We start from the raw sequence: 57671 nt of genomic DNA, 5'->3' as shown, positions 1-57671 counted from the left end.
CAAACAATCATTCCCTTGATAAAGGAGAAATAGGCCTGATTAGTTCAATAAATTATATGAATAAGATTGGCCTCCCTCATGTAGGCACTTATAAAACGAAAGAAAATCAGCAATCATTAGTTATTCTAAACAAAAATGGGATAAAAATTGCTTATTTGTCCTATTCATACGGAACAAACGGGATTCCGATCCCAAAGGGTAAAGATTATCTTGTTAACTTAATTGATAAACAGGCAATGAAAGAGGAAATACATCGTGCTAAAAACGAAGCAGATGTCGTTGTGATGAGTCTTCATTGGGGAAATGAATATCAGCGATTTCCAACAGCAGAGCAAAAGGAATTGGCTCAGTTTTTAACCAATGAAGGAATAGACATTTTGTTCGGGCACCACCCACATGTTTTACAGCCTATGGAATGGATGAAATCATCAAATGGTCATGAAGCACTCATCGTTTATTCTTTAGGGAATTTTCTATCAGGCCAATATCAAGATTATAAGGACATTGGCGGGATGGCAACGATTGAAGTGACAAAAATCATTGATGAGGAAGGGGTAAAAATTAAATTAAACAATCCAAATTTTTTCCCAACCTACGTATCAAATCAAAAGCTAAAGAACTATCGTGTTGTCCCGCTTAAAGAAGCTTCTAAGTTTGGCTTGCAGGATGCCATGAATAAATATAAGGAAATTCAGGAGCACATGCTAGGAAATATTTAAAAAGGTTTTGAATATGTCGATTTCTCTGAAAATGTAATACAAATGTCATATTTAACGACTAGCACTTTTTAACTATATATTATAATACTAGTAGCAAGGGGTTTGGAGGGATTCTATGTCATTAAATCAATCAGTCGAATCTGCTGCTATCATGAAGGAGCTCGACTTAAAACTCCAAGCAATCAATGATATTACAGCCTTGATCCATGATTTAGCTGAACAAACAAACCTCCTTTCTCTCAACGCGTCAATTGAAGCAGCCAGGGCTGGCGAGCAAGGAAAGGGCTTTGCAGTTGTAGCAAATGAGGTAAAGAAACTTGCTGAACAAAGCCGGGAATCTGTTGAAAAAATCTCGGTCCTAATCAGTGAAATTCAATTAGATTCTTCGAAAGCATTAGAAAATATTGAACATGGAAAAGAATTTGCCGTTGAAGGAGCAGAAATGGTTATAAACACTGCAAATGGCTTTAGAAATATGTTTGGTTTAATGGATAGCCTTGCAACAGATATTGATGAAATTGCAAATGCCAGTGAAATACTGCAGAAAGCAGCCAATCCATCTCATCTTCAGTTGATAGTGTCGTATCCATTTCTCAGCAAACATCAGCTGGGGTTGAAGAAGTAACAAGTATTACCGAAGAACAGAAGCGTTCCGTTCTCGAGGTGGAAAAAATCTCTGAAAATCTGCGAAAATTATCCTATGAGTTACGAGACTCTATTGAACACTTTAAGTTTGAAAAATAATAAAAAAAATTTACCACTTAATAATTCATGAATGGAATGAGCTAGTTTTATCGAAAGCTCATTCTTTTTTTAGTTCCACCTATTATTCATTTGAAAAGAATTTTCAAATGGAAAGTGATAAAATAGAGTGAGGAAAATGGAGAGCATGACCCAATTGACTACTCCTGATTGGCGAGCTAAGGCTCTGCAATTTTTACAGCTCTTCATATTTTTAATTATTATTATCTTAACGCAATATAAGCAATTTACACTTGCTTTCACAATAATTATTGGATTTGTTATATTTATGACAGTAACATCTAAGCAAAATCGAGTTTTTATTTGGGTGATTACCGCTTACATACTTGGTTACTTATTTTATTTATATGGAGATAGATTTATAGAAGAACTTCCCTTCCCCATTAGTATTATAATGATCATAAATCGCTGCCTGCTTTTTTTTCCAATCATTTTCATGGTCTACGTTATTAAAAAATTTGATGTAGTATTAAATCATTATTGGGATAAACCTAATTGGAAGGCGACAATTTCTTTTCCGTTTATATGGAGTGGTTTTCATTCTGTTTCAGTAAAAGTATTTTTAATGATTGCAATATGTATTAATTTCGCAGTTTTTATTCCTTTTATTCATTTTTCAAACATTCAATTAGCCTCTCCCTCCTTTCTATTTTTTTTATTTATTTTTTCGTTTGTAAATGCAATACTGGAAGAAATATTATGGAGAGGGATTTTGTTAACAAGAATGAGTACTTTAGCTGGGGAAAAAGCAGCTGTTATATTTTCAGGGATCACTTTTGGAATCTCACATATTTCACTCGGGTTTTCATGGGATGTTTGCCTTCTATTTGCACTAGGAGGGATATTCTATGCTGGGATAACAGTTCGCTCAGGAAGCATTCTCCCTGCAATTATTTGGCATATTATGTTTAATTTTTTGATGATATTAAGCGGTATAATTCCGTATATCGACTAAACGATCGTTCATTCACAAAAGGAGGAGTATTAATTGAAAATACATATTAGTGAGGATGCAGCAGCTTGGTTTGTAGAAGAAATGCTCTTAAAAAAGGGAGATTTCGTACGTTTTTTTGCACGATATGGCGGCTGTAGCACTGTTCAGCAAGGCTTTTCATTAGGGATATCAAACGATGCACCAATTGATGCTGGTGCTGAGACAATTAAAAACGGAATCACTTATTTTATCGAAGAAAAAGATCTATGGTATTTTGATAATCATGATTTGTCTGTGGAGTTTAATGAGATTGAAAATGAACCTTCTTATAAAGTGAAACTTCAATAAATGGGGGTCTATCAGCGAGTTAATCTGCGATAAATTAACAAAATAATGGAGATAGCATAAGTTGAATGCTATCTCCTCTTCTCATTTCTAATAAGTTTCTGCTGGTTGCTTTTTTGCTTTTTCATATGCTTCATGCCATACTGGGTAATATTTTTTTATAGAAATCGGTCTAAAGGTTTCCTTTTTTACACAAACATGCTTTGAAAATCCTGTGACAGCTAATTCATCTTTCTCTGTATATATTTCATAACCATAACTAGTTCGTAAACCATCGTATTCCTCAATCCACGTTTTTACAATTGCTTTTTCACCATAATGAAGAGGTTTTTTATACGAGGCTTGAATATCAAGTACAGGCGAAATAATTCCGTCTTTTTCCATTTCAGCATAATTAAAACCTAAGTCCTTAATGATTTGAGTTCTTCCTAATTCCATCCATACTAAATAGTTTGCATGATAAACAACACCCATTTGGTCCGTTTCCGCATATCTCACTTCAATTTCCTTCGTTGATACTAGCATTATGATTCCCCTCTCTAATTCTTGTTAATGCCGTTTCAAAATCTAATTTCTCTAAATATGAAACATGCTTTAAATGCTTACAATCCTTATCCTCTGAAATAAGCCGCAATGCTTGTGATTGGATTGCTTCATCCGTTAAATTTGTTGCAAAGCGGCCATTTCCATTAATTTGAATTTCACTCAAAGCTTCCTTTAAATATTCAAGCGCCTCTTGTGTTAATTCATATTGATAGTTAGAAGCATATTTGATAATGATTTCCAGAAGTTCATCAATAGAATAATCACTAAAATGAAAAAACTTCTTAAATCTCGATTTCAAACCTGGGTTACTTTGTAACAACACTCTCATTTCATCCGGATAACCAGCTAATATGATGACTAAATTTTCATTATGCTTCGTCATTTCATCAACAAGCGTATCAACGACTTCCTTGCCAAAATCCCCTTGAGATGATGATAGTAAGGAATAGGCTTCATCAATAAAGAGCACACCACCAAGCGCCTCTTTTATTTTCTTTTTTGTCTTGATCGCAGTTTGACCAACATAACCAGCGACAAAATCAGCTCTGCTTGCAATAATTAAATGGCCCCTCTTCAGAAATCCATATTCCTTTAAGAGCTCAGCATATATTTTGGCAACGGTTGTTTTGCCAGTCCCTGGATTACCAGTAAATACAGAATGGAGCTGGATAGGTACATCTGGAAGCCCCTTTTCTCTCCTTATTTGCTGCATCTTCACAAATGCCAATAACATATTTACTTCATTTTTTACAGATTCAAGTCCGATTAAATTTGCAAGTTGCTTCTTTGGATTATTCCCTTTGTCTTGAATAATATTTTCAAAGTCCTTTTTCTCTAGTAATGTAAAGTCTAAAATATGGTTTTCCTTTTTAGAGCTTGTCCCTTTTATAAATATCGCATCAAGTACAATATTTCTAACTGACCGCGCATTTCCAAAAGTGTCATCTACCCGTTCTTTCTCTATCCGTTTTTCAAGCTCCTTTTTTGCATCCTCAGTCATTATGTAGTCATTGTCTATGGCGAGCTTTTCTCCAATTAGAATTAATTCTGTATTCGAATAATCCGGCAAATGGATATGATTTGAATTTGGGAAACGACTTCGAAGCCCAGGGTTTATATCTAAAAATTGACGCATTTCTTCAGGATACCCAGCTAATATAAGCGCAAATTTCCCACCGTACTCAGAGCTAGTCATGAATGACACTAAAGTATCGATGGCTACTTGACCATAATCGTTTCCAGTCTGCCCCTCTCTTTTTAAGCTATAAGCCTCATCAATAAATAATACTCCGCCAAGAGCTTTTTCAACTATTGCCTTTACATTTTCTTCAGTTTGTCCAACATATGCACCAACAAGCTGTGATCGATCAGCTTCCACAACTTCTTTACGGGGAAGAACTCCAAGTTCATGATATATTTTTGCAAGCAACCGCGCTAAGCTCGTTTTTCCAGTACCGGGATTTCCCGTTAAAATCATATGTAAGCTCAATTCATCTTTCAATTGATAACCAAGTGCTTTACGTTCCTTTTGATATTTTAAAAAACGGTACAAAAGATTTACACGCTCTTTTACTTCCTCTAGGCCAATCATCTCTTGAACCTCTTCAAGGGGGCTAACACTATCCTCTTCATTATCTATATCTGTAGGGAATAATTGCTGCCATTCCTCCTTCCATCCTTCTATCCGATCAATTATTAATTTCATTTCACTATAATAAGAAGAATTATAGAATACGCCAGCAATTGATTGAAAATATTCCTCTGTCGCTTTTGTAAGCAAGACTGTATCTTCCAAAGACAGCTTTAATATCTCTGTCATTTTCTCATATGAACGAAGCCATTGAGCATCCTTCGTTTTTAATTTTTTTTTGTGAAGCTCATCCATTTCTTCTTCTGCTAGCTCAATAAAATTCCTGCAAACTTCAAGAATATCCTCTGCTGTTTTCATTTTTGCTTGTTTGTTGTCAGTTTCTCTTAAAGTAGGAAAGGAGAGAATATTAAAGATACTTTCCTTATTACTCCATTCGAATTGAGCTAAATACTCAGCAGCTTTTTGATTGTCAGAATTTAATTTAATTGCCTTATTTAGCCATACCAATCCAAGTGAGTCTTGCTTCGATTTACCAATTCTCGACAGAGCAGCAAGTGTTAAAATTTCAGAGACGATCTCATGGTCTTCTTCTTCATCTAGAGAGCCTAATAAGGATAAAACTTCATTTTCCTTTTCTATGTATCCAAATTGACGAAGCTCATTTTTCCACAGAGCTATTCTTTCCGTAATTACTTTTCTTTGTCTTTGTTTTTCCATCGAAATATCACTTCTTCTATTCAATTTCCAATACTAATCATATCACAATTCCTTTATAAAAGGCCTGATAACAAAATCAGGCCTTCTAAACTCCAAGCTTTTTCTATCGATTGTTAGTTTCATTAAAGCCATTTTGACGTGCTTGACTTTCATCTTGAATTTCTTCCTTCATTGCCTGAATGCTTTCCTTACGACGTTCGTTTTTCGCTGCAATCTTTGCACGTTCCTCTCCATCAGCAAACTGCAATGTCTCATTGGCATCATTTATATTTCCCATCGTATTTTGTACCATTGTTTGTAGTTTTTCAACATTATCACTTCTATCATCAGGCTTCGGCTTGTTGTTAAATGTCATTTTATTATTCCTCCTATTGAGAATGTGGTGATACAAATATAGTTTGTGAATTCAAAGAAAAATTATCAACGGAAAAGTGTGGCTATACTAAAACGTAGACAATAGTAAAACCCGCTGCATCAGAATGATGAAGCGGGCATATGATAGGGTTATTCACCTTTTGTTTGTATTACTTGAGGGGTTCCACCTGTATTACTTTGCATTTTCTTTCCATTATTTCCTCCATAACCACGAGGTTGCGTACCAATGTGATTAGGATTAAATTTCCTAGCATCCCTTTTCGGATTACTCATAAAAAATCCCTCCTCAATTAAAGTATGTGACTTCGATGAGGGTTTTATTTATGGAAATGAATGTTATTCTGCTTTATGTAGCCGCTTTTCTTCTAATCTTTCTTCGATTTTTTCCATAGCAGCCTGATCTTTTAATATCTGTCGCTTATTTTCTAAAACAAGTTCGGCGAATGAGCGTTTTCTTGGTTTTCTCATTATTATTTCACCATCCTTTAATACTATAGTAACAGTTATTATGGACGAAAAACTTTGAAATTATTACAAATTTTCGAAAATTATATTTTTCTTAAAATGAATTTTAAAAACTGTAAACCCTTTCTAAAAAAAGTTATGTTAAAATTCCCTGTTGATTTCGCTGCAGGTACTCAGCAATGGTAAACAAGCCGGAAGCCTCCTCGTCGCCCCACAGGATATAAACACCACGAGAAAATGCCAATGCATTTTTGAGGAGTCTCGCGCCTTTCGTTCCAATCAACAATGAGCATTTACACAGCCAAAAAAAAACATCAGCTTTTATGCTGATGCCCATTACTTATAAACCTGCATATTTTCTCATCGTTTCAATCGACATTGAACTTAAATGTTTGTGTGTGATGATTCCATTCTCATCAATAAAAAATGTTGTTGGGATGGTTAATATTTTATAGACTGTGTTCACTTTATCTTGATCATCGAGAAGAATTGTAAAATCAAGACCTAATTCTTTTGCAAATCCCGCAACATCATATTCAGGATCTATATTAATGGCTAAAATTGCAATATTATCGCCAGATTCTGTATAAAATTTCTGCATATCCGGCATTTCTGCTTTGCATGGAGGGCACCATGTAGCCCAGAAATTTAACATGACCTTTTGACCTTTATAATCTGACAGTTTGACTGTTTCACCTTTTAAATTTTTCAATTCAAAATCTGGAGCCTTTAAACCAACACTCAAACCTGAAAGTCGATCATCATTTTTAGGCTTAGGTTCTTCCTTCTCCATTGCTTGAACGATCGCAACTGTCATTAACCCAAATAATACAATTGCGGCGAATATCTTCTTTATCATCTGTTCAACACCTTTTTTCGCAGATTAGGGCTGTAACCCCTTAGTTGAATCAACAAAACATTCCCTTAGTGGGTTTATCCTATTTAACCGTATTGTAACCTAGACGATAAGAAAAAATAAGGTTCTCGAAAGCCAAAAAGTAATGAAAAATGTGACAATACCGTAAACAATTGATCTTATCCAAACGTCTAAAGACCATTTTCCTTTTCTATGTTTCCATACAATATAAATGAGTCCTAATACTAATCCAATTATGATCCCCTTTTTTCCTCCAGATGAATAAAGAATTAATAGTGGATTTTTTAAGATTGAAGGTTGAAACAATACTATACTAAGTTTAAAGGTAATAAAACCAATTATGACAGCATTTATGACAGAATCCATGAAAAATTGTTGAAATTCTCGGTCTGTTTTCGTTTTATATTTCATCATGAAATATGCACTAATAAAAGAAATAAATACCCATATCCATTCATACTTGATGATAAAAGGTCCTATAAATATCGCTTCCATTTTCCAGCCTCCGATTATCGGTTCTTTCTATACAATACATAAGCTTACATGATTTGTAAAAATTAATGTTTGTATCCACTCATAAAAAAAGACGTGTGATTTCATAATGAAACCACACGTCTAGATTAATCATTTATTAATTCGCTAATTTCTCGCGAAGAACCATTTGTAGAATTCCACCGTGACGGTAGTAATCAATTTCTACTTCTGAATCAAAACGTGCAAGAACTTCAAATTCCTTCTTGTTTCCGTCTTCATCAGTAGCTGTTACTTTAACAAGATCTCGAGGTTTTACATTTTCATCGACTTGAACATCGATTGTTTCTTTACCTGTTAGACCAAGAGTTTCAGCACTTTCGCCTTCCTTAAATTGAAGAGGAAGAACTCCCATTAATACTAGGTTAGAACGGTGAATACGCTCATAGCTTTCTGCGATAACTGTTTTAATTCCTAAAAGGTTTGTACCTTTTGCAGCCCAGTCACGAGAAGAACCCATACCATAATCCTTACCTGCAAGTACGGCAAGTCCTGTTTCATCCGCTTTGTACTTCATACAAGCATCGTAAATCGACATTACTTCGCCAGTTGGCCAGTAAGTTGTGAATCCACCTTCTGTACCAGGTGCGATTTGGTTTCGAATACGAATATTTGCAAATGTACCACGCATCATAACCTCATGGTTACCACGACGAGATCCATAAGAGTTGAAATCGCGAACTTCAACACCATTTTCAAGTAAATATTTACCTGCTGGTGTATTTTTTCCAATTGCACCTGCTGGAGAGATATGGTCTGTTGTTACAGAGTCTCCAAATTTACCCACAACTCGTAAACCATCTAATGGTTTTACTTCATCTGGATCTGCTTTTAATCCTTCAAAGAATGGCGGGTTTTGAATATATGTTGATGTATCGTCAAATGTATAAAGTGGTTCATTGCTTGTTTGAATTTTATTCCAAAGAGCATTATCACCAAATACATTTTCATATTCTTTACGGAATAATTCAGGTGTAACAGTTTGCTTAACAACATCATTAATTTCAGCAGTTGTAGGCCAGATATCATTAAAGAAGACATCGTTTCCATCTTTGTCTTTACCAATTGGATCATTTTTAAGATCGATATCAACAGTTCCTGCAAGTGCATACGCTACTACAAGCGGTGGAGAAGCTAAGTAGTTTGCTTTCACAAGTGGATGAATACGGCCTTCGAAGTTACGGTTACCAGAAAGAACTGATGTAACAAGAAGATCGCTCTCTGCAATTGCTTTTTCAATTTCATCTTTTAGTGGACCTGAGTTTCCGATACAAGTCGTACATCCATATCCAACGATATTAAATCCAAGTTGATCAAGATATGGTTGAAGACCTGAATCACGTAAATAGCCAGTTACAACCTTAGATCCTGGTGCTAATGAAGTTTTTACAAACTTAGGAATTTGCATACCAAGTTCAACTGCTTTTTTTGCAACTAGACCTGCACCTACTAATACATATGGATTGGATGTATTTGTACAGCTCGTAATTGCTGCAATTGCCACAGCACCTGTTTTCATTTCAGTTGAATCGCCATTATTAAAGTTAACTGTAACTTCTTTGTTGATTTCCTTCTCATCTAGACCAAAGCCTTGATTTCCTTGTGGAGCCGTAATTGCTTTATTAAATTCCTTCTTCATTTCAGATAAAGGAATTAAGTCTTGAGGACGCTTAGGACCAGAAAGATTTGCTTCGATTTCAGCAAGATTAATTTCAATAATATTTGTATATACTGGTTCTAATAAAGGATCGAAGAATAATCCATTTTCTTTACAATATGTTTCAACAATTTGGATTTGGTCTTCCGAACGGCCTGTTAAACGCATATACTCTAATGATTCCGCATCAATTGGGAAGAAACCGCAAGTTGCACCATACTCAGGAGCCATATTTGCAATTGTTGCACGATCCGCTAGTGGTAATGCTGTTACTCCTGGACCGAAGAATTCTACAAATTTACCAACAACACCGTGAGCACGAAGCACTTGAGTAACTTTTAATGCAAGGTCAGTAGCAGTAGTACCATTTGGAAGTTCACCTGTTAGTTTAACCCCTACAACTTCAGGAACTGGGAAGTATGAAGGCTGACCAAGCATTCCTGCTTCTGCTTCAATACCTCCAACACCCCACCCTAGTACACCAATACCATTGATCATAGTAGTATGGGAATCAGTTCCTACTAAAGAGTCTGGGAATGCTTCAAACTCTCCATCTTCATTTTCAAGAGCATGAACAACATTTGCAAGGAATTCCAAGTTTACTTGGTGAACGATACCTGTTGCAGGCGGCACAGCGCGATAATTATTGAATGCTTTTTGTGCCCAGCTTAAGAATTGATAGCGCTCTGCATTACGTTCGAATTCAAGCTCCATATTTAAACCAAGAGCTTCAGCAGTACCGAATTTATCAACTTGAACAGAGTGGTCAATAACAAGGTCAACCGGCTTAAGCGGATTGATTTTGTCTGGATCTCCACCCATATCAGCCATCGCTTTACGAAGTGATGCTAAGTCAACCACCGCAGGAACACCAGTGAAGTCTTGAAGGATAACACGTGAAGGCTTGAAAGGTACATCAACCTCTTTTACTTCATCAGTACCCCATTTAGCTAGGTTTTCAACATGTTCTTTCGTAATAACACGTCCGTCATATTGGCGAAGGACAGATTCTAATAATACTTTAATAGAATAAGGTAATTTGGATACTTTGCCGACGCCAGCGTTTTCTAAAGCGCCTAAGTGATAGTAATTGTAACGCTTCCCATTTAAATCAAAAGACTTACGGGAATTAAATACATCATTTTTCACCATGGGTAACTTCCCCCTTTTTAAAGATTATTCCGTGTAAGAGTTTAACAATTGTCGAAAAGATGCATTTTTCGTCCATCTTTACTTTCTAACAATTCTAATCTTAATACAACCTTCTATATAAGTAAATAACAAGAAAGTTATTGTTTTTGATAAGTTTTTCTTATACAAAAATCGATTTTATTAGATTTTACATTAAAAAGATGTGTAACGAAAAGGAATTTCGATTTTCATAAAGCTTTTGCAAATGACGATACTATGTTACAAAATTTTTTTCTTCTTTCATAAGTGTAGAAAGATAGGAATGATGGTTTACATATTCCTGCAATTTTTGCGAAAAAATAGTTGATGGAGGTGATTGAAGTTGGGTAAAAGAAAAGCAAATCATGTCATTCCAGGCATGAATGCAGCCAAAGGACAAGGTATGGGAGCTGGATTTAACGAAGAATTTTCAAACGAACCATTATCTGAAGCCCAGAAGCAAAATAATAAGAAACGAAAGAAAAATCAATAAAGAAAACTCGCCATTGGCGAGCCTTGAAAAGGCGATGACAGAAGCGTAGTCGCACTTATCGCGCTCATACATGCCACGTCCTCCCAAAAGCTTCTCTTTTGGTCGTGCGATGTATCTGACGAAGCTTTCCTTGTCCTGTCCGTCGTAATTAATTCCTAAAATTAGCAACTACATCGAAACATCTTCAACGCTGACAATTTATACTTTCTGGTGTATAAGGTAAAAGGAAGCGAGTCATTTCGCTTCCTCTTTTTTTACAAAAACCTGATTATTGTGCTCGAAGGGTTATGATTAATTCATATGGAATATTATTAATTTTCGTTTACTTCGGTCACCATTTTGCTTAAATCCTGTTGAAATTTTTTCAATTGGGCTTTTTGAGATTCTGAAGCCACTTCAAGGGCATTTTCAATTTGCTCGTATGCTTCATTAACTTCTTGTTTTAAATGTTTTAACTGATGACCATAAGTAGCGGAGTCCCTCACAATTTCATAATATAATTCCTGAGCATCCTCCATCCCTTGTTGAGCAGCTTGGAATGCTTGCTGTTTATTCTTATTGTATGGCATCCCCTATTTCACTCCTTTATAATTTTGTACATTTAAATTGTGCATACAGCTAAAAAAATATTCTGTATAAATTTACAGCATCTCACCAAGCTATTGTTAGGAGGGATGAACAATATGAATAAAAATGATAGTAAAGATATGCACAAAAATGCACCAAAAGGAGATAATCCAGGTCAACCAGAACCATTGAGCGGTTCAAAAAAAGTGAAAAATAGAAACCATACAAGGCAGAAAAATAACTCAAGTCATGATATGTAGGTTAGAAAAACTTGGCATTCGCCAAGTCCTTTTTGGCGAATGCCTTAGTTTTACTTAAGCGACTTTTTAGCAGATACTTAAAACACACTTAACTTTAGTACGTTAAATAAACTAAAACTTTCTGCTCATTAGCAAAAAAACTAATGGCTCCTAATTACAAAAATTAGAAAGCCATTAGCCGATTTCTTTATTAAGAAAACATGAATTAATTATTACAAAGTGCATCGATTATATACGTTTCTTCTTCAATTGTAACAGTTCTTAAATCAATAAGTACCTCATCTTTCTGGATACGGACAATGATGGAAGGAGAAGATTCTGTTCTTAATTTCTTTGCTAATTCCTCAGACGTCCACTTTTTATGCCTAATAACTGCTACAATGGATGGAAGATTCACATCTGGCATTGTTCCTCCACCCACCTGCCCAAAACTTTCTCGAATCTCAACATCATATTGGCAAGAATTTGTTTGCAAGTTTTGAATAAAGACTTCAGTCCTTTGTTTCAATTCTTCTCTTGTTACCATCAGATCCCTTATAACTGGAATATTCTTTATCCCCTCTTCACCCTTTGCGTAATCAATTAATGTTCCTTCAAGAGCGGCAAGAGTCATTTTATCCACTCTTAACACACGTGAAAGTTGATGTTTCTTCAACGAGTCAATCAATTCTTTCTTACCAGCAATTATACCTGCTTGCGGTCCGCCTAAAAGTTTGTCTCCGCTAAAAGAAACAATGTCTGCCCCCATCCTTAATACTTCCTTTACAATTGGTTCATCACCTATACCTATACGGCGGAAATCAAATAATGCACCGCTGCCTAGATCCTCATAAAAAATAACATTTTTCTCTTTTGCCAATACGGCTAATTCTTCTGTCTCCACCGACTTTGTAAAACCTACAACTTTAAAATTACTTGTATGGACTTTTAATATCATTGAAGTGTGTTCGTTAATCGCTTTTTCATAATCAGCTAAATGTGTTTTATTCGTTGTTCCAACCTCAACGAGATGAGCACCGCTTTCTTCCATAATAGAAGAGATCCTGAAAGACCCTCCAATTTCAACAAGTTGTCCTCTTGATACGATTACTTCCTGATTTTCAGCTAAGGCCTTGAGAATTAAATATACAGCCGCAGCATTATTGTTCACGACCATGGCTGCTTCTGCACCCGTTAATTCTTTAACAAGTGCTTCAACATGACTATGTCTTGAACCTCTCACGCCTGCTTCTAGCATATACTCCAAATTCGAATAATGAAGTGCCGTATCTAGCATATGCTGTGCTGCGTTTTCACTTAATCGCGCACGGCCGAGATTCGTATGTAGTATTGTCCCAGTTGCATTGATTACTCTTTTAATCGTATAGCTATATTGATGATTGACTAAGGCTTCAAATTTTTGAAATAATGAATCAATAAATGCTTGACTTCCAGGTTCTGGTCCCATCCATTGGCCAATCAACATTTCATTACGAATATGATCAAGCACTAATTTAATTTGGTTCGTCATATATTTCGAATCAATCCCGTAATTTTTCATTAAAAGGAGAAATCGTTCATCCCTTTGTAATTCATGTACGGGAGGTATATTTCTAAGTATATGTTTCACTAATCATTCCTCCAATCATTGCTCATTCATTATACCATTATTCCCCACTCCAAATTCGGTAAAAAAACCGAACAATAGTTTACATAATAATATTACAGTTAAATAAATCGAGAAGTAGATATATTTAATAGTTTAGGCAAAATCGTATTGCACAAAAAAAGCCTCCTCCATTCAAACAATGGAGAAGGCTTAATATATAGGCTACGCCTGCATTTTTTCAATAATTTCATGGGCTTTTGGAAATAATCCAGTTTCATTCTTTGAGTAAATCTTGTCACCATTGACAGTTACTTCAAATACCCCACCCGAACTTGGGATTAGTTCCATTTTTTCAATTTTATGTCGAAAATGTGTGAAGAGCTCTTCCGCGAAACTCGCGGCTTTTGGTGCAAAGTTTCACATCATACAAAATTCAATTCTCACTTCATATTTTTCCATCAATAGACCTCCTCAATCGAAAAAATTCACTAAATATTCACATATTTCACAATGTAATTGTAGTATATTCTATCATTTTCTGCAATAAAAATCCGTTTCATTTTTATGATATTTTCAATGAATAAAGGTATACTTATTTGAGGAGGTGGTATGATGAGTGAGCATGAAAAAATCCGTTTGACTTCATTGTCAACTAAAGCTGGCTGAGGATGCAAAATTGGTCCTGAGGACTTGACGCAAGTTTTGCGTTTATTACCAAAACAAGAACCTGTGCCAGAATTGCTTGTTGGCCACGAAACATCTGATGATGCAGGCGTTTATCAATTAACCGATTCGATCGCTTTAATCCAAACTGTAGATTATTTTACACCGATTGTTGATGACCCATATATGTTTGGCCAAATTGCTGCTGCCAATGCGCTTAGTGATGTATACGCAATGGGTGGACAGCCAAAAACAGTGCTAAACATCGTAGGCTACCCAATTAAAAAGCTTGGTGCTGAAATACTTGCAGAAATACTACGAGGTGCCGGTGATAAGGTAAAGGAAGCTGAGGCTATTACTGTTGGAGGACATTCTATTGATGATCAAGAACCAAAATTTGGACTCTCTGTTACAGGTATTGTTCATCCACAACGTGTCTGGAAAAATGTTGGGGCAAAGCCTGGTGATGCTCTTGTTATAACTAAGCCAATTGGTGTAGGAATTTTAACAACTGGTATTAAAAGAGGCGCTGTCACTCCAGAACAGGAGATAGCCGTAACTGAAACTATGGCAATGTTGAATAAAAATGCTGCTGAAATGTTAAATCCCTTTTCACCTCATGCTGTTACGGATGTAACTGGATTTGGACTACTTGGTCATGGGAGCGAAATGGCTCGTGGCAGCGATGTTAGCTTTGAAATTATTTTTGATCAAGTTCCAGTAATGGAAGGTACATATGAACTTGCAGAAAAAGGTATAATCCCTGGTGGTTCTAAATCTAACCATAAGTGGCTTCATGAAGATGTTTCTTATGAAAATATTTCTATTGAAAATCAATATATTTTATGTGATGCCATCACTTCAGGAGGCTTATTAGTTGCTTTACCAGAAGATGAAGCAAAAAAATATATAGAAATATTACACGAATCTGGTCTACCTCATGCAGCATTGATAGGAAGAGTTCTTACAAAATCTGAGAAGTTAATTTATGTGAAATAGAAAGAACTTATTTTGAAGGTGATTCAATGAACGTAAAGGAGTATTTACAGCGTATTTCTATAGAGGAAGAAAACGAACCCACTTTGGAATTTTTACAGAAGCTGCAAAAGCATCATATGGAGAATATTCCCTTTGAAAATTTGGATGTAACTCGAAACGTAGAAATCACTCTAAATTTGAATCGTTTTTACGATAAAATAATGGAAGACCATAGGGGTGGCTTTTGCTATGAGCTCAATGGACTATTTCAGCGGCTATTGACCGAGCTTGGCTTCAAATCATATTTAATATCCTGTACTGTAAAAAAACAAAATGGCTGGGCCAAAGAAAATACTCATGCAGCAATGATCGTTCATTTAGATCAGCCCTATCTTGTGGATGTTGGCTTTGGAGATTCCGTCCGCAAGCCTTTGCCATTGACAGGAAAAGAGCAGGAAGATGTAAGTGGAATTTACCGGATCATTTTGAATGAGAATCATTTTTTTGACTTGCAGCGATTCGAAAATCAAGAATGGAAAATACTATATCGATTTGCAAATGTTCCAAAAAAGTTAGAGGATTTTTCTGAAGGCTGCTATTTTAATCAAACTTCACCTGAATCTTCATTTACGCATGGTGATATTGCAACAATTGCAACAGAAAATGGAAGAATTACACTTTCGGGTCAAACGGTTACCAAAACGGAAAATGGCGTAAAAACAAAATTGGAATTAACCGAGATGGAAAAGAAAAAATTTCTTAAAGATTTTTTTAGCATTAGAATAAAGGACAGCTAATTTTAGCTGTCCTTTTATCATTTTATTTTTTAAGCTTCTCTAACATATCGATAGTCATTTTCTCTAAATCATATTCTGCTTTAAAGCCCCATTCTTCTTTAGCAGCAGTCGCGTCGATAGAATTTGGCCAGCTATCGGCAATTTGTTGTCTTGCAGGATCAACGTCATAGCTTATTTCAAAGCCAGGAATAGAGTTACGAATTTCTGCAGCAATTTCTTCTGGTTCAAAGCTCATTGCTGTCACATTAAATGAATTTCGATGGATTAATTTCGAACTATCTGCTTCCATTAAGTCAATAATGGCATTAAGTGCATCAGGCATATACATCATATCCATATAAGTTCCTTTATCAATGTATGAAGTATATCGTCCATTTTTAATGGCTTCATAGTAAATTTCAACTGCATAATCAGTCGTTCCGCCACCAGGAGGTGTTACATATGAGATAAGACCTGGGAATCTCAGTCCTCTTGTATCAACACCAAATTTATGATAGTAATAATCTGCTAGTAATTCACCAGCTACTTTATTTACTCCATACATCGTTGTAGGTCTCTGAATGGTATCCTGTGGTGTTTGATCCTTTGGTGTTGAAGGGCCGAATGCTCCAATTGAGCTAGGAGTGAAAAATTGTGCTTTTAGTTCCCTTGCCGATTCAAGAGCATTCATTAATCCACCCATATTTAGATTCCATGCGAATACTGGATTTTTTTCTGCCGTGGCAGAAAGCAATGCAGCCATATGGATAATTGTATCTGCCTCATACTTCCTTGCTGTTTCAATCATTGTCTTCGTATCTGTTACATCCACCACTTCAAAAGGTCCAGATTGAGCAGCTTCCGAGTCATTTTTGCGAATATCTGTTGCAATGACATTATCAGTACCATAAATATTTCTAAGTTTTATCGTCAATTCAGAGCCAATTTGCCCTAATGCACCAGTAATAAAAATCTTTTTCATCTAATTTTCCAATCCTTCCCCTTTATTAAATAATACCCATCTCTCTTCCAACTTTTTCGTAGATCGCAATTGCTTGGTCAAGCATTTCCTTTGTATGTGCTGCTGAAGGCATATTTCTTACTCTACCAGTCCCTTTTGGAACAGTTGGGAATACAATTGATTTTGCATATACGCCCTCTTCGTTTAATTTTTTACTGAATTCCTGTGACTTAACTTCATCTCCGATAATACAAGGTGTAATTGGAGTTTCACTTTCACCAATATCAAACCCTAGTTTTTTCAAACCAGCTTTTAAATAATTGGCATTTCCCCATAATTTTTCGTTCAACTCAGTGCTTTCCATTAATATCTCAATTGCTTTCATACTAGCAACGACATCTGCTGGGGTTAAGGATGTAGAGAAAAGAAACGGTCTGCTTCGTACTTTAAGCCAATCAATTAACTGTTGTTTACCAGCTACATATCCTCCGACAACCCCAATTGCTTTAGAAAGAGTTCCAATTTGAAAATCGATTTTATCAGAAAGACCGAAGTGCTTAACTGTACCTGCTCCATCGCCCAATACGCCAGAACCATGGGCATCATCTACATATGTAATAAGATCAAATTCTTCAGCAATTTCCACAATCTCAGGAAGCTTCGCAATATCTCCATCCATTGAGAAAACCCCATCCGTAATAACCATGATTTTATTATATTGCCCAGACTCTTTCGCTTCTTTAGCCTTTGCTCTTAAATCGTCCATATCAGAATGGTAAACACGAATAATCTTTGCTTTAGATAGGCGGCATCCGTCAATAATTGAAGCATGATTTAATTCATCTGAAAGAATTGCATCATTTTTGTCCATAACAGCAGATATAGCAGCCATATTACAGTTGAAACCAGACTGATAAGCAATCGCTGCTTCAGTATGTTTAAACTCAGCTAATTTTTCTTCTAGTTTTACGTGAATATCTAATGTCCCGTTAATTGTACGAACAGCCCCTGCACCAACGCCATATTTATGAATAGCTTCAGTTGCTGCCTCTTTTAGCCTAGTATCTGTAGCCAATCCCAAATAATTATTAGAAGAAAGATTAATTAATTCCCTGCCATTAATTTTAATTATTGGGCCGTTTGGGCTTTCTAATGGGTCAATGACATTATATAAACCCTTCCCTTTTAAATCTTCGAGATTTTCATTTAAAAATGCATCCAATGTTTTACTTGTCATAATTAATCCTCCATTTCGATAAAAATCTTCCAAATTGTCACCTCCTAAAATACAATTGTATTTACAAGAAGGACATTAATAACATTGATATATAAGTAATTCTTACGTATTACTTTAACATATTTTTTATTATTGTACATATATAGCGGACAGTTTTCAGAAAATTTTTCAAAAAATATTTTATCGTAGTTTACCCATTTTCGTTCATAAAAAATATGAATGAATTTCATGAAGTTCAGACTTAAATCACTATTTTTTTCTTTTAGTTCTTTTGTCCACATTTAAAAATATAGATATATTAGTGTTATTTTTTTATTACATAATTAATACTTATTTTTTATTTAGAATTATTTTTAATAAGTATTGATTTTTTATTGAGAAATGTTATCATTGTAATTAAGAATTATTTCAATTAATTTAATGAGGTGAATGATTGATGACAACAAACAATAAACTAACTACAAACTGGGGTGCTCCTGTAGGAGACAACCAAAACTCAATGACAGCTGGTTCACGTGGTCCAACTTTAATTCAAGATGTGCACATGCTTGAGAAATTAGCTCATTTTAATCGCGAACGCGTACCTGAGCGTGTTGTTCATGCGAAAGGCGCAGGAGCACACGGTTATTTCGAAGTAACAAATGATCTTACAAAATATACGAAAGCTGATTTTTTATCTGAAGTGGGTAAACGCACTCCTATGTTTATCCGTCTCTCTACAGTTGCTGGTGAGCTTGGTTCAGCAGATACAGTCCGTGACCCTCGTGGGTTCGCAGTGAAGTTTTATACAGAGGAAGGAAATTATGATTTAGTAGGCAACAACACACCTATTTTCTTCATTCGTGATGCAATTAAATTCCCTGATTTCATTCATACCCAAAAGAGAGATCCTAAGACTCATCTAAAGAATCCTACAGCTGTTTGGGATTTCTGGTCTTTATCTCCTGAATCATTACACCAAGTAACATACTTAATGGGCGATCGCGGAATTCCAGCTACATTAAGACATATGAATGGCTACGGAAGCCATACGTTCAAATGGACAAACAAAGACGGCGAAGGGGTTTGGGTGAAATATCACTTTATTACAGATCAAGGTGTTAAAAATATGGATGTAAATCTTGCAGCGAAGCTTGCTGGAGAAAACCCAGATTATCATACTGAAGATTTATTTAATGCTATTGAAAATGGGGAATATCCATCATGGACATTAAAGGTTCAAATCATGCCATTAGAGGATGCGAATACTTATCGATTTGATCCATTTGATGTTACAAAAGTATGGTCACATAAAGACTATCCATTAATTGAAGTCGGTAAAATGGTATTAAATAGAAATCCAGAAAACTATTTTGCTGAAGTCGAGCAGGCAACATTCTCACCTGGAACACTTGTCTCTGGAATCGATGTTTCACCAGATAAAATGCTTCAAGGCCGCCTATTTGCATACCATGATGCACACCGTTACCGTGTCGGCGCCAATCATCAAGCACTTCCAATCAACCGTCCGAAAAATGAAGTTAATAATTATCAACGCGATGGCCAAATGCGCTTTGATAGCAATGGCGGGGGTACCGTTTACTACGAGCCAAACAGCTTTGGAGGTCCAACTGAAGTGCCTGAACAAAAACAAGCTGCATATCAAGTATCTGGTATAGCAGAAAGCGTAGCTTATGATCACAATGATCACTATACTCAAGCAGGTGACCTATACCGCTTAATGTCTCAAGAAGAACGTGCTCGCCTTGTCGATAATATCGTCGGTGCCATGAAACCAGTAGAAAGAGATGATATAAAGCTTCGCCAAATACAACACTTCTTTAAAGCTGACCCAGAATATGGGACAAAAGTGGCAGAGGGGCTTGGTTTGGCAGTACCACAGGAAGTAAAATAATAGAATCATATTTTAATTCTCTTAATTTAATAAAATTCTCATTTCATCATTAAGGGTATCCGTATTAAACGGGTACCCTTTCGTTTTTTTTCTTACTAGATTTAATCATAGAAAGTATGCCATTGTTGCACTAATTATTTATCCATACAATTTCCATCAATATACCTTAGGAAAATCTAGTTTTATGGGAAAAAATCTTGTATGATGTAAAAATGGATTACTTTTGAAAAAGTGAGGATTTTATATTATGAGTTTATTAAATGTAGAAAATTTAAGCCATACATTTGGTGACCGCACATTGTTTAAAGATGTATCTTTCCGGCTGCTAGCAGAGGATCATGTAGGACTTGTCGGTGCAAACGGTGTTGGGAAATCGACCTTAATGAATATTATCACAGGACAGCTGATTCATGATACTGGCCGTGTCGAATGGACCCCTAGTGTTTATTATGGGTATCTTGATCAGCATACCGTTTTAACACCAGGAAAAACGATGAGAGATGTCCTCAAAGATGCGTTTCTTCCTCTTTTTGAACAGGAAAAGGCATTAAACGAAGTAACGGCAAAAATGGCAGACGCAACACCAGAAGAATTAGAAGATTTACTTGATGAAATGGGAAAAATCCAGGATCGCCTTGATTCAGGAGGCTTCTATTCTCTAGATATCAAAATTGAAGAAGCTGCACGAGGACTTGGATTAGATGCCATCGGCTTAGACCGTGATGTTTCTGCACTAAGCGGCGGCCAGCGTACGAAAGTATTATTAGCAAAGCTGCTTCTCGAACAGCCTCAAGTTTTACTATTGGATGAGCCAACAAACTATTTAGATGTCGAGCATATTCGCTGGCTGACAAACTATTTGAAAGAATATCCGTATGCATTCATTCTTATCTCTCATGATACAGAATTTATGAATCAGGTTTCTAACACGATCTTCCATTTAGAATTTTCAAAACTGACACGTTATACGGCAAGCTATGATAAATTTCTTGAATTAGCTGAAATCAATAAAAACCAGCATATAAACGCCTATGAAAAGCAAAAAGAATTCATAAAAAAGCAGGAAGATTTCATAGCGAAGAATAAAGCTCGCTATTCGACAACAGGCCGGGCAAAAAGCCGCCAGAAGCAGCTCGATCGCATGGAAAGAATTGACCGTCCAGAAACAGCTGTGAAACCAACGTTTGAATTCAAAGAATCCCGTGGCAGCAGCCGCTATGTTTTTGAAGGAAATGATTTCGAAATTGGTTATACCCATGCTCTATTACCTAAAATGTCGATATCAATAGAACGTGGAGAAAAAATTGCGATTGTCGGATGTAACGGTGTCGGTAAATCTACTCTTCTAAAGACAATGCTTGGAAAAATCAAACCAATCAACGGTAAAGTTGAACGCGGCGATTTCCTCTTCCCTTCTTATTTTGAACAAGAAGTAAAAGCAGGAAATATTACACCGATCGATGATGTTTGGAATGAGTTCCCTTCCATGGATCAGCACCAGGTACGAGCAGCACTAGCAAGATGCGGGCTGAAGAATGAGCATATTTCACGCCCATTGAATCAATTGAGTGGTGGAGAACAAGCTAAAGTTCGCTTATGTAAATTAATGATGTATGAAAGTAACTGGATATTATTTGATGAACCGACCAATCACCTTGATGTTGTGGCAAAGGAAGAACTAAAGCGTGCGTTAAAAGCGTATAAAGGTACAATAGTTTTAGTTTGTCACGAACCAGACTTTTATGAAGACTGGGTAACAAAGATTTGGAATGTCGAAGAATGGTCGCAGCAACTGTAACTTAATTTGTTTTTCATACACTAACCCTCTACTGCGTAGAGGGTTTTTAATTGGATTTTTTACAATACTTTTTAAATGTGACCAATATATGAACATTGAATAAAACTCGTGCAAACGGTTCCAATAGTGTATAATGAAAAAGCCCGGAAGATTAAAAATTAATAAATATTGATAAGAGAAAGCATTGTTTTCTTTTATTGGCAAACCTTTTTAGCGGGTAAATATTTATAAAGGACTAACTAACTTGATGACTGAAAAGAAGATTGCCTGGATTACTGACAGTACTGCCTATATTACAGATGAATTTATAAAACATCCTGATGTGTATGTTATTCCATTGTCCATTACATTTGATGACGAAACATTTGAAGATGGAATAGATTTAAATACAGATCAATTATATAACCGAATCGTTAAATCAAAGGAAATTCCGAAAACCTCACAGCCATCTGCGGGTCGATTTGCTGAACTTTTTGAACAATTAAAAGGAAAATATGATTCTGCTATCGCTGTACATATTTCTGGTAAATTAAGCGGGACGATTAATAGCTGTCTATCTGGTGCTAAACTCGCAGATTTTCCAGTTGAAGCAGTCGATTCTAAATCAATGTCCTATGCGATTACAACTCTAATAAAAAAAGGTATGGATTTAGCTAAAAAAGGATTGCCTAGTAATGAAATTGCTCAATTCCTTCAGGAAGATGCAGCCAAATCAGAGAATTATATATTATTAGGAAGCCTGGATCAATTTTACAAAGGCGGAAGAATGTCAGGAACCGCTTACTTACTTGGTAGTCTTTTAAAAATAAAACCGATTATCAGAGTTAACAATAATGGTGAGTTTGAACTTTTTGATAAAGTACGTTCTGAGAAAAAAGCAGTTAAGCGTATGTTAGAGTTACTAGGGGAAGCATATAAAAAACATTCCATTTCTCAAGTGCAAATTTTGCATGGAAATGTTCAAGATAAAGCAAAGGAACTGGGATCCGAGATTAAAGCACTTTTTCCTAAACTTGATATTTTTATCGGTGAAATTAGCTCTACTATCGCTGTTCATTCTGGAGAAGGTACGCTTGCTACGCTGTGGCATAATGAGTAGTAATACTTTTCTCTTAAAGAATCAATTCCAATATTTAATTGAAATTGCCTGTGGGATATGTATCAGAATTTTGATCTGTTGTCTGGATCATTTTCTGATTGCTTACCCTACAGGCATTATTCTTAACCAAAACTTTACTTAAAAATGCTTACACCCACGTAAACATATAATTACCGTCCTCAATTGCTTTTGCCTGCTTAACGATTTTCAACGGTCTAAACGTATCAATCATGACCGCGAGCTCAAGTGTTTCCTTTCTCCCTATGCTAGCTTCTGTCGTTCCCGGATGAGGACCATGTGGAATACCGCTCGGATGAAGAGTAATGGATTCTTTATTAATACCCTTCCTACTCATAAAATTCCCTTCAACATAATAAAGAAGTTCATCACTATTCACATTGCTATGATAATATGGAGCAGGTATCGCTTCTGGATGATAATCGAATAGTCTTGGAACGAAGGAGCAAACTACGAAATTATGACCTTCAAATGTTTGATGAACTGGAGGTGGCTGATGAACTCTCCCTGTGATCGGCTCAAAATCTTTAATATTGAAAACCCATGGATATAAATAGCCATCCCAGCCTATCACATCTAAAGGGTGATGATTCAGCACATGAGAATGCAGATATCCCCTCGTCTTTGTAATAACCTTAAATTCTCCCTTTTCATCAAATGTTTCTAATTTCTCAGGTCCGCGAATATCCCTTTCACAAAATGGACTATGCTCTAATAATTGTCCATACTCATTCCTATATCTTTTAGGAGTAGTTATTTGGCTAAATGATTCAATAAATAATACTTTTGAAATTTCACTATCATCCGGAATCACCCTGTATATTGTACCGATCGGGATAATCACATAATCCCCAGGATGATACGTAATCGTACCGAACATTGTTTCGATTTTCCCAGTACCGTAATGAATGTAAAGCATTTCATCGCCATCACCATTACGGTAATAGCTTTCCATTTCTTCATTTATTTTCATTGTTCCAATTAGTAAATCATCATTTCCTAATAAATATTCTCTAGCGTAAAGCGCATTGCCTTTTTTCTCAATTTTATCTGTCATAAGATGACGATGATTTAGGCTATCTTGATCTTCGTATTCTGGCAAGTATTTACCAATTAATTGACTTTGAGACACTTCGGTTGGCATATAATGATGATATAAAATCGACTGTGTCCCAGAAAACCCCTTCGTTCCCATCACTTGCTCACGATAAAGTGAACCATCCTCTTTATTAAACATCGTATGACGCTTATGAGGAATTTCCCCCATTTTCCGGTAAAACATTTTTCCACCTCACTTGCTGTTAATCATATTTACTAATTTTCCGAGCGCTGTTATTTCCAATTCTATCTCATCACCTGATTCAAGCCAGGGATGAACATCTGTGCCAAGCTCTAAAATACATCCACTTCCTACCGTTCCTGAACCAATTATTTCACCTGGATATAATGTAACCCCATCAGAAGCACGTTCTATCATTTCTCCGAATGAATAGTATAGATCCTTCATATTCCCTTCTGATAAAAGGACGCCATTGACCTTCGCTGTCATCATTAAATCATAGCCATTCTCAATCCGGTAATCTTCTAATTCATCTTTAGTTATGATATAAGGTCCTATGGATGTGGAAAAATCCTTGCCTTTTGCAGGACCGAGTCCTACTTTCATTTCTTTTCTTTGTATATCTCTTGCACTCCAGTCATTTAAAATACAGTAACCGAAAATATAATCTTCAGCGTTTTCTGCCTTAATATTCTTACCTTCCTTTCCTATGATGCAGGCAATCTCCAATTCATAATCAAGCCATTCACAATTTTCTGGCCTATCTATCGCTTCATACGGTCCTTTTATGGCTAAGTGGTTTGAAAAGTAAAATACCGGGATTTCATACCATTCAGGGATCATTTCTAAACCACGATTTTCTCTAGCTGTTTTCACATGCTCTTCAAAAGCATAAAAATCTCTAAAGCTTTTCGGGTTCGGCAGCGGCGCTTTAAGTAAAACATCCTTGAGAGGATAGACATTCTTTCCATTTAATTGAGATGATGATATAAAATTCATGAAAAATGAATTGTTTTCAATAAATGAAAGTAAATCTTTTGGCAGTATTCCATTTGATGCTTCATGCATATCAATAACATATTGTTCATTCACGATCCAGCCTGCTCGAATCGACCCGTCATTCTTTTGAAAAGTTACGAATTTCATAGCATCACCTTGGTCACGTTTTTCGCACTAATTCAAAAACTTCTGCCATTGCCTTTGTATACATATGTCCTGCCATTCGTCCTACTGGTTTTAGCTTTTCAGTAAGTATTCTCCCATTCTCATAAAGCACATCAGCGACATGAACATGTTCAACCTTGCCGATGACAAGGCTTCCTGCACCAACATAATCTCCAAAATGAAGGAGCTCGTGCAATCTACATTCAAGGTGGACTTTCGATTCCTTAATTCTCGGAGGTTTTACAAAAGAACTTTCTTCCTTTGTTAGCCCTGAAATCTCTAGCTCATCAATTTCAGCTGGATACTCAGCTGCACAAATATTCATATTTTCAGTTATATCCTCACTGACTATATTAATGACAAATTCTTTTGTTGCTTCAATATTAAGAAGAGTATCCTTTTTTTGACCATCTGTCCCTCTTCTCATCGGTGAAAAACAAATCAGCATTGGATCCGCACATATTGCTGTAAAGAAGCTAAACGGCGCTGCATTCGATACACCTGCTGCGTCTATTGTCGTAACAAATGCAATTGGACGAGGTAAAATTGAACCAGCCAAAAGCTTATATGCGTCACTCCATTCAAGATTCCCTGGCGTTATTTCCATTTTCCACCGCTCTTTCACTAATAATTTGACTGATTACTTCAAGAAAGGCTTTATTATCTTCGCGTGTGCCAAGTGTGATTCTAAAGGCATCTGAATATCCATGATATTTCAATTCTCGAACAAGGAAACCACTCGAGATTAATTTCTCAACAACTGGGAATTGACTATAAATAAACACAAAATTTGTTTGTGAGGGAAAATAATTTAAACCATTTTTTTCTAAGAACTCACAGACAAAAATTCTTTCTTTATCATTTTTCTCTGCACAATCAAGAATAAAATCTTGGTTTTCAAGCGCGTAAGCTGCTGCTGTCTGTGCTAATTGATTTACGTTAAAAACGTCCTTTACTTTATGAAGCTCTTGCACAATATCAGAATTCATGATTCCATAACCTACTCGCAGTCCAGCGAGCCCATAAATTTTTGAAAAAGTCCGTAATATGACTAGATTGGAATATTTATCAATGAGTGGAACCGATTGGAGATAATCATTGCTCGTTACATACTCGTAGTAAGCCTCATCTAAAACAATTAATATATTTGCTGGAACATTTTCTATGAAATGATACAGCTCTTGCTTTTCCACGATTGTTCCTGTTGGATTATTAGGATTACAGATAAATATCATTTTTGTACGTGGCGTTATTTTTTCATACATGGATGGAAGATCATGAACCCCATTAGCTAGAGGAACCTTGACCGCTTTTCCGCCTTCAATGACGATATTTGCTTCATATCTCCGGAAGGTCATATCAGCTAGAACTGCTTCATCCCCTGGATTTATAAATGCTCTTGTTAGTAGTCGTATAAGCTCTTCAGAACCATTCCCTATAATAAATTGGCCATCATTAAGGTTATAGTAGGCAGATAGTTTTTGGATTAATAAGGATGTCTTGCCATCAGGATACAAATATAATTTTTGCATATTTTGAATGATGGACTCCTTAACATTTGGAGAGCACCCATAAATATTTTCATTATCAGACATTTTTCGAATCGTCTTGAGATGGTATTGATTCATTAGTTCCTCTGGTGTGAACCCAAGCGGGTAGGATGTCATCTCTTCGATTGCACGTTTTGTTTGGATTTTAACCATATAAACACCTCTGGTTTTACTGCGATTACGTTAACAAGCTATTTTTAAAGAGTGAGGACATTTGCCCCATCCTTTTCTTCTAACAATCTTAGAGATTTCCTCGCCTTTCTTGTTCTCGTTCAATCGATTCAAATAAGGCCTTGAAATTTCCTTCTCCAAATCCTCTCGCACCTTTACGCTGAATGACCTCAATAAATAATGTTGGACGATCCACAACTGGCTTTGTGAAGATTTGCAGCAAATAGCCTTCATCATCTCGATCTACTAATATACTTAATTCTTTTAGCTTTTCGATTTCTTCATCAATTTTTCCGACACGGTCTGTTAACGCTTCACCATAATATGCGGCAGGAGTATTCAGAAATTCAACACCATTTTTACGCAGAATACTTACTGTACTTACGATATCTTCTGTTAATAGTGCAAGATGCTGAACACCTGGACCGTTATAGAAGTCTAGATACTCTTCAATTTGTGATTTCCGTTTTCCTTCTGCTGGCTCATTAATAGGGAATTTTATTCTTCCGCCATTATGCATAACTTTAGACATTAATGCTGAATATTCCGTGCTTATATCCTTATCTGTAAAATGCGTCATTTCTTTAAAGCCCATTACATTTGCATAATAACTAACCCATTCTTCCATACTTTCAACATTGCCAACGACATGATCAATCCCGATAAAGCCAGCGTCCTCAAATGGAATATTCATTTCTAACGGTTCATACCCGGGCATAAAAATACCTTTATAGTTATTTCTTTCAACTAATGTGTGAATCGTATCGCCATATGTTCCAATAACCGCCTTCTTTACAGTTCCATGCTCATCCTTGATTTCAATTGGAGGTACAATTTCAATTGCTCCCCTAGATACTGCTTCATTATATGCTTTCTCTACATCATCAACTGTTAAAGCTACATCCTTTACGCCATCTCCATGCTTTTTCACAAATGAAGCAACTCTGCTACTTTCCGTTAAAGATCCCGTTATGACAAGGCGAATTTTTCTTTGCTGAAGTACATATGAAACCGTCTCCCGATTACCAGTTTCTAAACCTGAATAGGCAACAGGTTTAAATCCAAATGCAGAGCAAAAATAATGGCATGATTGTTTAGCATTTCCTGAATAAATCTCTAAATAATCAACTTCTTTTACCGGAAAAAAATCCTCGGCCTTTTGGTGCATAGCATGAGTATTTTCTTGCATCTTTTTTCCTCCTAAATTGAAAAAATATTAATATTCAGAATTAATATTATATTAATAGTTGAAATGTTCTCAAGAATACAAGTTAAAGCTACAATGCACTTCTGCAGTAAAGTGTTGGAAAGCTTTCTCTTTATTTTAAACTTGAATTCCTTTTTTAAATTTAGGCGAAAGATGTATTGCCTGATTTTTTATCGCTTCAACCGCTTCTAATATTCCTTCGTTCATACTTGGATGGGGATACGTTGGAAATAGTAAATCTTCGTCACGCGAAGCCATTTCCAAGGATAAGATTCCACTAGAGATAAGTTCAATCGCACCATCACCTATAATGTGCATTCCAATTAGCATGTGATTTTCTTTATCGAAAATCAGTTTTATAAATCCTTCTTTTTTTCCGATGATGGCTGCGTAACCATTGCTAGATAAGGGAAATTGACCTATTTCGATGGAATATCCTTGACTTATAGCTCCTTCTTCCGTTAGACCAACAGAAGCGATTGGGGGTCTTGTGTGTACTACTTTTGGTAAAAAACGAAAATCAGCTTCAGCTGGGATTCCTGCAATGATTTCTGCTGCCGTTTTCCCCTGCTTTATTGCCTTCACTGCTAAACTTGGACCCTCTGTAATATCTCCTACCGCAAAAATTTTTGCGATTGACGTACGGCATTGATCATCAACTCTTATAAACCCTTCCTTTGTTGTTTTTACCCCGATTCGAGCAATACCCAAATTATCAGTATTTGGAGTTTCTAGGTTTGAAACAAATATATGTGAAGCTGAAATTTTTTCTGTGCCCGTTTTATTTTGTAGGATAATAGAAACCTCTTCCTCTTCAGCATATGCTTCATTAATTTTCGTGCTCCTCATGATCTGGATACGATACTTTTTTAATAGTCTCTTTAACTCACGGTTTATTGATGAGTCAAAATCAAACTCATCATGCTTTAAAATGAGCATTACTTCGGAGCCGAAAGCATTGTAAGCCATTGCCATTTCTAGAGCAATATAATCATGTCCATATATGACAAGCTTTTCAGGCACAATATTTATGTTAGTTATGGACCGAGAATCCAATATCCGTTTGTTGTCGATTATGATTCCTTCAGGTTGTTTCGTTGAGCAACCGGCTGCAATGATGGCATGTTTAAATCGAAATACTTCAAACTGATCCCCATTTTCTACACCAATCCGATCCTCCGAAAGGAAGAAAGCAGAACCATGAAGTAATTCAATCTTATTTGCCTTAATTAATGAAGTGACACCCTCACGAAGGTTAGCAATCGTTTTTATTTTATACGTTTGAAGTGTCTCGATATTAAAATGAGTACCTTTACTTTCAATTCCTAACTCAGCATCGTCATGAGAAGAAACATATTTTTCTGCTCCATAGGTCAATACCTTCGAAGGTATGCAGCCATAATTAAGACATACACCTCCAAGCTGATCCTTTTCAATGAGTGTAACTGCCAATCCAAGCTGTGAGGCACGAATAGCTGCATTGTAACCACCAGGACCCCCGCCAATAATAATGAGATCACGTTCATGTGCAAGTTCCCCGACAACCATTTACACCAACTCCAGCAAAAGCAATTTTGGGTTTTGTATGAACTGTGCGAATCGATTTGTAAATTTGACTGCTGTTGCTCCGTCTGCAACCCTGTGGTCAAAGGACATTGAAATATTCATGATTGAGCGGATCACAATCTCATCCTCATCTATGACGACTGGCATTCTTTTTGTTTTATGGAAGGAAACAAGTGCTACTTCAGGATGCTGTATGATTGGGGTTGCACCGAAGCTTCCGCCAAGTGGACCTACATTGCTGATTGTAAAAGTCCCGCCTGATATTTCTTTTATACTTAATTTATTATCTAAAGCTTTTTCAGTAAGCTCCTTCATTTCATGATGAATGTTTTGAATTGATTTTTTCTCTACATGGCGAATAATTGGTACAATTAGACCTTCCTCTGTATCAACTGCAATTCCGAAATGATGTTCTTTAATGAGATAAATTTCTTCTTTTTCTTCATCAAGTCTTGCATTGAATATCGGAAATTCTTTTAAACAAATTGATAATGACTTTAGGAAAAATGCAGTTGCTGATATATTTTGATTCAAATTTTTTAACTCTGCTCGAAATTGAATGAGCTCGGTAACATCCACTTCTTCAAAATGAGTGCAATGAGGAATCGTAAACGAGGACTGAACCATTTTTTTGGCTATTTGCTTTCTTCTGCCTCTGAAAGGAATGATGTCATTTCTTGATGGGGATATTTCTGAAGGTGTTTTGTTTTCAACTATATTTTCTGAAATAATATCTTTCTTTGGTAGTTGCTTTGCAGCAATAAACTGATAAATATCATCATCCGTAATCCTCCCTGCATGTCCGGATCCTTGAACCTTATCGAGATCAATACCGTTTTCTCTTGCAATTTTTCTAGTGAAGGGAGACGCAAGTATTCGCTTCTTTTGAACTTGGTCATCACTTTTGCCTTCTACTACTAATTCGTCCATGATTAATAAAGTTGTTCCAACAGCAACCGTCTGTCCTTCTGCAACTTTAAACTCTTTAATAATCCCTGATCGAGGAGCTGGAATTTCTGCGGTCATTTTATCTGTTTGGACCTCTAACAGCGGTTCATCTGCTCGAACTTTATCGCCAAGATTAACGAAAAAGCAGTTAATATCAGCCTCGGCCATTCCTTCCCCGATATCGTGAAGTTTAACATCCATTTCTTCCCTCCTAAAAAGACATGACTTTCTTAATCGCATGTATGATCCTTGCTTCTGATGGTAAATAATGATCTTCAAATCCGAAATAAGGTACTGGCACATCAAAACCTGTAACTCTTTCTACTGGGGCTTTTTGAAATAAAAACGATGTTTCATTAATAATGGCGAGAACATCATTCCCAACACCACCTGTTGCATGTGCTTCATGAACTATTACCGTTCTTCCAGTTTTCTGGACGGAGTCCGCTATAATCTCGTAGTCAATTGGATATAGTGTTCTTAAGTCAATTACATCACATTGTACGCCCTTTTCCTTCATTTCTTTAGCAGCCTTTAGGACAATTGGAACCATAGCTCCCCAAGTTATGATGGATACATCGTCACCTTCTAGCAGTTTTTTTCCTCTTCCAATTTCAACTGTATATTTTCCTTCTGGTACTTCCTCTCTTATAGAACGATAGCATCTCATAGGTTCCATAAATAAAACTGGATCAGAGTCTTCAATTGCAGCAATAAGCAAACCTTTTGCATCATAGGGACTTGATGGACAAACCACTTTTATTCCTGGCATATGGGTAAAAATCGCTTCTGTGCTGTCACAATGAATTTCGGGAGCTCTAACCCCTGCACCATATGGAGCGCGAATGACCATTGGTACAGTATAATGCCCCATTGTGCGCATTCGAAGACGCGTAGCGTGTGTCATAATTTGCTCATAAGCAGGATAAATAAAACCTAAGAACTGAATTTCTATTATAGGAATAAATCCATTTACCGAAAGTCCTATCCCAGCTCCAACAAAACCAGCTTCACTTAGAGGTGTATCTATGACACGATCCTCTCCATATTTTTCCAGAAGTCCATCCGTTGCCCGAAAAACACCGCCATTCCTCCCGATATCCTCTCCTAAAAGCAACACTTCTGATTTCTCTTCCATCATCGTATCAAGAGCATCGGTAATCGCTTGAATAAGCGTAATGGTTCTCGTCTTTATCGCCGTATACACTTATCTTCACCTCCTATTAATCTAAGATATTCTTCTTTTTGCTGGTTAATTTGCCATGTCGGCTCAGCAAAAACATAATCAAAAATATCTGCAGGATTCGCTTTCGGAAATGCTTCCATTTCAGCAATTGCCAATTCTATCTCTTGGTTGGCATCTGATTCGATTTGACGTATCCAATTTTCTTCATACAAGCCTTCATTTTTTAACCATCTTTCAAGACGGAGCAGAGGATCTGTTTCTACTCTTCGATTATTGCTTTCAATTTGGTCACGGTATTTAGAAGGGTCATCTGCGGTCGTATGTGCTCCATATCGCCATGTTACGGCTTCAATCAATGTTGGCCCTTCACCTTTTCTTGCTCTTTCTAAAGCCTTTAAAGTCTCAAAATAAACAATGAAAACATCATTTCCATCCAGACGAACACTTGGTATATCATAGGCTAAAGCTTTTTGGGCAATTGTTTTCGTATTCATTTGTTTTTCAATTGGGACTGAAATTGCATATTGATTATTTTGATTAAAAAACACGACAGGTGCCTTAATCACGCTAGCAAAATTAAGACCCTCATGAAAATCACCTTCTGATGTTGCACCATCACCAAAATAAGCAATGGCTGCATGGTTAGAGCCTTTTATCTTCTCACCCAAAGCAGCACCAACTGCATGAGGAATTTGGGTTGCTATCGGAATCCCTGGCGGAAAAATCCTTTTCCCACTTGGAGGTACACATCCTTCATTACGACCATTCCAAAAAAGCAAGATGTTTCTTAACGAGTGCCCAAAGACAAATGCTGCTCCATGATCACGATAAGTCGGAAACATCCAATCCGCGGGTTCTAAAGCAAGTGCACTCCCCACTTGGGCAGCCTCTTGTCCTTCAAAAGGAGCGTATGTGCCAATTCTGCCTTGACGCTGCAAACTAACAGCTTTTCGATCAAATAGACGAATCCTTAAAAGCTGCTTATAAAAATTTTTCACAATATCTTCTGTAATTTTCTCTTTATACATAGGTGATACAATTTGTCCATTACAATCCATGATTTGCAGGATAGGAAATTGACTTTCCATTTTCTCACCCTTTGCTACATAATTTATTTGATCATCTTAAATTGAAAATTCTTTAACTAACAATTAACTTAAACATATTATCAATGTTGTTTTTTAGTGAAAATTTAAGTTCTTACTGCCCATTTAGGTCGCTTCATATGTGAAAAAAAGCTATTTCTGCGTGATCTCGCCTCAATCCTTTTTTCACAAAATTCATTTGCAGCTTCAATCGTTGTAATGCCTAATGTATTTGCATACTCATAAATATGAAGCAAAGAGTTGTATATTGCTTTCGTTTTTTGCAGAACTCTCTCCTTATTCGGCGTATAAAGCTCATCAGCAACTTGAATTAGTCCTCCTGAGTTAACAATATAATCAGGAGCAAATAATATACCTTTTTCCTTAAGAAGTTGGCCATGACGGAGCTCTAAAAGCTGGTTATTCGCTGAGCCTACTACAGCCTTAACCTTTAATTGTTCAATAGTTTGATCATTAATAATTCCACCCATTGCACAAGGGATGAAAACATCTGCATTAGCCTGATAGATTTCTTCACTGCTTAATACTTTTACACCTGCCCCAAGTATTTTAGCCTTTGATAGAAGCCTTTCGATTGCTTGCTGATTAATATCTGTTACATAAAGATCTGCACCTTCTTCTAACAGCCTTTCAGCTACTTTAAATCCAACTTTCCCCAAGCCTTGAATGGAATAGCATTTACTTCCTAATTCATCAGATCCTATTAAAGCTTGATTTGTAGCCTGAAGTCCGTATATGACACCTTGGGCTGTAGGTACAGAGGAATCTCCACTCCCTCCATAAACCTCATCAACACCGACGATGCAATTCGTCTCCCTTAACCCATGAACGAAATCCTCTGGTGTTGTTCCCATATCTGTTCCAGTATAAAACCTGCCGTTCAATGACTCGACGAACTGCCCAAAAGCTCGGAATAGCTCCGGGGTTTTGTCTCTTGCTGGATCCCCAATGATAACCGCTTTTCCCCCGCCAAAGTCAACATCCGCTGCAGCACACTTATACGTCATCCCTTTAGATAATCGAAGAACGTCCTCAAGTGCTTCCTCCTCACTTGCATACGGGAGCATTCTGCAGCCTCCTAGTGCTGGCCCGAGTCTTGTACTATGAATGGCAATGATTGCTTTTAATCCTGTAGATTCATCATTGCAAAAAACAACTTGCTCATGTTCTCTTATTTTTGAAAACACACTCATCACTTAACTCCTCCTAATTCAATTGATAACGCTTTCAAAAAAACTCTTAAGTCGGGGTAAACCTTTTCTTAATAATTCAATCTCAAAGACAAAAAGCTATTATTCCAGCATTTTCGCAATTTTACTTTTAGGAAGAATTACTTGCTCTACTTCCCCGACACCAATGATCTTCTCACATTTTTTTACTGTTACTTTAGTCATTACATGATTATCTTTCATTTCAGATAGGACTGCTGAAATCTTTAGCTTCGATCCTTCTGGTGCTGGTGCCAAATGTTTTGCAGAAACAGCCATTCCCATCCCTTCTTCATGTTCTTCTAAAAAGGGTATGATAATCTGCCTTGAAGCCCATTCCATATGGTAAATCATTGAAACTGTTGAATACGTACGATGAACGATATCCCCTTCAAATTTTGCAAACATTTCAGGAATGACCTCTACCATAATTTCAACCGAATAACCTTCCTTTAATCCTGATATCATTAAATCCCTCCAATTCATCAACCGGATCATTAGATTAAATTTAATAAGCTTGTAGATAAAGTGAAACTTCCATCAGTGGGGGTTTTTTTCATCCCCCACTGATGGTTAATTGCGGCCCACAGGAAGTGGGTCACGCAGACGTTGCCACACGATGTGGCGCTTTTAGTCTGTGTTCATTTTACGGGCTTTTACGGGCAGTTGTCTCCACCTATCTTCCTCGCTTCTCTCTCAATCTTGAGGTGGGGGTCTTACCGCCCGTTAATGCGGGATAAATTGATTCAACATGACGGTTTTTTACAAAATAAAAAGAAGTTATCCCTAAATATGTATGACGTTAATTTAACGATATAATACCATTTCGTATAATAAATAGTCAATAAATTGTAAAAACTTTAAAAATTTTAAAATATATGAATTTAATGGTGTTTTTTTGTTTTTATCAAACCTTCCTTTGTTATAATCATAAAAAAAGGATTAACTAGCTGAAAAAGACTAATTAATCCTTTAATACTAATATGCAATGCTTTAAATTGGATAATTTCTCTAGAGGATTACACTATGAAAGATTGTTCAGATTCTGTATTACGATAGCAAAGCACGATCACTTGCCATTTGTGATCCTCTAATCCTTTGAAACTCACTTAATAATTGTTCAATCGTTAAGTTACCCTTTTGGTCCTCATCTACTTGTAAAATAATTTGTCCTTTATCCATCATGATTAGCCTATTTCCAAGATCAAGGGCTTGCTGCATATTATGAGTGACCATTAATGTTGTTAATTTGTACTTTGCTACTATTTCCTTTGTCAAATTCGTAATGAGCTCTGCTCGGGCAGGATCAAGTGCAGCTGTATGCTCATCCAATAAAAGAATGGAAGGCTCAGTAAATGTGGCCATTAACAGGGAGAGAGCTTGCCTTTCGCCACCAGATAATAAACCCACCTTAGCTGTTAGCCGGTTTTCTAATCCAAGATGAAGTGTTTCAAGGACGCTTTGGAAAAATTCCTTTCGATTTTTTGTAACAGCTTTTCTTAATGTTCGCTTTTTATTTCTCGAATAGGCCATCGCTAAATTCTCTTCAATGGTCATGCTCGGAGCTGTACCTGCCATCGGATCTTGGAATACTCGCCCAATTAGCCTGGCCCGTTTAAATTCGGATAATAGTGTAACATTTTGATTATCAATTGTAACCGTGCCAACGTCAGGAAACATCACACCTGAAATAATATTCATTAGTGTAGATTTCCCAGCACCATTACTGCCAATAACTGTTACAAAATCACCTTCATTCATAGTTAAGCTAATACGATCAAGAGCAATTTTTTCATCAGGCGTACCTTCATTAAACACTTTATGGACTTGGCTTAATTTCAGCATCAGCCTCACCCTTTCTCTCGTCAGGCAAACTATTGAATGCTATAAATTCAGCTTGCTTCCTCGCCTTACGTTTCTTTTCTTTCGTCGAATCAATGATTTTTGGAGTGACCAGGGCTAAAATAACAATAGTCGCGGTAATAAGCTTCATATCTCCTGGTTCAAGGAAGTCTACACGCAATGCAAGTGTAACGACAATTCTATAAATGATTGCTCCTCCAATAACGGCTAATGTTGTTCTGGCAATGGTTTTCGTTCCAAATAATGCTTCACCAATTATGACGGAGGCAAGACCGATAATAATCATGCCAATCCCCATACCTACATCCGCAAATCCACCCTGTTGAGCAATCAAGGCACCTGAAAATGCGACCATTGCGTTTGAAATCCCCAAGCCAAGAATGACGGTAACATTCGTATTAGCCGATAAGCTGCGAATCATACGTTTATTATCACCAGTTGCTCTAATGGCCAATCCAATTTCGGTTTTCAGAAATTGATCTGTTAAGAATTTTATTGTAAAGGTAACAATCAGCATGACAATAAGGATTCCCCAAGTCCTCGGCAAGCTATCACCTAGACCCACTGTTGAAAGTATTGAATTAAATATTGAATCAAAACCGGTTTTGTCCCATGCATCTCTAATATTAGTCATAGCCGTTTCACTATTTAATAAAGGAACATTAGATTTACCCATTATTCTCAGATTGATTGAATATAAAGCGATCATCATTAATATTCCCGAGAGGAGAGCGTTAATCTTTCCGAACGTATGAAGAACGCCGGTAAGACAGCCTGCCACAAATCCCGCAATAAGCGCAAGAATTGTTGCGATAAATGGGTTCATACCGTTAACGATCATCGTTGCTGCAACTGCAGCACCAGTTACAAAGCTCCCATCAACCGTTAAATCAGGAAAATCTAATACTCGAAAAGATAGGTAAACTCCGAGTGCCATTATGGCATAGATTATCCCCGCTTCAAACGCTCCAAATATTGCAGTGAACATTAAGAATCACACCCTCTATTATTCGCCATCAAAAAATTCTGCAATTTTTTCCCACTCCTGTTTCACTTCAAGGCCTTGTTCCTCTGCTGCTTTTTTATTAATCATTAATGTTAAGCTGCTTGGTAGCTCTACCGGAATCTCAGAAGGTTTTTTATTTCCTTTTAAGATTTCTACAGCCATTTTTCCAGTTTGAAAACCGAGATCATAATAACTAAAACCACTTGCTGCAACCGCTCCTCGTTTCATTGAATCAAGCTCACCAACGAAAAGAGGTAGCTTTTTACTATTTGTAACAGAAATAACGGATTCTAATGCCGAAACAACAGTATTATCTGTTGGAACATAAATAGCATCCACACGTCCAACTAGGGATTCTGTTGCTTGTTTTACTTCTGCAGATGTTGATACAGAGGCTTCAACAATTTTAGCACCTTTTGCTTCAGCAAGTTTCTTCACTTCTTCAACCTGAACTTCGGAGTTTTGCTCACCAGCATTATAAATGATCCCTATCGTTTTTGCTCCAGCCTCTTCAATAATAAAGTTTATCGTTTTGGCAGTACCTTCAGGATGGTTATCAGTTGTTCCGGTAATATTGTCACCCGGTTTATCAAATGCATCAACAAGTCCTGCACCGACAGGGTCTGTGACTGAAGTAAACAAGATTGGAATATCCTTTGTTGCATTTAAAGCACTTACTGCACTTGGTGTAGCATTAGCGAAAATTAAATCAACCTTATCCCCAACAAAGTTATTAGCGATCGTTTGAGTATTATTCATATCTGCTTGTGCATTTTGGAAATCAAACTCGACATTCTCTCCATCTTTAAACCCTTCATCCTCCAAAGCCTTTTTAAATCCTTCCGTTGCTGCATCTAAAGATGGATGAGCGACAAACTGGGTAATTCCAATTGTGTATTTATCCTTTGCTCCTTCACCCGATCCAGAATTTTTGACCGTCTCTTTCCCACAGCCACTTAACAAGAGCAAACCAGCCACAAACGCAAAAGATATTGACTTTAAATTCATTTTCATTTTGAAACCCCCTTTTAATAAAAAATATTAAACACTACCAAAAATAGGAGTGTGGACTGCCTATGTAATGAACTTCTTGAATATTATTCAAGAACATTTATTCACAGTAAATTTATATGATAAATACTGTCATCACCGTAATTATATCGTTATATTACCATCAGATCACAATAACAGTCAATAATATTCAAAAAATTTAATATATTTAGATTAGTATATTATTTATATGATTTCAAGAAGAAAAGCATACAAATTCATACTGCATGCTTTTAAAAATTGCCTTTATAAAATTTTTATCGCAGTTGAAAGCTGGTGCTTCGCCTCTTCCATCATCCGTTCCATCAATTCATGCACAGTAGGAATATCTTGTAATAGACCGCTTATTTGTCCTCCATTCATAAATCCATCCTTGCTATTGCCATTAATTGCACCAATAATATGAAATTCTTCAGAAGTTAAGGCATTAAAATGCTCTTGATTCGTTCCCTTTTTTTCGATTTGTAAAAGCTTCTTTGCATATTCTGTATCAATCACTCTTCGAATTTTTCCAACTGAGCGCCCTATGATTACAGTATCATGATCAGTCGCATCCACTATTTTTTTCTTATAATTTTGATGAAAAGGAGCTTCTTTTGTCGCAATAAATCTTGTTCCCATTTGAACACCACTTGCCCCAAGTGCAAGCATGGCAGCAAGGCCTTTTCCATCACCAATGCCACCAGCTGCAACAACAGGTATATGAACCTCTCTAATGATTTGTGGTATTAATGAAAGAGTAGTAATCTCAAGCGAAGAGTTGATACCTGCAGCTTCGTATCCCTCTGCAACTATGACATCAACACCTGCAGACTCCGCTTTTTTTGCTTGTCGTACAGATGCAGAAACCGATATGATCTTTACTCCATGCTCATGGAGCTTAGGCACATATGGCACAGGATTGCCTGCTGATAGTGATACAATAGGGATGCTATACTTTATTACAAGCGAAAGAATTTCCTTTACATAAGGGGAAACACTAAGTGCAATATTTATCGCAAATGGCTTTTTTGTTCTCTTTTTTGTCTCCTGAATGATTTCCTCTACTTCATTCGGTCTCATTGTTCCTGTACCGATTGTACCTAAGCCTCCAGCTTCTGAAACAGCCGCAGTTAATATCGCATTGCTTATATTTCCCATTCCACCTTGGATAACAGGATATTTTATCCCCAATAAACTTGTAAGGTTATTCAACCAAATCCCCTCTTCGTGAAAATAATGTTTTATATTTGAAGATTCCCTTATTCAACAATATACGGATGATCTAATACATCATAATCTTTAGCCTTATACATCATCTCATTACCCTCTTTAAAAATACTTTCAAAAAATCGTGAAGCAGGTTCAGCCAGCTCTTTGTAATAATCGCTAAAAAGGGCTGACGCATGGCTTCCCAACCACTTTTCTGGAAGCAATTCCTCTGGTAATCCTGGGTCAACAAAAAGAAACTTCCTATATTCATGAACGAGCTTCGTTCTTTCTACAAAACACTCAGCATCACTCATTTGACCTTTTTGTATTTTATTTTTATCAATAATGTACTTTTGACTATACTCAGATATAAACTCTTGATACTTTCCGTTTATCTCCTCAAGGTTCCAGCTTTTTTCGACTAAACGAATATTTTCATGCGGACCCGCATACTTCGAAATAAAAAAGTCTACATAATTGTGAATATCGTATTTTTCAATTAGATCAAATACTTGTTTTTCAAGATTATTGGCTGATATCCAACAGCTATTAGAGAGGGAACCAAATCCGCTCCATACAAGCTCTTTCCTGAGCTCATCCCTCACATTGCGAATTTCCTCTGGGATCGTATACATTAATATTCTCCACTGTCCATCCCATTTCTCCGGCATCAATTTAAAAATTCGTTTCGCAGCCTCATCAATCCTCTTTTGACCTCTAGTGGTTAATGAATAGTAGCTTTTATTGCCTATTTTCTCAGACTGTACCCAGCCTTGTTTATTCATTCGCGAAATTGCCGCTCTAACTGATTGGTCATTATGGCCAAATTCACTAAGTAACCGGATCAAGCTTCCAATCCAAATTTTACTTCCATAATGGGAAATGTAATCTCCATATAATGTAAATATCATTGATCTCGTATTCAACTACTTCAGTCCTCATTTCATTTATATAGTCAGTCGAAAATCTCACGTTATACAATTATTCTACTATATAAAACGAAATATTCATATTTATTAATTAATAAATAACGGCAACCATTTATACTTTTTCAATAATCGTAGAAATCCCTTGTCCTACACCAACACACATTGTGGCTAATCCATATTTCGAGTTTCTTCTCTTCATTTCATGAAGTAATGTTGTCACAATACGAGCACCGCTCGCTCCAAGCGGGTGACCAAAAGCAATGGCTCCTCCATTGACATTCACTTTTTTCGGATCCATTTCAAGCATTTTCATACATGCAATAGATTGTGAGGCAAAAGCTTCATTAAGTTCTATTAAGTCTATATCCTCTATTGTCAGACCCGCTCTCTTAAGAGCCTTCTGAGTTGAAAAAACTGGCCCTATTCCCATAATCGAAGGTGTTAAGCCTGCGGTTGAAGAAACGATATATTTAGCAATCGGTCTCAAGTCCAAAGCTTTAGCTTTATCCCCAGACATTAATAGCAATGCTGAAGCCCCATCATTTACACCTGAAGCATTGCCTGCAGTGACAGATCCTCCACTGAAAATTGGCTTTAATTGTGCAAGTTTTTCTAATGTTGTTTCTAGACGAGGATGCTCGTCTTCATCGATGAGTGAGATCTTTCCTTTTCGGTCAGTATAGGTGACAGGAATTATCTCATCCTTAAATATTCCACCTTCAATCGCCCTTTTTGCTTTTATTTGACTCTCAAATGCAAATCGATCTTGTTCCTCTCGAGAAATCCCATAATTAATAGCAACATTTTCAGCTGTTTCAGGCATACTTTCCGCACCATACATTTGTTTCAGCCTTTCGTTAGTAAAACGCCATCCGATCGTAGTGTCATATAATTCCATATTCCCCCGCGGATAATCCGCGTCTGGTTTTGCCATTACAAAAGGAGAACGAGTCATACTTTCGGTTCCGCCGGCAATAAAAATTTCTCCTTCTCCTGCAATAATTGCTCTTGCTGCATAATTAACTGCATCCAGTCCTGAACCGCATAATCGATTAATCGTGGAGCCAGCAACCTCTACGGGTACCCCTGAAAGAAGTGCGGACATACGTGCTACATTACGATTATCCTCTCCTGCTTGGTTGGCATTACCTAGGATGACCTCCTCTATTTCAATTGGATTAATAGATGGATTTCTTTCAAGTAATACTTTAATGACGATAGCTCCTAAATCATCTGGCCGAACGTTTTTTAATACTCCTTTATAGCGCCCAATTGGCGTTCTAACTGCGTCTACTATTACCGCCTCTTTCACCGCTCCAGTCACCTCCGTTGGAATAATCATAAACACCCCGTCCAGTTTTTCTGCCGAGTCTACCGGCTTTTACGTACTGCTCTAAAAGCGGAGCTGGACGGTATTTTTCTCCCAATTTTGAATGGAGATAATTCAGATTATTTAACCTTGTATCAAGCCCGACTAAGTCCCCTAATTCAAATGGCCCCATAGGATAATTGAGTCCCAGTTTAATGGCCTTGTCTATTTCTTCCGGTGTTCCAACACCTTCTTGCAACATATAAAATGCTTCATTTCCTACAAGAGCACTTATTCTACTCGTTACAAATCCAGGAAATTCATTGATGACTACTGTCTCTTTCCCCATTTTCTGTGCAACTAATTTTATAGATTGTACTGTTTCATTACTCGTTTCAAACCCTCTTATTATTTCTACAAGCGGCATTTTATGAACAGGATTAAAAAATGCATGGCTAATACTCTATCTGGTCTCTTCGTATATGAGCCGATTTCTGTCGGACTGATCGTTGAAGTATTGGTTGCAAAAAGGCAGCTTTCTTTCGCATGCTGATCCATCACTTCAAAAATATTTTTCTTTATGTCCATCACCTCAGGTACAGCTTCAATCACAAGATCAGCTTCCAATACATGCTTTGATAAGCTAACTGAGAATTCGATCCTTTCCCTTGCTTCTGCCGCTAACTCAGGACTTAATTTCCCAATAGTAACTCCTTTTTCAAAAATGGATTGAATTTCTTGTTCTGCCTTATTCAATTGGCTTTCATTTATATCAATTAAGGTTGTCATAAAGCCGCCCAATGCACTCACATAGGCAATTCCTTTCCCCATTACACCTGAACCAATCACGACAATATTATTCACCTATTACCACCTCACAAAAAATTTAAAAACAAATAGACGAGCACTTGAAATCAATGTGCTCGTAAATCAAAATCGTTCATTACTTTTTAAATGGCAAATTATTTTCCTAAAAAAACGGGTTTTCTCTTTTCCATGAAGGACTTTACGCCTTCAATATGATCAGATGTGAGACCAGCTATCCTTTGGGCTTGTGCATCTTTTTCGAGACTTTCTTCAAGCGTTAAATTCCAACTAGATTTTAAATTTTTCTTAATTAATCCAATCGCTACAGTTGGCATCGATGCCAGCCGCTCCGCAAATACAGTAACTTCTTCTGTCCATCTTTCAAGTGGAATTACCTTTGTAGCAAGACCTAAATTTTCCGCATCATATGCAGAAATCTTATCTCCGAGGACAGCAAGCTCAAGTGCTTTCGCATAGCCAATGAGCTTAGGCAAATAATATAAATTTCCCGCATCTGGCACTAATCCAACATGTATAAATGCTTCAATAAAACTTGCTTTCTCAGATAATAGGCGAAAATCACAAGCAAGAGCGAGGCTCATTCCCGCTCCAGCTGCCACTCCATTAACTGCCGCAATGACTGGCTTTTCACATTTGTGAAGCTCCATTACCATAGGATTATAATGATTTCGCAGCACCTCTCCATGATCCATATCTTCGAGGACACCATCTAAATCCTGTCCTGAGCAAAATGCACGCCCCTCACCCGTGATAACAAGACAACGCACTTCAGGATCTTTACTTGCTTTCTTTATAGATTGCTGAACCTCTCTGTTTATTTGTTCTGTAAAGGCGTTTAATTTTTCAGGCCTGTTTAAAGTAATCCAGGCAACAGATTTTCGGATTTCGTATTTTATTGTTTCAAACACTGGATATGTACACCCCCTTATTTTCCTTTAAATATGGGCTTACGTTTTTCTTGAAAAGCTTTCATACCTTCTTTTTGATCTTCGGAAGAAAATAATAGATAGAAATTTTTCCGTTCAAATTGCATTCCTTCTTCTATCGAAGTATCCACTGCTTTATTTACTGATTCCTTTATTAAACGAATAGATAAAGGTGCTTGCCCTGCAATATAGGTTGCTATTTTCATTGTTTCTTCTTGAAGAATTTCCTTCGCAAACAATTGATTTACGATCCCAAATTGGAGAGATTCTTTTGCAGAAATTATTTTGCCAGTAAAAAGCCATTCCATCGCCTTCATTTTTCCAACAAGCTTTGTTAATCGCTGGGTTCCGCCCGCTCCAGGCATCACACCAAGATTCACCTCGGGAAAGCCGAATTCTGCATCATCAGACGCATAAAGCAAATCGCAGCATAGGGCAAGTTCAAAACCACCTCCAAGTGCAAATCCTTGAACTGAACCAATGATCGGCTTCTTTATCATAGCCAGCTGATCCCAATCCTTAAATTGATTGCGAAGCTCAAAATCGATCGCATGATCATTTGCCATTTCATCAATATCTGCTCCTGCAGCAAACGCTCTTCCATTTCCGGATATATGGATTACTCGAATACGATCATCTACTTCAAACTCTTCCATTGCAGATAATATTTCAGATACCATCTTGCGATTAATGGCATTAAGCACCTTAGGTCGGTTTAGAACAATGATTCCGAGTTGCCCTTCGGTGTAGGCATCAATATATTCAAAGTTACTCATCAACTTCTTCACCGATCATAAGTGTGATTAGGTCACCGGCAAACTTCATTGCGTCCTTTCCAGAAGCTTTTCCCTCATCCGTTCTCATCGCTGTCTGTAAAGCATCATGACTGTCATAATACATTTCACACATCAAATAATATTTTCCATCTCCTCCCATAGGACTTCCTACAATCTTTGTTACTTCCATTTTGCGAAGACCAGGTATTTTAGCTGTTAGTGGAGCATGTGTTTCAAAATAATGTTTATCAAATTCCTCTTTATTTTCAGGGTGCTTGTATAATGCGATTAATTTAACCATTTTATTACTTCCCTTCCATATAGATTGATATATTTATATTAGAAAAACTAGGCGCTCGCAAAGTCCTTTCAGCGAATGCCTTAGTTTTACTTATACGATTTTGTTTACAAGGAATCTATTTGAACCTTGGCATTACTTTATTACTTTAATTAACTTAAATTTTTCTAGTAGCCTAGTGAATGTTAATCATGAGGTTTTATGGTCTCACATTGTGGAAACTGGCTTCATTGCTTCAAATGGATTTTTGCAGGATTTACAGTATAAAATACTGCGGCAAGCAGTAGGACCAAAGAGGTTTTCTAGTGAAGTATAGGTAGAATCACAATAAGGACAATCAACATGCCATTCTCCAGTCTTAGGGATCTGTTTCGGAGGTGGTGCAATTCCGAACTCTTTTAATTTTTCTCTTCCCTTTTCTGTCACTCTATCAGTAGTCCAAGGTGGATGATAAATGTATTGAACCTTAATAGTATTTATATCATTTAATCTTTTAAGCTCGTTAACGACATTATTGCGAATAATTTCTAGAGCTGGGCAGCCCATGAAAGTTGGCAACAAGTCAATGCAAATCGAATGATCATTCACTGTAACTTTTTCAACCATTCCTAAGTCAACAATTGATATTGAATCAATTTCTGGATCTTTGACCCGTTGAAGGGCATCCATTATGTTGGACACCGTTAAATCAAATTGCTCCATATTTACTTCATTCCTTTTTCCTACCATGCTGCAGCAGGGTTTACATGATATACCTCAGAAAGAATACTTAATGCTGTATCTAAATCTTCTGTATGCTCCCCTTTACGGCCATTCCCATTTTTCATACCAAAATTGGTAGGCATCGATACGTTGATGGAATCAAAGACAGGCTCCATTACTAGTATCCATTTCTTCTTTAAAATTTCCTCAGGCTCAATCAATCCTGATTTAGACATCTCATCTTCTAAAGGTCCAAGTGATAGGACTCCTCCAAAATCATCAAATACTCGATTTATGGCAGCATCCATTCTCTTCCTTGCTTCATCACCCGCCTGCATTAACTGAACAAACCACGTTCTCCAATGAAGAAGATGATAATATAGTTCCAAATTGACATTAATTGCAATTTGAGCAAGTGGTTCATATGATGAATTTTTTAAAGAATCCATCCTTATTTTCTTCATTTGGACATAAAAATAATTCCTAACAACTGCAAATGCCCAATCATATTGAGGCTTTTTTAAATAGTGGCCTGGACCATTGACCATTTCAAGTAAAATAGCATTTCTCCGATCCTTTGCTTTGCGAGAATGGGCTAAATCATCTACTTTTCCTTCCCCAAGATCTTCAAGAAGCTGATAGAACATAGAAGCATGCCCCATTGTATCTTGACTAATGGATGAGAAGGCGACATCTTCTTCAATATGCGGTGCAAGGCCAAGCCATTCCGATCCTCGGTAAGCTAATATGAAGTCATCATCTGCAAGCTGATAAAGAAGATCCGTTAATGCTGATTTAAATGCGGCATCCATTTGATGTATATCAATCTTGCTCATTTTTTTTGACACCTCCCCATGAAAGTATTTCCTTCTCATCCAGTATTCCTTGTTCATACTGGCGCCATTTTTTTCTTAAATAGCCATAACCTTTCGTATTGCGATAATCTTTATTATCTAAACGTTTTAGAGATTGTTTTTCTTCTGGAGATAATTTGCGAATTTCTGAACGCTTAACAACCCATATATCTGCAACTGGCTCGCGTCTCATAAAGTTTTCCTGTGCCATAATAAGCGCAAGGTCACGATTCGGAGCGAGCAAGGAAAATTGATATTGGATGGGCGACGTGACAGTCCTTTTACTGAAAACCTCGAATTCCTGGTAAAAACCTTCACTGCTCAAAAAGCTTCCTCCAATCTGCTATTTAGCCATATTTAGTGCATTTCGCACCCACTGATTTTCATGATAAGTTGTTTCACGCAGTTCTAGTCTCTCTCTTGATTTTGGCCCATTATTCCTTATGATTTCTTTAAATCGGCTCCAGTCGGGCTGTTCGTATATCCATTGCTGCTTTTCTTGATTAAAATGCATTGTCTCATCTGGAATTGTTAGCCCAAGTGATAGAACTCTCGGGATATATTTTGTAAAAAAATCCTGTCTAAGCTCTTCATTTGTTTTTGTCCGAATACGATACTTAATCGTTGTATCCTGTTTTGAAGTCCCTGTTGTGGTTGCATCAGCAGGTCCGAAAAACATTAACAGGGCCTCCCACCACCTATTGATGGCATCCTGGACCATTTTTCTTTGTTCTGAGGTTCCTTCTGCCAGTGCTATAATTATTGACTCTCCATGCTGGGCATGAAAAACCTCTTCTGCACAAATTCTTTTTAATGCACGTGCATATGGCCCGTATGAAGCATCAAGCATATTTGTCTGTGAAATAATGGCAGCACCGTCGACAAGCCAGCCAATTAAACCCGCATCTCCCCATGTAGGAGCTTCCATATGAAAGACATTATGGAACTTAAGACGTCCACTAAATAAATCCTGCATTATATTCTCTCGTGTTCTACCAAGTGGTTTCATTAAATCCTCTGCAACTCTAAGCAATAATTGTCCGTGGCCCATTTCATCCTGAACCTTAGCCATAATTCCAAGCTTTCTTCTTAAACTAGGTGCTTTTGGCACCCACTCTTTTTCGGGCAGTGCCCCCATTATTTCACTTATACCATGCATTGAAATGAGCTTTATTAATGTTTCACGATAGTCATCCGGCATCCAGTCGTCTGCCTCAATTTTTTCACCCTCAGTAATTCTTTTAATAAAATGATCATATTTTTCCTCATTTGTTAACTTCTCATTAAAAATTGCTTTCGACAATGCATACACCTCCAAATGATTTTGGCATCAAAAAATGCGACCTGCTTACAAGAATTTATCATTGCAGGATAATATAGAAACTATATAACGTAATTTTGTCGTTATATATATTATTTGTCATATATTTAACACAAAGATACCGTGTAAAAAGTAAAAAGTCAATTAGTTTTCTGAATTTTTTTATTTTTCAGCTATGCTTATTGAATGGTAATAAAACAATATTATAAAAGACTGTGTTAAAGCCAAAAAACAAAAACAAAAGAAGCCTCATATATTAAAGGCTTCTTAATAATTTTCTTAGCTATACGATGAATATCAACTTACTTTATTATTTTTTCCATTCAACATTAAAATAGCCTCTTCATTCTTTGCAATCTTCGTTAATTGTGCATCAAGGCGCTGATTAATTACATGCAGCTCTTCATTAAATATTTTGATTGATGTACCTTTTAAGAACTCAAAAAAGTCTTTTAGTTCGTTTCTTTGATAGGAATCCACTTTTTCAACAATTTCCTTTATGTCAGTTAAGTCAATTTGGCTAACCTCTACTCTATGTTCAATGCTGTCAACTTTCTCTAAACGGTCCAGTCTTCGCTCTAATATTTTAATATTTTGATTAATCTCTGCTACTTGAATTTTAATATCATTTATGGCATCTAGTATTTTCGTTAATATCTCCTCCATATTTATCGCTCCTTATTTTTATTAACTTAATATTATCACCGGAAACCATTTTGAATCTGTGGATAATTATTTACAATTTTTCTTTTTCTATAAGTTTGTCACAAATGTGAATATCGTTGTTTCAAAAAAATAAAAAACCTGGATTGAATATTCCAGGTTTTTTATTGGCTTTCGACAAAATGACTTGGCGAATGCCAAGATTTTATTACAAGTTATTTTTTTCACCAAATATTTCTGCTTCTAAACGTCTTCCTGTTGGAGTTGCAGCAAGACCGCCTTCAGCTGTTTCTCTTAATGCTGACGGCATAGACTGGCCTATTAAATACATAGCATGAATGACTTCATCACATGGAATTCGGCTAGTGATTCCTGCAAGAGCCATATCCGCTGCCGTCATTGCATTTGAAGCACCCATTGCATTTCTCTTCACACAAGGAACTTCCACTAGACCAGCCACTGGATCGCAAACGAGACCAAGCATATTTTTCAATGTAATCGCCATAGCTTCGGCTGCTTGTCTTGGCGTTCCGCCAGCAAGTTCAACAATTGAAGCTGCTGCCATTCCACTAGCAGAACCGACCTCTGCTTGACATCCTCCAGCTGCTCCTGAGATAGAAGCATTGTTTGCAACAACAAACCCAAATGCTGCAGATGTAAATAAGAATTCAATCATTTCCATTCGAGTTGGATTTAAAACTTCCTTCACAGCAAATAATGTACCTGGAACTACACCTGCAGAGCCCGCTGTAGGTGTAGCACAGATGGTTCCCATCGCTGCGTTAACCTCATTCGTTGCAACAGCTTTACTTACTGCATCAAGCAGGATACTCCCTGATAATGCTTTTCCACTTTTTATATATTTTTGAAGAAGTACTGCATCTCCTCCAGTTAAACCAGATACAGATGTTACACCATTTAACCCGCGCTCAACTGCTTGTTCCATTACTGTTAAATTTCGGTCCATTTTAGCAATAATTTCTTCTCGAGTGAGCCCTGATACTTCAATTTCCTGCTGAATCATGATTTCTGCGATTTTTACCTGTTTGCTTTCAGCTAATTCAACAAGTTCTGCTACATTTCTAAACATCATATATTTACACCCCTAATCTAGGCTGTTTAAATAGAATCATTTTTGAGCAATCCCATTTCTACTCAACCATTCTAATTATTTGAGTAACATTTGGAACCTTTTCTATTTCTTGAACCACATCTTGATGAATCTTTTGATCTACTTCAATAACCATAAGAGCCATCTTTCCCTTTTCTTTTCGGGATACTTCCATATGTCCAATATTTATTTCATGTTGTGCTAATATTTTTGTTACTGAAGAGATGACGCCAAATTGATCATTATGCACGACAAGTACGGCTGGATGCTCACCTGATAATTTCAGCTTAAACGAATTAAGTTCGGTAATTTCAATCGTACCTCCGCCAATTGATATTCCGACCACTTCCAAATCACCTTTATCATCATATAAATTAATTCGAACAGTATTCGGATGATCTGGGACCATCTCCTCAACTGAGAACACAACTTCCATTCCAGCTTCCTCTGCAAGTTCTAATGACTTTGGAATTCGTTCATCAAACGTATCAAAATCCAAAATACCACCTATAATAGCAACGTCTGTACCGTGGCCTTTATATGTTTTGGCAAAGGATCCATATAAAGAGATCACTGCTTTTTTTGGCAGCCGGTTAAATAAAGTTCTGGCAACTCGGCCAATTCTTGCTGCACCAGCAGTATGCGAACTGGATGGGCCAATCATAACTGGACCAATGATATCAAATGCAGATCTATATTTCATGTCTTTTGCTCCTTTTTTATTATTTTATGGGACATTCCTTATTTAGCTAATCAAATTTGAAGTTTTGATAAAATATTTTCAAATAAGATCACATAAGAAAAACGAAGGCATTCGCCGGAAGCACTTGGCGAACGTCAAGTGCTTCTAATTGTCTACTAGCTCTTCTGTTTGAAACTCATTTATCGTTCTTATTTTTTGCAAATAATTGTATACGGTAAATTTGGATACTCCTAGGACTGAAGCTACATAATCAGTAGCACCTTTTATTAGAAACGTTCCCTTTTCCTCTAGCTGACGAACACATTCTACCTTCTCCTCTAAACTCATTAAGGAAGGTGCTTTTCTAAATCCATCTATTACCTGGTCTACCATTCCGTGAATCACTTCTTGTACAGATGTAAAAAAGTTTTCAGATTTTGTGTGCTGGTCATCGAATTTTATAAATTCTTCAATTTCTCCACCGAATTGCATTAAAAGACTAATATCATAATTAATGCATAGAGCACCGATCACCTTGCCTTCATAATCCCGAAGAAAAATGGTGGCAGATTTCATAATATTCCCTTTACTAGTCTGAGTTTTATAACTGGGAATATCCTCTATTTCCTTTTTATTCTTTACAAGCTCATTAAGCACTAGATCAGTAATTGGAGATCCGATTTTTCTATCAGTAACACACCCTGCAAGATGAATAAGTGATTTTTTCAGGTCTGCAAAATCGTGAACGGCAACCTCACAGCGGGTGCCAAACAATTTAACAAGCATATCGGCTGTGCGAATTGCTAAATCAAAAATCGGTCGATGCAATTCCTTCAATTCATACACATCCTTTACGATCTATTCATTTAAACTACATAGCTTTTTAAATATTTTATCACAAATATTAGATAATTAAAATTATATTTTAATAGTTACAAAAATATTGTAAGTTTTTTCAAAAAGCAAATTGAGGGCAAAACCAAAAGGATTGAGCTCTGTTGAGAACAGATTCCAATCCTTGGTAGATGCTTAAAATATATAAGTCTAACTTTTGTGTTCACTTCATTTAGCTCTGGTATTTCAAATTACACGTTTTTCAATATAAAAGATAATCGATTAATACGTTCCAATTTTTCTTCATCTGAAGATAAATCAAACTTTTTCAAAAGATGAAATACTTCATTTAATAAAACTTGTGTATGCTCTTTTTCAAAGAAAACAGCAAGTAATGGCTTTAAATCTTCTGGTAAATATTCCTGTTGTTGCTCAAATTTTCGGATAACGTCATCATGAGTATGATCCAATTTACACTCACTCATTTTATCTCCCCCTATTTTAGTATGACTATATCTATTCTACAATGAAAAACGATAATTAACTATTGATGAAGGCAATAGTTATCAAACAATTCATTATTAATAGTTAAAGCATTAGAAAAACTTGGCATTCGACAAGTCCTTTTTGGAAAGATAAGAAAGTTTTCATGAGTTTGAGAAATGTCTAGCTTCAGCGCCTACCCCCTCGAGGTCATAAGCCACGTCCTCCCAAAAGCTTCTTTTTTGGTCGTGTGATGTATCTCTGACGAAGCCTTCCTTGTCCTGTTTGTCGTACTTAATTCCTAAAATTGGCAACTGAGTCGGATCATCTTCTGCGCTGGCAATTTATTCTTAACGTACAAAAAGAGCGAAGAAAAGTTCTTCGCTCTCGAGTTTATTCATGCGTGTCCTGTTCAATTCCTATTTCTTTAATTGGAACATCAACTTCATTTTTTACATACTGATAATCATCCCGATTTATTGGAACAAACCCTTCTGGCTTATAGAAGCGAAGCAGGTCCTTGTAGACAATGTTATCCGACATTTGTAATTCAAGCTTAGCTTTTTCAGATAAAGGCGCACAGCTTGCACCATCAACTTCCTCTCCAGTTTCATTTAAATAACATTTATCATCTACTTGTGTAAATTTTGGTGAAACGAAATCACCATTACGGAAAGGAACGACTTCACGATGGTTTTTAGATAATAAATCAGAACCAATTTCTAAATAATCTTTTGTATCAATCCCCAACAAATGTAATAAGGTTGGTCTCACATCGACTTGCCCGCCAATTTGATGCTGTACTCCACCTTCTACACCTGGGACATGAATAAATACAGGTACTCTCTGTAAGTTTCTTGCATACTCAAATGGAGTTATTTCTTTCCCAATAATTTCAGCCATTGCTTCATTATGATTTTCAGAAATTCCATAATGATCCCCATACATGACAACAACAGTATTATCATATAAACCAGATTCCTTAAGATCATTAAAAAATTGTTCTAGTGCCTGATCCATATAATTAGCAGATTGGAAGTATTGATTCACAACCTTATCATCTGTTTCTGCGATTGGAAAATCGCTATCCCCTTCATCCATTCCAAATGGGTGGTGATTTGATAGTGAAATAAATTTTGTATAGAAAGGCTGAGGAAGGCTTTCTAATAATGGCATGGATTCTTCAAAAAATGGTTTATCCTTCATGCCATAATTTTTCGTATTTTCTTCACTCATATTATAGTATTCAGCATCGAAAAACTTATCATAACCGATTGAGCGATACATTTCATTGCGGTTCCAGAATGTTTTATAATTTCCATGGAATGCCGCTGAAGTATAACCATGCGTTTTCAATATTGCTGGTGTAGCCTGATAAGTATTCTGAGCCTTATTCACAAAAACAGCACCTTGTGACATCGGATACAAGGAATTATCCATCATAAATTCTGCATCAGATGTTTTACCCTGTCCTGTTTGGTTAATAATATTATCAAAATAGAAGGTTTTACCATCATGTGCTAAAGAATTTAGGAATGGTGTAACCTCTTGACCATTAAGCTGGTAATCTATGAGAAAGGTTTGGAATGATTCCATTGAAATAAAAATCACATTTTTTCCTTCTGCTTTCCCAAAGTATTTTGGATCAGGTGCAGCATAATTTGCCTTAATATAGTTCTCTACCTCAGTAATATCATTTGAGTCTGCTAATGCTCTTTGACTAGCTGATTTCGCATTTTGAATCGTATCATAAATTGTGAAATTATATGTACCTAAGTACTTCACAAGATAGTTTCTGTCAAAAGAACGTGATAATAATTGTGGACGGTCTATTTCAGCAAGGCCAAGATTGATCATAAAAGTCAATACTCCCGCAGCAATAATAAATGTCGCAGGTTTTCTGCTAACCGTTTTACTAGGGTTGTACCATTTCTTAATAACAAAAATTAATAACAGAATGGTATCAATAAAGTAAAAAATATCAAATGGAGACATTAATGCAAGGGTGCTTTCCCCTAATTGTCCCGCATTCGATTTAGTCGACATAACTACTGGAACCGTAATAAAGTCGCTAAAAAACCGGTAATATACGATATTTGCATATAATACAAACGACATTATAAAGTTTATTACCAATAATAGTACCGATTGAAGCCGGCCTTTAAAAAATAAAGCCACGCCCAAAAATACCAAAGCGGAACTAAGTGGATTAATAAACAATAGAAATTCTTGAAGTTTATTATCTATCCCTAGACTAAATTCAATTCGATAAGCTGCATACGTTTTTATCCATAGAAGAACAACAAACAATAAGAAAATCTTTAAATTTTTTTCTTTAAACATATTTAAATTAAAAAGTTTTTTCATAATTCACACCTCTTGGTTGATAAAAATCAGAAAAACTTAGCGATTGCTAAGTTTAAGTAAATTTAGTATTTATATTAAGATTTTATTAAGGTGATGGACTTAACATACTATATCACAAATAAAAAAAAAATAAAACAAATATGCATCACATAAATTTAGTATATTTCCATAAATTTCTCCAATTTTTTTGGACAAATAGGTAAGCACTTCCCTTTTTATAACATAAATTGTATAAAAGGAGGGATGATAAATGCAAGCCTTAGCATTGCTCTATTTAGCTTGTATACTGGCTGGCTTTGCTTTAGCAAATATACCAACATCAGCTGTCATAACTGCGGGAATTGCCAATATTCTTACCATTATTGGCGGAATCGTAATCATCATATTTGTTATTGCTCTACTCTACCTCGGAGTCAAGTCCTTTATTAAGAAATAATCTTAGAAAAACTTGGCATTCGCCAAGTCCTTTTTGGCGAATGCCTTAGTTTTTCTTATGCGATCTTATTAGCATATATTTTATTGAAAATTCACATCACTTTAGTACGTTAATAAACTTAAACCTTCCTATTAGCTAAAAAAGGAGATCATTTTTCGATCTCCTTTTTAGTTAGGCTGTGGTAAAGCTCAGTGTTGATCATGCTATTTTGTTGTTGATTTTCGCTGCAGGCACAAGATCCTCGAAAATGCATTCGCATTTCCTTCGTGCGGTGTTTAATCGGGGATGATTATTCAACGTCCAGCGGGAGAAGCGAGTCGAAGGGAGACCCCACAGGAGCGCTCTTTGACGAGGAGGCATCCTGGCCGCTCGCGATCGCTAAGTGCCTGCAGCGGAAATCAACAGGGAATTTTAAAATAGCATTTACTTAAGACTATGAGAACTCAAAGTTTTTCTACAAATATTTATTTATAGCCAGCAGGTAAAGAAGTATACTTTAGGAGAATGAAAAATTTCCCAAGAGAGGAGTTTTAATTATGGCATATCCAAGTACAGAAGAGACACTCCAATTATTAACTGAGCTTGTTTCTATCCCAAGTCCTTCAGGCAATACAAATGAAGTGATTTCTTTTGTTGAGAAATATCTGCAGGAACATAATGTCGAAACGAAAAGAAATCGAAAGGGAGGTTTAATTGCTACGATAAAAGGCAAAGACGATCACAATCATCGCATGCTAACTGCACATGTTGATACATTAGGTGCAATTGTGAAAGAAATTAAACCATCTGGAAGGCTTAAGTTAGACCTTATTGGAGGATTTAAATATAACTCTATAGAAGGTGAGTATTGTGAAATTGAAACTTCTGGAGGAAAGAAATATACAGGAACGATATTAATGCATCAAACGTCCGTCCATGTTTACAAGGATGCTGGTAAAGCAGAAAGAAACCAGGAGAATATGGAAGTCCGATTAGATGAGGTAGTACATAATTCAGAGGATGTTAGAGCTTTAGGCATTGAAGTCGGTGATTTTGTTTCTTTTGATCCACGAGTGCAAATAACACCTTCTGGCTTTATTAAATCACGTCATCTTGATGATAAGGCAAGTGTAGCGATTCTCCTGTTATTAATTAAACAGATATTAGTAGATAAATTAGAGCTCCCTTATACTACCCATTTTCTAATCTCTAATAATGAAGAAATCGGCTATGGCGGAAACTCTAATATTACACCTGAAACGGTCGAATATTTGGCTGTAGATATGGGTGCAATAGGAGATGGACAGTCAACAGATGAATTTACAGTATCCATTTGTGTGAAAGATGCGAGCGGACCATACCATTTTGATTTAAGAAAAAGACTTGTCCAACTTGCAATTGATAATGAAATAGGTTATAAACTCGATATTTATCCTTATTATGGATCAGATGCATCTGCAGCAATCCGCTCTGGCCATGATATTGTACATGGATTAGTAGGTCCTGGCATTGATTCTTCACACGCTTTTGAAAGGACTCATAAATCTTCTATTGAAAATACTGCTAAACTACTTTATCATTACGTGCAAACTGAAATGGTTAGCATATAATGAAGAAAGCCTCCTAATTGGAGGCTTTCTTCATTATAATATAAAATTCGTTTCTCATCATGTTAGTTCGATTTGACGCGTTTCCCCGCCAAGGAGGGCAAGAATCACAACCCCAATGACGATGCTTGCGCAAAATATACTGAAAATCAAGCCTATTGAAAATCCTGCCGCAACAAGCGAGCCGACTAGAAGTGGTCCAAGAATTCCACCCACACGTCCGATGGCTGCGGCCATGCCGGCGCCAGTCCCGCGAATTTCGGATGGATATTGCTCCGGTGTATATGCATATAATGCTCCCCATGCTCCTAGATTAAAAAATGACAATAAGATCCCTGCTGTGATTAAGATAACTGTCGTTTCTGCATTGCCAAAAACAAGTGCCGAACCAGCTGTACCAAGTAAATAAGTAACAAGCACGAATTTTCGTCCCATTCGTTCAATTAGCCATGCAGCTGTAAAATAACCTGGCAGCTGAGCGAGTGTCATCATCAGTACATATTCAAAACTTTGAATCATACTAAATCCTTTCATGACCATAACACTCGGGAGCCACAGGAACATGCCATAGTATGAAAAAACGACAGTGAACCAAACTACCCAAAGTACGAATGTGGAACGGGCATATTTTTTAGACCACACATCACGTACGTTTTGTCCAATTGTTCGTTTTTCAACTTTCTTTGGCGAAAACGCAGGAGAGTCTGGTAAGTTGAGACGTAAATAAATTGCATAAAAGGCAGGGAGTGCGCCCAATAGGAGTGCGATTTGCCAGCCAAATGACGGAATTACAAAGTATGAAATAATTGCAGCAATTAACCAGCCGAACGCCCAAAAGCTTTCCAGCAAAACTACAACACGACCTCTATCTTTAGCTGGTACACTTTCGGAAACGAGTGTAGAAGCAACTGGCAATTCTCCCCCAAGTCCCATACCGACAAAAAAGCGAAGAATAAGAAAAGCTGTATATGTTGTAGTGAGCGCAGAAAAACCACTTGCAAGTGAAAACATGAGCAAGGTTATAATAAAAATATTTTTTCTGCCAATACGGTCCGCCCACAATCCAAAAAGGAGAGCACCCACAGCCATCCCGATTGAGTTAATACTACCAATCCAGCCCATTTGTTCAGGTGTCAACCCCCAATCTGTTTTAAGAGCTGCGATAATAAACGAAAGCATACCGACATCCATTGCATCAAACATCCATCCAAGTCCAGCGATGCCAAGCAGTTTCCTTTGAGAAATTGTTTTCTCTGTCACATTTTTTCCTCCCCTCAGTGTCTTGACAGGTGTAATTACCAGTTTACTATAAACTGATCCTGCAGAAAAAACAAGATTTTTTTTCAATATGATAACCAAAAAAATATAAAGTTCTACAAATAATCAGTGGGCACTTTAATCTAGTATAAAGAAAACTCGCCGATTGGCGAGCCTTGGAAAGGCGATGACAGAGGCGTAGTTGCACTTATGCTTAATTCCTAAAATTGGCAACTACGCCGAAATATCTTCTACGCTGACAATTTATACTTTTAATGTAGAACAAATGCGCAAGCGCCTTGCTCACCTCCGACAAGCACAAGACGAGCCTCACGGAAAGGCGTTCTTTACCTTTCTGGGAGGATTGGCTTGTGACCTCGAGGAGGTAGGCGCTGGAGCTGAACGTAGATAAACTATATCTCAAGTTATCAACAGACAGCGAAAATTAAAATTTCCTATACAATAAAAAAACCAAACCCCATTTTCCGAGGTTTGGTTTATAGCTTTGTGTTTGTGTAGATGAAATATTCGAATTTGTTGGGGTAGAACCCCTATCTGTTTCCTCTTATTTCAGCTTACTTACAAGATCAGCTTCAGCATTGCATATTTCATTTCTGCCAAACTCTTTTATTTTCTACTCTTTTTGTTAAACCTAACGCATCTAGTCTCTCTAAGAATGGAATCATATATTTACGTGAAAGTCCGAGTATCTCTTTTGCTTCCCCAACCTCGAACTCTGAATCTGTTCCACTCTTTAATCTTTCAACTGCACTTCGAAAGTGATCACCATGATAGAAATATTGTTCATCAAGTGGTACGATTTCTCCTTGTTCGACTAAAAATCGTTTTAAATCAGGTACTAAATCGTTTGGGATTCCTGCACTCTTTATATAGTCATCTAAAAAGTTTACTTTTAACTCATCCATTTTAAGTTCTGATAGCATGTTCTCTGTTCTGGTCTTCCAATTTTTCGGAACATGTGGTGAAAAATCTCCAAGAAACACAAATTGGT

58 protein-coding genes and 2 pseudogenes (2 of these 60 cut by a window edge) are annotated in these 57671 nt (G+C 36.6%); 13 read left to right on the top strand and 47 right to left on the bottom strand.

What is annotated here, in order from left to right:
- From KHA94_RS04205 to KHA94_RS04190, 4 genes are all read left to right on the top strand, one after another.
- A protein-coding gene (locus KHA94_RS04205; RefSeq protein ID WP_213100861.1) for a CapA family protein crosses the window boundary here: on the top strand, positions 1-719 show its 3' portion. It extends 433 nt beyond the left edge of the window; 719 of the gene's 1152 nt are visible here — the last part of the coding sequence; the start codon falls outside the window, past its left edge; its stop codon occupies positions 717-719.
- A 115-nt stretch (positions 720-834) separates the two neighbouring features.
- On the top strand, positions 835-1344 hold the full coding sequence (locus KHA94_RS04200; protein WP_213100860.1) for a methyl-accepting chemotaxis protein: 510 nt from the start codon (positions 835-837) through the stop codon (positions 1342-1344).
- A gap of 255 nt (positions 1345-1599) precedes the next feature.
- Complete coding sequence (locus KHA94_RS04195; protein WP_213100859.1) at positions 1600-2436, top strand: CPBP family intramembrane glutamic endopeptidase; 837 nt, start codon at positions 1600-1602, stop codon at positions 2434-2436.
- 33 nt (positions 2437-2469) lie between these two features.
- Positions 2470-2763, top strand: a complete 294-nt coding sequence (locus KHA94_RS04190; protein ID WP_213100858.1) for a HesB/YadR/YfhF family protein — start codon at positions 2470-2472, stop codon at positions 2761-2763.
- Between the two features lie 87 nt (positions 2764-2850).
- On the opposite strand, the gene KHA94_RS04185 is transcribed toward KHA94_RS04190, so the two are convergent.
- The 9 genes from KHA94_RS04185 to acnA all read right to left on the bottom strand — a co-directional run bounded on the left by KHA94_RS04185 (position 2851) and on the right by acnA (position 10671).
- A complete protein-coding gene (locus tag KHA94_RS04185) occupies positions 2851-3285 on the bottom strand; it encodes an acyl-CoA thioesterase (RefSeq protein ID WP_213100857.1) in 435 nt (144 codons plus the stop codon).
- Positions 3260-5614 carry an AAA family ATPase gene (locus tag KHA94_RS04180; RefSeq protein WP_213100856.1) on the bottom strand — a complete coding sequence of 785 codons (2355 nt, stop codon included), beginning with the start codon at positions 5612-5614 and terminating at the stop codon, positions 3260-3262. Before KHA94_RS04180 ends, KHA94_RS04185 begins: the two co-directional genes overlap by 26 nt.
- Positions 5615-5717: 103 nt before the next feature.
- On the bottom strand, positions 5718-5969 hold the full coding sequence (gene tlp / locus KHA94_RS04175) for a small acid-soluble spore protein Tlp (protein WP_213100855.1): 252 nt from the start codon (positions 5967-5969) through the stop codon (positions 5718-5720).
- 149 nt (positions 5970-6118) lie between these two features.
- Positions 6119-6262, bottom strand: coding sequence for an acid-soluble spore protein N (locus tag KHA94_RS04170; RefSeq protein ID WP_057770168.1), 144 nt, complete (start codon positions 6260-6262; stop codon positions 6119-6121).
- Between the two features lie 63 nt (positions 6263-6325).
- Complete coding sequence (locus KHA94_RS04165) at positions 6326-6457, bottom strand: FbpB family small basic protein (protein ID WP_213100854.1); 132 nt, start codon at positions 6455-6457, stop codon at positions 6326-6328.
- Positions 6458-6590: 133 nt separating this feature from the next.
- Positions 6591-6791: a hypothetical protein gene (locus KHA94_RS04160; protein WP_213100853.1), complete on the bottom strand. Its 201-nt coding sequence runs from the start codon at positions 6789-6791 to the stop codon at positions 6591-6593.
- 3 nt (positions 6792-6794) lie between these two features.
- On the bottom strand, positions 6795-7313 hold the full coding sequence (locus KHA94_RS04155; protein WP_213100852.1) for a peroxiredoxin family protein: 519 nt from the start codon (positions 7311-7313) through the stop codon (positions 6795-6797).
- Between the two features lie 99 nt (positions 7314-7412).
- Complete coding sequence (locus KHA94_RS04150) at positions 7413-7826, bottom strand: hypothetical protein (RefSeq protein WP_213100851.1); 414 nt, start codon at positions 7824-7826, stop codon at positions 7413-7415.
- A 136-nt stretch (positions 7827-7962) separates the two neighbouring features.
- Entirely contained in the window at positions 7963-10671 is a 2709-nt protein-coding gene (gene acnA / locus KHA94_RS04145; protein WP_213100850.1) for an aconitate hydratase AcnA, read from the bottom strand.
- Positions 10672-11032: 361 nt separating this feature from the next.
- Between acnA and sspO the strand changes: the two genes are divergently transcribed.
- Positions 11033-11182: a small acid-soluble spore protein O gene (gene sspO, locus KHA94_RS04140; protein ID WP_057770157.1), complete on the top strand. Its 150-nt coding sequence runs from the start codon at positions 11033-11035 to the stop codon at positions 11180-11182.
- A 311-nt stretch (positions 11183-11493) separates the two neighbouring features.
- Here sspO and KHA94_RS04135 read toward each other — a convergent pair whose 3' ends face one another.
- Positions 11494-11751: a hypothetical protein gene (locus KHA94_RS04135; RefSeq protein WP_213100849.1), complete on the bottom strand. Its 258-nt coding sequence runs from the start codon at positions 11749-11751 to the stop codon at positions 11494-11496.
- A 114-nt stretch (positions 11752-11865) separates the two neighbouring features.
- Here KHA94_RS04135 and KHA94_RS04130 point away from each other — a divergent pair, with 114 nt between their 5' ends.
- Positions 11866-12009 carry a small acid-soluble spore protein P gene (locus KHA94_RS04130; RefSeq protein WP_213100848.1) on the top strand — a complete coding sequence of 48 codons (144 nt, stop codon included), beginning with the start codon at positions 11866-11868 and terminating at the stop codon, positions 12007-12009.
- Between the two features lie 205 nt (positions 12010-12214).
- Here the strand turns inward: KHA94_RS04130 and selA are convergent, their stop codons facing one another.
- Complete coding sequence (gene selA / locus KHA94_RS04125) at positions 12215-13618, bottom strand: L-seryl-tRNA(Sec) selenium transferase (RefSeq protein WP_213100847.1); 1404 nt, start codon at positions 13616-13618, stop codon at positions 12215-12217.
- A 201-nt stretch (positions 13619-13819) separates the two neighbouring features.
- Positions 13820-14002: pseudogene (locus KHA94_RS26450) on the bottom strand (Rdx family protein); the annotation flags it as partial.
- Positions 14003-14209: 207 nt separating this feature from the next.
- Between KHA94_RS26450 and selD the strand changes: the two are divergent.
- Together selD and KHA94_RS04110 are read left to right on the top strand one after the other, a co-directional pair.
- The gene (gene selD, locus KHA94_RS04115; RefSeq protein ID WP_213100846.1) at positions 14210-15259 is read left to right on the top strand and encodes a selenide, water dikinase SelD; all 1050 of its coding nucleotides are present in this window, start codon (positions 14210-14212) and stop codon (positions 15257-15259) included.
- A gap of 26 nt (positions 15260-15285) precedes the next feature.
- Positions 15286-16035, top strand: a complete 750-nt coding sequence (locus KHA94_RS04110) for an arylamine N-acetyltransferase family protein (RefSeq protein ID WP_213100845.1) — start codon at positions 15286-15288, stop codon at positions 16033-16035.
- A gap of 22 nt (positions 16036-16057) precedes the next feature.
- Here KHA94_RS04110 and KHA94_RS04105 read toward each other — a convergent pair whose 3' ends face one another.
- Both KHA94_RS04105 and KHA94_RS04100 read right to left on the bottom strand, forming a co-directional pair.
- Positions 16058-16996, bottom strand: coding sequence for an L-threonine 3-dehydrogenase (locus tag KHA94_RS04105; protein WP_213100844.1), 939 nt, complete (start codon positions 16994-16996; stop codon positions 16058-16060).
- Positions 16997-17021: 25 nt separating this feature from the next.
- Complete coding sequence (locus tag KHA94_RS04100) at positions 17022-18212, bottom strand: glycine C-acetyltransferase (RefSeq protein ID WP_213101289.1); 1191 nt, start codon at positions 18210-18212, stop codon at positions 17022-17024.
- Positions 18213-18648: 436 nt separating this feature from the next.
- Between KHA94_RS04100 and katA the strand changes: the two genes are divergently transcribed.
- From katA to KHA94_RS04085, 3 genes are all read left to right on the top strand, one after another.
- Entirely contained in the window at positions 18649-20106 is a 1458-nt protein-coding gene (gene katA, locus KHA94_RS04095; protein WP_213100843.1) for a catalase KatA, read from the top strand.
- Between the two features lie 247 nt (positions 20107-20353).
- Positions 20354-21904 (top strand): ABC-F family ATP-binding cassette domain-containing protein, encoded by a 1551-nt coding sequence (locus KHA94_RS04090; protein WP_213100842.1) that lies wholly within the window; start codon positions 20354-20356, stop codon positions 21902-21904.
- A gap of 247 nt (positions 21905-22151) precedes the next feature.
- Positions 22152-23003 carry a DegV family protein gene (locus tag KHA94_RS04085; protein WP_213100841.1) on the top strand — a complete coding sequence of 284 codons (852 nt, stop codon included), beginning with the start codon at positions 22152-22154 and terminating at the stop codon, positions 23001-23003.
- Between the two features lie 148 nt (positions 23004-23151).
- Here KHA94_RS04085 and KHA94_RS04080 read toward each other — a convergent pair whose 3' ends face one another.
- The 31 genes and pseudogenes from KHA94_RS04080 to ltaS form a co-directional block, all read right to left on the bottom strand.
- Positions 23152-24303: a homogentisate 1,2-dioxygenase gene (locus KHA94_RS04080; RefSeq protein WP_213100840.1), complete on the bottom strand. Its 1152-nt coding sequence runs from the start codon at positions 24301-24303 to the stop codon at positions 23152-23154.
- A 9-nt stretch (positions 24304-24312) separates the two neighbouring features.
- A complete protein-coding gene (locus KHA94_RS04075) occupies positions 24313-25227 on the bottom strand; it encodes a fumarylacetoacetate hydrolase family protein (RefSeq protein WP_213100839.1) in 915 nt (304 codons plus the stop codon).
- 13 nt (positions 25228-25240) lie between these two features.
- Positions 25241-25852 carry a flavin reductase family protein gene (locus KHA94_RS04070; RefSeq protein WP_213100838.1) on the bottom strand — a complete coding sequence of 204 codons (612 nt, stop codon included), beginning with the start codon at positions 25850-25852 and terminating at the stop codon, positions 25241-25243.
- On the bottom strand, positions 25827-26948 hold the full coding sequence (hisC, locus tag KHA94_RS04065) for a histidinol-phosphate transaminase (RefSeq protein ID WP_213100837.1): 1122 nt from the start codon (positions 26946-26948) through the stop codon (positions 25827-25829). Before hisC ends, KHA94_RS04070 begins: the two co-directional genes overlap by 26 nt.
- Before the next feature lie 88 nt (positions 26949-27036).
- Positions 27037-28155 carry a 4-hydroxyphenylpyruvate dioxygenase gene (gene hppD, locus KHA94_RS04060; protein WP_213100836.1) on the bottom strand — a complete coding sequence of 373 codons (1119 nt, stop codon included), beginning with the start codon at positions 28153-28155 and terminating at the stop codon, positions 27037-27039.
- Positions 28156-28290: 135 nt separating this feature from the next.
- A complete protein-coding gene (gene lpdA / locus KHA94_RS04055; RefSeq protein ID WP_213100835.1) occupies positions 28291-29721 on the bottom strand; it encodes a dihydrolipoyl dehydrogenase in 1431 nt (476 codons plus the stop codon).
- Positions 29722-30888: a dihydrolipoamide acetyltransferase family protein gene (locus tag KHA94_RS04050; RefSeq protein ID WP_213100834.1), complete on the bottom strand. Its 1167-nt coding sequence runs from the start codon at positions 30886-30888 to the stop codon at positions 29722-29724.
- 10 nt (positions 30889-30898) lie between these two features.
- Entirely contained in the window at positions 30899-31894 is a 996-nt protein-coding gene (locus KHA94_RS04045; RefSeq protein WP_213100833.1) for an alpha-ketoacid dehydrogenase subunit beta, read from the bottom strand.
- Positions 31879-32961, bottom strand: a complete 1083-nt coding sequence (gene pdhA, locus KHA94_RS04040; RefSeq protein WP_213100832.1) for a pyruvate dehydrogenase (acetyl-transferring) E1 component subunit alpha — start codon at positions 32959-32961, stop codon at positions 31879-31881. Before pdhA ends, KHA94_RS04045 begins: the two co-directional genes overlap by 16 nt.
- 104 nt (positions 32962-33065) lie before the next feature.
- A complete protein-coding gene (locus KHA94_RS04035) occupies positions 33066-34172 on the bottom strand; it encodes a Leu/Phe/Val dehydrogenase (RefSeq protein ID WP_213100831.1) in 1107 nt (368 codons plus the stop codon).
- Positions 34173-34271: 99 nt separating this feature from the next.
- The gene (locus KHA94_RS04030) at positions 34272-34655 is read right to left on the bottom strand and encodes a thioesterase family protein (RefSeq protein WP_213100830.1); all 384 of its coding nucleotides are present in this window, start codon (positions 34653-34655) and stop codon (positions 34272-34274) included.
- Between the two features lie 582 nt (positions 34656-35237).
- A complete protein-coding gene (locus KHA94_RS04025) occupies positions 35238-36032 on the bottom strand; it encodes an ABC transporter ATP-binding protein (protein ID WP_213100829.1) in 795 nt (264 codons plus the stop codon).
- On the bottom strand, positions 36007-37038 hold the full coding sequence (locus KHA94_RS04020; RefSeq protein ID WP_213100828.1) for an ABC transporter permease: 1032 nt from the start codon (positions 37036-37038) through the stop codon (positions 36007-36009). Before KHA94_RS04020 ends, KHA94_RS04025 begins: the two co-directional genes overlap by 26 nt.
- Before the next feature lie 18 nt (positions 37039-37056).
- Entirely contained in the window at positions 37057-38070 is a 1014-nt protein-coding gene (locus KHA94_RS04015) for an ABC transporter substrate-binding protein (RefSeq protein WP_213100827.1), read from the bottom strand.
- Positions 38071-38352: 282 nt separating this feature from the next.
- Positions 38353-39300: an NAD(P)H-dependent flavin oxidoreductase gene (locus tag KHA94_RS04010; RefSeq protein ID WP_213100826.1), complete on the bottom strand. Its 948-nt coding sequence runs from the start codon at positions 39298-39300 to the stop codon at positions 38353-38355.
- 47 nt (positions 39301-39347) lie between these two features.
- Positions 39348-40223, bottom strand: a complete 876-nt coding sequence (gene paaX / locus KHA94_RS04005) for a phenylacetic acid degradation operon negative regulatory protein PaaX (protein ID WP_213100825.1) — start codon at positions 40221-40223, stop codon at positions 39348-39350.
- Positions 40224-40338: 115 nt separating this feature from the next.
- Positions 40339-41538, bottom strand: a complete 1200-nt coding sequence (locus KHA94_RS04000; RefSeq protein ID WP_213101288.1) for an acetyl-CoA C-acyltransferase — start codon at positions 41536-41538, stop codon at positions 40339-40341.
- A pseudogene (locus KHA94_RS03995) lies at positions 41507-42366 on the bottom strand (3-hydroxyacyl-CoA dehydrogenase). Before KHA94_RS03995 ends, KHA94_RS04000 begins: the two are co-directional and overlap by 32 nt.
- Positions 42367-42497: 131 nt before the next feature.
- A complete protein-coding gene (locus tag KHA94_RS03990; protein ID WP_213100824.1) occupies positions 42498-43271 on the bottom strand; it encodes an enoyl-CoA hydratase-related protein in 774 nt (257 codons plus the stop codon).
- A gap of 17 nt (positions 43272-43288) precedes the next feature.
- On the bottom strand, positions 43289-44065 hold the full coding sequence (locus tag KHA94_RS03985; protein ID WP_213100823.1) for an enoyl-CoA hydratase-related protein: 777 nt from the start codon (positions 44063-44065) through the stop codon (positions 43289-43291).
- A complete protein-coding gene (locus KHA94_RS03980) occupies positions 44058-44366 on the bottom strand; it encodes an EthD family reductase (protein WP_213100822.1) in 309 nt (102 codons plus the stop codon). Before KHA94_RS03980 ends, KHA94_RS03985 begins: the two co-directional genes overlap by 8 nt.
- A 204-nt stretch (positions 44367-44570) precedes the next feature.
- On the bottom strand, positions 44571-45065 hold the full coding sequence (gene paaD / locus KHA94_RS03975; protein ID WP_213100821.1) for a 1,2-phenylacetyl-CoA epoxidase subunit PaaD: 495 nt from the start codon (positions 45063-45065) through the stop codon (positions 44571-44573).
- Positions 45066-45085: 20 nt separating this feature from the next.
- Positions 45086-45901: a 1,2-phenylacetyl-CoA epoxidase subunit PaaC gene (paaC, locus tag KHA94_RS03970; RefSeq protein ID WP_213100820.1), complete on the bottom strand. Its 816-nt coding sequence runs from the start codon at positions 45899-45901 to the stop codon at positions 45086-45088.
- Complete coding sequence (gene paaB, locus KHA94_RS03965) at positions 45888-46244, bottom strand: 1,2-phenylacetyl-CoA epoxidase subunit PaaB (protein ID WP_213100819.1); 357 nt, start codon at positions 46242-46244, stop codon at positions 45888-45890. The genes paaC and paaB overlap by 14 nt, the downstream gene beginning before the upstream one ends.
- An 18-nt stretch (positions 46245-46262) precedes the next feature.
- Positions 46263-47222: a 1,2-phenylacetyl-CoA epoxidase subunit PaaA gene (paaA, locus tag KHA94_RS03960; protein ID WP_213100818.1), complete on the bottom strand. Its 960-nt coding sequence runs from the start codon at positions 47220-47222 to the stop codon at positions 46263-46265.
- Positions 47223-47537: 315 nt separating this feature from the next.
- On the bottom strand, positions 47538-47906 hold the full coding sequence (locus KHA94_RS03955) for a hypothetical protein (protein WP_213100817.1): 369 nt from the start codon (positions 47904-47906) through the stop codon (positions 47538-47540).
- A gap of 205 nt (positions 47907-48111) precedes the next feature.
- A complete protein-coding gene (gene sdaAA / locus KHA94_RS03950) occupies positions 48112-48993 on the bottom strand; it encodes an L-serine ammonia-lyase, iron-sulfur-dependent, subunit alpha (RefSeq protein ID WP_213101287.1) in 882 nt (293 codons plus the stop codon).
- A 61-nt stretch (positions 48994-49054) separates the two neighbouring features.
- The gene (sdaAB, locus tag KHA94_RS03945) at positions 49055-49717 is read right to left on the bottom strand and encodes an L-serine ammonia-lyase, iron-sulfur-dependent subunit beta (RefSeq protein WP_213100816.1); all 663 of its coding nucleotides are present in this window, start codon (positions 49715-49717) and stop codon (positions 49055-49057) included.
- A gap of 144 nt (positions 49718-49861) precedes the next feature.
- On the bottom strand, positions 49862-50542 hold the full coding sequence (locus KHA94_RS03940) for a helix-turn-helix transcriptional regulator (protein WP_338030685.1): 681 nt from the start codon (positions 50540-50542) through the stop codon (positions 49862-49864).
- Positions 50543-50781: 239 nt separating this feature from the next.
- Positions 50782-51015, bottom strand: a complete 234-nt coding sequence (locus KHA94_RS03935; RefSeq protein ID WP_213100815.1) for a group-specific protein — start codon at positions 51013-51015, stop codon at positions 50782-50784.
- A 391-nt stretch (positions 51016-51406) separates the two neighbouring features.
- The gene (gene ltaS, locus KHA94_RS03930; protein ID WP_249365288.1) at positions 51407-53380 is read right to left on the bottom strand and encodes a lipoteichoic acid synthase; all 1974 of its coding nucleotides are present in this window, start codon (positions 53378-53380) and stop codon (positions 51407-51409) included.
- Positions 53381-53630: 250 nt separating this feature from the next.
- On the opposite strand from ltaS, the gene KHA94_RS03925 reads away from it, so the two are divergent.
- Both KHA94_RS03925 and KHA94_RS03920 read left to right on the top strand, forming a co-directional pair.
- Positions 53631-53816: a hypothetical protein gene (locus KHA94_RS03925; RefSeq protein ID WP_213100814.1), complete on the top strand. Its 186-nt coding sequence runs from the start codon at positions 53631-53633 to the stop codon at positions 53814-53816.
- Positions 53817-54352: 536 nt separating this feature from the next.
- Complete coding sequence (locus KHA94_RS03920; RefSeq protein WP_213100813.1) at positions 54353-55405, top strand: M42 family metallopeptidase; 1053 nt, start codon at positions 54353-54355, stop codon at positions 55403-55405.
- A 57-nt stretch (positions 55406-55462) separates the two neighbouring features.
- Here KHA94_RS03920 and KHA94_RS03915 read toward each other — a convergent pair whose 3' ends face one another.
- A complete protein-coding gene (locus KHA94_RS03915; RefSeq protein ID WP_338030684.1) occupies positions 55463-56662 on the bottom strand; it encodes an MFS transporter in 1200 nt (399 codons plus the stop codon).
- Positions 56663-57267: 605 nt separating this feature from the next.
- Positions 57268-57671, bottom strand: partial view of a selenocysteine-specific translation elongation factor gene (selB, locus tag KHA94_RS03910; protein ID WP_213100812.1) — the end only. 1480 nt of this gene lie beyond the right edge of the window; only the last 404 of its 1884 coding nucleotides appear in the window; its start codon lies off the right edge, out of view; its stop codon occupies positions 57268-57270.

The sequence above is a fragment of the Cytobacillus citreus genome (genome assembly GCF_018343665.1).
In the GTDB taxonomy this organism is placed as follows: domain Bacteria; phylum Bacillota; class Bacilli; order Bacillales; family Cytobacillaceae; genus Cytobacillus; species Cytobacillus citreus.
This window is presented reverse-complemented; position numbering and strand designations above follow the sequence as displayed.

Coding starts and splice junctions, on each gene's coding strand:
- KHA94_RS04200 (WP_213100860.1), top strand. CDS start 835: ATGTCATTAAATCAATCAGTCGAATCTGCTGCTATCATGAAGGAGCTC.
- KHA94_RS04195 (WP_213100859.1), top strand. CDS start 1,600: ATGGAGAGCATGACCCAATTGACTACTCCTGATTGGCGAGCTAAGGCT.
- KHA94_RS04185 (WP_213100857.1), bottom strand. CDS start 3,285: ATGCTAGTATCAACGAAGGAAATTGAAGTGAGATATGCGGAAACGGAC.
- KHA94_RS04180 (WP_213100856.1), bottom strand. CDS start 5,614: ATGGAAAAACAAAGACAAAGAAAAGTAATTACGGAAAGAATAGCTCTG.
- tlp (WP_213100855.1), bottom strand. CDS start 5,969: ATGACATTTAACAACAAGCCGAAGCCTGATGATAGAAGTGATAATGTT.
- KHA94_RS04170 (WP_057770168.1), bottom strand. CDS start 6,262: ATGAGTAATCCGAAAAGGGATGCTAGGAAATTTAATCCTAATCACATT.
- KHA94_RS04165 (WP_213100854.1), bottom strand. CDS start 6,457: ATGAGAAAACCAAGAAAACGCTCATTCGCCGAACTTGTTTTAGAAAAT.
- KHA94_RS04160 (WP_213100853.1), bottom strand. CDS start 6,791: ATGGGCATCAGCATAAAAGCTGATGTTTTTTTTTGGCTGTGTAAATGC.
- KHA94_RS04155 (WP_213100852.1), bottom strand. CDS start 7,313: ATGATAAAGAAGATATTCGCCGCAATTGTATTATTTGGGTTAATGACA.
- KHA94_RS04150 (WP_213100851.1), bottom strand. CDS start 7,826: ATGGAAGCGATATTTATAGGACCTTTTATCATCAAGTATGAATGGATA.
- acnA (WP_213100850.1), bottom strand. CDS start 10,671: ATGGTGAAAAATGATGTATTTAATTCCCGTAAGTCTTTTGATTTAAAT.
- KHA94_RS04135 (WP_213100849.1), bottom strand. CDS start 11,751: ATGCCATACAATAAGAATAAACAGCAAGCATTCCAAGCTGCTCAACAA.
- KHA94_RS04130 (WP_213100848.1), top strand. CDS start 11,866: ATGAATAAAAATGATAGTAAAGATATGCACAAAAATGCACCAAAAGGA.
- KHA94_RS04110 (WP_213100845.1), top strand. CDS start 15,286: ATGAACGTAAAGGAGTATTTACAGCGTATTTCTATAGAGGAAGAAAAC.
- KHA94_RS04105 (WP_213100844.1), bottom strand. CDS start 16,996: ATGAAAAAGATTTTTATTACTGGTGCATTAGGGCAAATTGGCTCTGAA.
- KHA94_RS04100 (WP_213101289.1), bottom strand. CDS start 18,212: ATGACAAGTAAAACATTGGATGCATTTTTAAATGAAAATCTCGAAGAT.
- katA (WP_213100843.1), top strand. CDS start 18,649: ATGACAACAAACAATAAACTAACTACAAACTGGGGTGCTCCTGTAGGA.
- KHA94_RS04090 (WP_213100842.1), top strand. CDS start 20,354: ATGAGTTTATTAAATGTAGAAAATTTAAGCCATACATTTGGTGACCGC.
- KHA94_RS04085 (WP_213100841.1), top strand. CDS start 22,152: ATGACTGAAAAGAAGATTGCCTGGATTACTGACAGTACTGCCTATATT.
- KHA94_RS04080 (WP_213100840.1), bottom strand. CDS start 24,303: ATGTTTTACCGGAAAATGGGGGAAATTCCTCATAAGCGTCATACGATG.
- KHA94_RS04075 (WP_213100839.1), bottom strand. CDS start 25,227: ATGAAATTCGTAACTTTTCAAAAGAATGACGGGTCGATTCGAGCAGGC.
- KHA94_RS04070 (WP_213100838.1), bottom strand. CDS start 25,852: ATGGAAATAACGCCAGGGAATCTTGAATGGAGTGACGCATATAAGCTT.
- hisC (WP_213100837.1), bottom strand. CDS start 26,948: ATGGTTAAAATCCAAACAAAACGTGCAATCGAAGAGATGACATCCTAC.
- hppD (WP_213100836.1), bottom strand. CDS start 28,155: ATGCAAGAAAATACTCATGCTATGCACCAAAAGGCCGAGGATTTTTTT.
- lpdA (WP_213100835.1), bottom strand. CDS start 29,721: ATGGTTGTCGGGGAACTTGCACATGAACGTGATCTCATTATTATTGGC.
- KHA94_RS04050 (WP_213100834.1), bottom strand. CDS start 30,888: ATGGATGTTAAACTTCACGATATCGGGGAAGGAATGGCCGAGGCTGAT.
- pdhA (WP_213100832.1), bottom strand. CDS start 32,961: ATGGAAAGTCAATTTCCTATCCTGCAAATCATGGATTGTAATGGACAA.
- KHA94_RS04035 (WP_213100831.1), bottom strand. CDS start 34,172: ATGAGTGTGTTTTCAAAAATAAGAGAACATGAGCAAGTTGTTTTTTGC.
- KHA94_RS04030 (WP_213100830.1), bottom strand. CDS start 34,655: ATGATATCAGGATTAAAGGAAGGTTATTCGGTTGAAATTATGGTAGAG.
- KHA94_RS04025 (WP_213100829.1), bottom strand. CDS start 36,032: ATGCTGAAATTAAGCCAAGTCCATAAAGTGTTTAATGAAGGTACGCCT.
- KHA94_RS04020 (WP_213100828.1), bottom strand. CDS start 37,038: ATGTTCACTGCAATATTTGGAGCGTTTGAAGCGGGGATAATCTATGCC.
- KHA94_RS04015 (WP_213100827.1), bottom strand. CDS start 38,070: ATGAAAATGAATTTAAAGTCAATATCTTTTGCGTTTGTGGCTGGTTTG.
- KHA94_RS03985 (WP_213100823.1), bottom strand. CDS start 44,065: ATGAGTAACTTTGAATATATTGATGCCTACACCGAAGGGCAACTCGGA.
- KHA94_RS03980 (WP_213100822.1), bottom strand. CDS start 44,366: ATGGTTAAATTAATCGCATTATACAAGCACCCTGAAAATAAAGAGGAA.
- paaD (WP_213100821.1), bottom strand. CDS start 45,065: ATGGAGCAATTTGATTTAACGGTGTCCAACATAATGGATGCCCTTCAA.
- paaC (WP_213100820.1), bottom strand. CDS start 45,901: ATGAGCAAGATTGATATACATCAAATGGATGCCGCATTTAAATCAGCA.
- KHA94_RS03955 (WP_213100817.1), bottom strand. CDS start 47,906: ATGGAGGAGATATTAACGAAAATACTAGATGCCATAAATGATATTAAA.
- sdaAA (WP_213101287.1), bottom strand. CDS start 48,993: ATGTTTAGAAATGTAGCAGAACTTGTTGAATTAGCTGAAAGCAAACAG.
- sdaAB (WP_213100816.1), bottom strand. CDS start 49,717: ATGAAATATAGATCTGCATTTGATATCATTGGTCCAGTTATGATTGGC.
- KHA94_RS03935 (WP_213100815.1), bottom strand. CDS start 51,015: ATGAGTGAGTGTAAATTGGATCATACTCATGATGACGTTATCCGAAAA.
- ltaS (WP_249365288.1), bottom strand. CDS start 53,380: ATGAAAAAACTTTTTAATTTAAATATGTTTAAAGAAAAAAATTTAAAG.
- KHA94_RS03925 (WP_213100814.1), top strand. CDS start 53,631: ATGCAAGCCTTAGCATTGCTCTATTTAGCTTGTATACTGGCTGGCTTT.
- KHA94_RS03920 (WP_213100813.1), top strand. CDS start 54,353: ATGGCATATCCAAGTACAGAAGAGACACTCCAATTATTAACTGAGCTT.